The following is a 57,671-nucleotide window of genomic DNA, read 5'->3' on the forward strand; positions in this document are numbered from 1 at the left end:
ATCATCTGCCCTGTAAAGAAGGAGACGCGTTCCTTCAAATGAGCTTGCGTCAACAGCAGCTTTGCACCAGAATCCTCTAGCATGTAACGGATACGTGCTTCCGGGTGAGCGGGATCAAACGGCACATAAGCTCCGCCCGCTTTCAAAATCGCCATCACAGCAACAATCATGTTGAGCGACCGATCCGCCATGAGGCCCACGAGCGAGTCCGCCCCTACCCCCGTATCGCGAAGCGTCCGTGCCAGCCGGTTCGCCTTTGCGTTCAGTTCTCCATACGTCAGATATTCGCTGCCCAGCGATACCGCTGTTTGCTCCGGTATTCGCGCCGCCTGCGCTTCGAACAGCCCGTGAATCGTCTGCTCCCTTGGGAAGTCGGCAGCCGTTGCATTGAACGCTTCAACAATCTGCTTCCGTTCCGCTGCGCTCAACCAATCCAATTGTTGCAATTCCGCGTCGGGATTGGCAGCAATGACCTCCATCAGGCGCAAGAAATGCTGCGATAACCGTTCCATACTCCGGCGTTCAAACAACGCCGTGCTGTACTCCAGCCGCCACGCAATCGTATCTTGCCTATCCCAAGCTTCCATGCTGAAGTCGAATTTGGATACAAGGCTCTCCACCGCTTCTGCACGAATGGCTAGTCCCTCGACGCTATATTCGCTGGCATCCGCATTTTGCAGAATGAACATCGTATCGAACAGCGGATTGCGGCTCAGATCCCGCTGCATATTCAACTGTTCCACCAGAGCTTCAAACGGATAATCTTGATGCTCGAAGGCAAGGAGCGATTGCTCCTTCACCTCCGTCAAATATTGCCGGAACGTCTTCTTGCCCTTCGGCGCGCCCCGCATAACGAGCGTATTGACGAATACGCCGGTCATCTCATGCGTATCGGCATGGGATCTTCCCGCCACAGGCGTTCCGACCATAATATCCTCCTGTCCCGTATACTTCGCCAGCAACACTTGATAGATTGCCAGCAGCACCATGTACAGCGAGCTTTCCGACTCCGATGCCAAGCGGCGCAGATTCTCAGCCACAGCTTGCCCCGTCTGAAAGGTGAGCTCACTTCCGTCAAACTGCTGCACCGACGGCCGGGCAAAGTCTGCCGGAAAGTCCAGCGTCGGCAGCTCGCCTCCGAGCGAATCCAGCCAATACTCCCGCTGCTTCTGCAGTGCTTCGCTTTGCAATTGCCGCTGCTGCCACGCCGCATAATCCTTGTATTGCAGCGCCAGCTCGGGCAGCGTATCGCTTCTGTAGAGCTTCCATAAATCAGCTATATAAAGATTCATTGACACACCGTCGGAGATGCTATGATGCATGTCCAGCAGCAGGCTGTACTGCTGTCCGTCTATTCCCCCAGCTAATTGAACTAATTTGGCTCTGAACAAAGGAGCTTCTCCCAGATCAAATGGCTGCACAAAATCCGAGACGATCTGAGCGCTTATTTCAGCAGTATCTGTTTCTTCATATTCCAGTTCGAATGAAACAGAGGCATGAATTCGCTGAAACGGCTTACCATCCTTTATCGCAAAGGACGTTCGCAAGCTTTCATGACGTGATACGAGCGACTGCAGTGCAGTTGCCAATCGGCTTCTGTCAAGCGAGCCTGTGACAACAATATGCTGCGGCATATTGTAATGAATATTCGCACCCTCCAGCTGGTGCAGCACGTACATCCTTTTTTGCGCTGAGGATACTTCATATTCTGTCTGCTTCGCGATTGGCTCGATCGGCTGAAAAACAATCATGTCCGCCCCTTGGATATAGGCGGCAATTTCCCGAATCGTTGGCATTATGAAAAACTGCCTAAGCGGCAATTCGATGCCAAATGCTTTCTCTATCCGGGCGATCATCATTATCGCTTTCAGGGAATGCCCTCCCGCTTCCAAAAAACGATCATAAACGCCAACTCGATCAACTGCGAGCACCTCTTGCCATAATTCCGCCAATGCTGCTTCTATTGTATTGCCAGGCGGTTCGTACGGAGCACCTATGCTGGGCTCCCCGACTAATTGCAATAATGCCTTGCGATCGGCTTTTCCGTTTGGCGTAAGAGGAATCGCATTCACCTGAATAAACTGTGCCGGTATCATGTACTCCGGCAACGATGCCGACAGATAGGCCCTCCACTCGGAGACGGAGATTTCCCGGCTTGCCGCTATATACGCACTTAGATACCGCTGTCCACTGTCGTCCGTCTTGTCTAAAACGATGGCCTGCTGGACGTCATCATGCTTCATTAGCTGCGACTCGATCTCGCCCAGCTCGATCCGGTAGCCGCGGATTTTCACTTGATGATCGATCCGGCCCGCATACTCCACGTTGCCGTCCGGCAGCCATTTGGCTAAATCTCCCGTCCGGTACATTCGCTCCCCTCCGGTGAGGGGACTTGACGCGAACTTCTCCGCAGTCAGCTCCGCACGGTTCAAGTAGCCCCGCGCCAGCCCTTCTCCCGCGATGCACAGCTCACCCGTTACGCCAATCGGCTGCAATTGACCGTTGGTGTTCACGATTAGCAGCCGATTATTATCGATTGGCTTGCCGATCGTCATTCTCGTCATGCCCGGCTCGCAGCGCAAATGCGACACATCGACCGTTGCCTCCGTTGGCCCATACAGATTAACCAGTTGCACACGCTCGCCGAATAAGCGGAAGAACGCCTCGGCTTGCGGCAGCGGCAGCGCTTCGCCGCTTACGAATATTGTCTTCAAGCTCGCCGCTTGGCTTAGGCCCCGGTTTCCGCTTCGCTCCATCTCCAGCAGGAACATTTGGAACATCGAAGGTACAAAGTGAATGACCGTCACTTGACCCTGCGCGATCGTCTCGACAATCATCCGCGGATCCTTTTCCCCTTGCGGGGGAAGCAGACGCAGCTGCTGGCCGGCAATCGCCCACCAGAACAGCTCCCATACAGACACGTCGAACGTTACCGGCGTTTTCTGCAGCAGCACGTCACCATCCGTCAATGGATACGCCTTTTGCATCCAGTGCAGCCGGTTAACGACAGAGTGATGCTCGATCATAACGCCCTTCGGCTGACCCGTCGTCCCTGACGTATAGATAACGTAAGCCAAATGTTCGGGGCCGCTTGCGGCCTCCAAGTCCGAGCCGTCCGATCCATATGCGGCTTCATCCTCAAGGACGATAACCTGTCCTTTATAGAAGGAGACATGTTCTTTAAGATGAGTCTGTGTCAACAGCAGCTTTGCACCAGAATCCTCTAGCATGTAACGGATACGCGCTTCCGGGTGAGCGGGATCAAACGGCACATAAGCTCCGCCCGCTTTCAAAATCGCCATCACAGCGACAATCATGTCGAGCGACCGCTCGGCCATGAGGCCGACGAGCGAGTCCGCCCCTATCCCTGCATCTCGCAGCGTCCGAGCTAACCGGTTCGCCTTTGCGTTCAGTTCTCCATAGGTCAGACTTTCGCTGCCCAGCGATACCGCTGTTTGCTCCGGTATTCGCGCCGCCTGCGCTTCGAACAGCCCATGAATCGTCTGCTCCCTTGGGAAGTCGGCAGCCGTTGCATTGAACGCTTCAACAATCTGCTTCCGTTCCGCTGCGCTCAACCCGTTCAATTGTTGCAATTCCGTATCGGGATTGGCAGCAATGACCTCCAGCAAGTGCAAGAAATGCTGCGATAACCGCTCCATACTCCCCCGCTCAAACAAAGCCGTGCTGTACTCCAGCCGCCACGCAATCGTATCTTGCCTTTCCCAAGCCTCCATGCTGAAGTCGAATTTGGATACATGGCTCTCCACCGCTTCTGCACGAATGGCTAGTCCCTCGACGCTATATTCGCTGGCCTCCGCATTTTGCAGAATGAACATCGTATCGAACAGCGGGTTGCGACTCAGATCTCGCTTCACATGGAGCTGCTCCACCAGAGCTTCAAACGGATAATCTTGATGCTCGAAGGCAAGAAGCGATTGCTCCCTCACTTCCGCCAAGTACTGCCGGAATATCTTCCCGCCCTTCGGCGAGCCTCGCATAACGAGCGTATTGACGAATACGCCGGTCATCTCATGCGTATCGGCATGGGATCTTCCCGCCACAGGCGTACCGACCATAATATCCTCCTGTCCGGTATACTTCGCCAGCAACACTTGATAGCTTGCCAGCAGCACCATGTACAGCGTGCTTGCCGACTCCGACGCCAAGCGGCGCAGTTTCTCCGCCACGGCTTGATCCGTCTGAAAGATGATCTCGCTTCCGCCAAACTGCTGCACAGACGGCCGAGCGAAGTCTGCCGGGAAGTCCAGCGTCGGCAGCTCGCCGCCGAGCATATCCAGCCAATACTGCCGCTGCTTTTGCAGCGCTTCGCTTTGCACTTGCCGCTGCTGCCATGCCGCATAATCCTTGTATTGCAGCGTCAGCTCAGGCAGCGTATCACCTCTATAGAGCCTCCATAAATCGGCAATAAACCAATTCATCGACACACCGTCAGAGATGCTGTGGTGCATGTCCAGCAGCAGGCTATATTGTTCTCCGCCTATTTTTCCAGCTAAGTGAATTAATTTGGCTCTAAACAAAGGAGCTTGTCCCAGATCAAACGGGTGTACAAAATCCGATATGATTTGAGCGCTGATTTCGGTTTCATCCTTTTCTTCATAGGCCAACTCGAATGGAACAGAGGCATGAATCCGCTGAACCGGCTTGCCGTCCTTCATCGCGAAGGACGTTCGCAAGCTTTCATGTCGCGATACGAGCGACTGCAGTGCAGCCGCCAATCGGCTTCTGACGAGCGGGCCTGTGATGACGATATGCTGCGGCATATTGTAATGAGTACTTGCACCAACTGCCTGTTGCAGCACGTACATCCTTTTTTGTGCCGAGGATACTTCATATTCTGTTTGCTGAGCGATTGGCTCGATCCGCTGATAAACAATCGAGTCCGCTCCTCGAATTAAAGCGGCAACTTCCAAAATCGTCGGTTTTCTGAAAAACTCTGGCAATGAAAGCTCAACCTCAAATTGTTCGCTTATCCGAGAAACGAACAACGCAGCGGTCAAAGAGTTCCCGCCTAAATTAAAAAAGGAATCACTATCGGCAATATCATCTCTTTTCAAATATCGCCTCCACAATGAACGAAGCTTGTCTTCTACCTCCTGCAGATCGGACGGCGAATGCACGAAAACGCCGAACGGAATCTGCAGCAGCTTTTCAGCAGTCGGGTAATTCAGCGGGGTCAAATAAGCTTTATGAATAAGCTGATCCTCATTAACCAAAGTAAACGACCAGTCATCAGACTGAAAATTCTGACTATAAGGCTCGATACTCTGTGCTTGAGTGATGACTAATGAATCTTTGGCTGCAACGCATTCAGCCCCCAAATCCTCCACCACGTCGACGTATGGAATTTCGTCCGCAATGCTTCCCGTTTCCAGCCTGCCATGCAGCGTGCCCGATTCGCCTGACGCACATTGCCAGCCGCTATTTTGCAGAAACGTCAGAAAGGGAGCATTCCTTCCATTATCCTTATAGGTGCATTCCAGCAGCGTCCTATCCTCTTCTTCGCAAAAATGCTTCACACAAACGAGCACAGCTTCTTCAATTTTCCGGCCGAGCACCCTGCAACTCAGCAAAAAAGTATCAATCCGCAATGAATCTGATAACACACGGGCTATCACCAGACCACATAATCCGTAATTGCCGAATTTGTCAGAAACGCGTATCGTCCAAATCCGATAGTCCGGATCTTGGGCGAGCTGCATCAGCTCTCTCTCATCGCGAGGAATAGAAGACAAGACGAACTGGCTCGTACGCGAAGTAAGCTGTGCCGCTCGTGTAAGCTCAGCAGGCTGTATCCTTCTGATCGACATTTTGATCTGGAGCCGTTCTAAATATTGATGGTACGTATCGTTTACCGAAGCTTCCTTCCTGCGGTTTTCCGCCGTATACATGGCCGATCTTTCCTGATCCTCTTGCGTCACTTTGTGGATATCCAGCGCCCAGACATGGTTCATAAAAGGTACGAATGCTTGCTCATCGCCAGGAAGCTTGAGCGCCAGCGCTTCCGGACAATTCGTCATGACCTCCATGCACTCGGTTAAGCTGTCATCTATGAAAATGATGGAATCACTAGAGACGTTCAAATCGCTGGCGATCTTCCTAAGGTTAGCTGACTTGGATTCCCAGTTAATCCGATGGGCAACGATATGCTCCCGCTTCAAAACCATGGCGGCATTATGGTCAAATACATCCCATACATCGGATTCATTATTTTTGCTGCACAATGCTAGCAGAAATCCCTCCTCTATTTTGCCAAGGAGCAGTTTTTGGAATAATTGATGATTTTCCGTAATCTCAACGCCGTCATACCCGTCTTCGCCGCAAATACCCTTCCATAATGTGTTGTCGCAGTCTAGGGCAAACACTTTGAATCGACGCATCATGTAGGCTCGTATATTTCGAGCAAGCATCGTCCCTAGAGCGGCGTAATACTCATCCGAATATGGGATGTGACCGATTTTGTCGCCAATCTCGTTATAAGGCTTTTCTATCTGATAAATGGATTCAATTGCATAAAAATCCTTCACGTAAACATTAGGCGTATCTTTAAATGTAAGCAAAAGCTTCTGGTTTAAGTTGTTTAATTGTTTCATCACCATCGAGGAAAAACGGGAATTGGATGATGGCGGCAGTATACCAATAAACAGGGGGCTGGAAAAATCCGACTCTTTGATCGCTTGCGTCAGCTCATAGTAATAACCTAGCAGCTTTAATGATAAATCTTCGTCATCTTCCGATTGCTCCTCTCGGATCCAATCCTCGAATCGGATTAAAGCAATGTTCAATCCATCGATATTAGCGGCGAATAAACTGTCAGAATTGACGAGCTGTTGGAAAACTTGATGGTACGGCGCAAATTGAACGCGAAGCTCTATATCGAATTGGCGGCTCCACCATCGTAGATGATCCAGTAAAGGTTCAGCGGTAAACGTAGCAGCAACAACGATATCCTTCGTCCTCTTCAGCACGTTGTTCCCATTGCTGAAACTACCTTTTGTATTCGTCATAACTGCACCAGCCTTTCGAAAATTCGATTGTAATCGACTCTGTTAGGCATGTCCATTCTAGATGGGGTTCTTTAATACAACTATTAATTATATAATCGTTATATCCGCCTCCCTATGTCCAAATCTATCCAATTTATGTTCGTTTCTACTATTTTGATAAAATTAACCTAGTAGAATATTTACTCGTTGCTACGCCAAAAAACCTCAGAGAAATCCTCTCTGAGGTTGGTTATTTTCTTGAAAGGTCAGTCTACTGCCCGTCAAGGTTTCCCCGCGTTATTGTAAAAATAGGCGCTCCAGCGCCTTAAGAAGGCAATGTGGCCATCTTCCCCTTGTACCAAAGAATGTAGCAGAGCACTACGCTGACAGCCACATAAGCTGCGATCATTCCGACGATCCCAATCCAGCCTAACTGTCCGTACAGCAAGCCGCCGCCCGTGCCGCTAACGCTGGAACCCACATAGTAGAAAAACAAATACAAGGCGTTGGCCTGTGACTTATGGGCATCGCCCACCAATCCGACCCAGCTGCTGGCGATAGAATGGCCGCCGAAAAAGCCGAAGGCAAACAGCGCTAAGCCTACAATCTTCACCCATAAGTGAGAATGAAGAGTCAGCACCGCCCCTGTCAGAATTATAGCCAGGGCAAGGACGATGACGCCAGTCCGGCCGTAACGATCAGCCAATCTGCCCATCCAGGTGGAACTGAATGTGCCCATCAAATAAACGACAAAGATGCTGCCTGCGATCGATTGGCTTAGATTAAACGGTTCGCCGGTTAATTCAAAGCCAATGTAATTAAACAGGGTGACGAAGCTGCCCATCAGCAAAAAGCCAAGCCCATACAGACAGAGCAGCCGAGGGTTGCGGCATTGCGACCATAGCAGCGGGATGACCCGGTTCAGCTTGGCGTTCTGTTTGATGAAATGACGGGATGGAGGAATGGTTACGAAAAAAAACAACGCGGCGGCCAGACCTACCGCTCCCATTCCCCCAATAGCTGCCCGCCAGCCGAACCAGTCCGTCAGCAGGCCGCTTATCATTCTCCCTGCCATGCCTCCAATGGAATTTCCGCTAATGTACAACCCCATCGCATAGCCTAGACTTCTAGAATCGATTTCTTCCACCAAATAAGTCATCGCAATAGCCGGCAGTCCAGCGAGCGCTACTCCTTGCAAAATACGCAAAAGCAGCAGTATCGGAAAATGAGGACTGAACGCCGACAAAATGGAAATGACGGATGCTGCAATTAGCGAGACCGTCATAATCGATCTGCGGCCAAACGCATCGGATAACGAGCCGATGAACAGCATCGTCAATGCCATCGATACCGTAGTAACCGACAAAGTCAAGCTGGATTGCGTCGGTGTAATGTCAAATGCCGCCGTCATCTCAGGCATTAACGGCTGCAAGCTGTATAATAATGCAAACGTGACGAATCCGCCCGCAAACAATGCAAAACTGATGTTGCGGAAAGACTTTGTACCTTGTTGAATCCTCATTTCCTCCAACCTTCTTCATTGAGCAAGCTCCGGCTGCCTTGACAGGACCGGGACCGGTTGACCGGAACCCGCCCATTTATTTAACGAATAGCTTCCGCTCCATGTGCGTCAGAAATTCAAAGCCGTCAGCCGTCACGACAACGGTATCCTCAATCTGAAAACCGCCGGCGCCCAGCTCGTAATAAGGCACTTCCACGCAGAGCACCATCCCCGTCTCCAACGTGCGGTGATCGCCAGGCGCTAATGTAATATCGTCGTACAGCTCCAAGCCGATCGCATGTCCGACATGCTGACGCCGGTAATGAGGGATGCCTTCCTTCTGTACTCGGGCGACAGCTGCTTGAAATACATCAGATGCTTTGACTCCGGGGCGAATGAGGTCCAGCGCCTCTTTCCAGCCGCTTAATACGGCTTCAAAGTGACGAGTCATCCAAGGCGTTGGCTCTCCCAGCACCGCGGTCCGTCCTGTATCTCCCCAATAACCGTCCAGCTGCATGCATAAGTCGAAGCGAACTTGGTCACCTCGCTCAATGGTACGGAAATAATTCTCGATCAACGGCAGCGCACTGCGAGGCCCTGCGCCTACCGCCGTCATGGCAGGCGTGCCGCCGCCTTTCATGACGGTTAGCCGGTAATGCTCGGCCAGCTCTCTTTCGTGAACACCGGCAGCGATTAGATCAATCAATTGCTGTTCGATGCTCTCATTAAGTGCAGCCGAACGTCTCAATCGCTCTAATTCAAACGGTGTCTTGATTTGGCGGATTTGCCGAAACAGCTTATAGGCCGGCAGCGCTTGTCCGCCGGGAAGCCCTTCGGCGAACCGGCTCAGCAGATCTGGTGTGATTCTCATCTCATCAACGCCGATGGGCTGACCCTTAAGCCCCAAATCCGCCGCCGCAGCCTCTAAAGCTTCAACGGGTCCGGCGTACGTTTTGACGCTCTGGAGCAGGGAGTAGAACAAATCGATGTCCGGCGTGGACGGTTTGCCCTCCACAGAACCTTCTACGAAAAAGTCGCTGTATACATAGAGATCAGCGCTAGTAATGCCCATCTGCGCGATGACGCCGAGCCGGTTAGTCGGAATAATGAGGCATGGACGCAGGCTTGGGTCTCTCGGCAGCAGCGCATAAATCTGCATCGTCCAGTTGGTCGCACGAAGCGAAGAGCCCAGCACATAATGTACATTTTCAGGAGTAGTCGCCACTATTGCTTCTAAACCGTTCGCTGTCATCAGCTCTTCCGCACGTGACCGGTTTACCCCAGATTCTCCTAACGAGGTTATATCATTCATGATGTTTATGACCTCCTTTTATTCTGTCCGCTGCCAAGCAAGTTTTCTAAACCTGGCGCCGAACGGATAACCAGCTTAATGGCAAAAAACAAGGTAAGGGCAAATGCGATAAGAACGACAGAGACGACGGCAACGGTCGGGTCCTGCCATTTCTCCATATACAGAAAGAGCTGGATCGGCAATGTGTAGCTGCCCTGCCGCAATATAAGCAGCGCGGTCTCCACCTGATCGAATGTGAATACGAAGGCAATCGATCCTGCCAATAGAAGGGAAAGGCGAAGCTGGGGCAGCGTGACCGTGAAAAAAATACGAAATGGACCCGCCCCAAGATCTGCCGCAGCTTCCCGGTGCGCCGCATTCAGATTAGCCATTGCACTGCCTACGATAGACAAGACAAATGGCAATACAATAACGGCCTCGCCCAAAATCAATGCAAAAAGCCCTCCGGCAATGTGCATTTTAGAAAATAAAATCAAATAAGCGACGCCGAGTGTAATTTTGGGCATGACCATCGGCGACATGAAGAAAGCACGCAGCACACCGCTTCCCCGGAACGGGTACTGGATGATTGCCAATGCAGCCAGCGTACCGGCGACTAGTGCCAATGCAACGGCACCTGCCGAAGCGGCGATGCTGTTCAGAAAAGCTTGCAGAAATTGCTTCTGATCCGCCAGCTTGCCATACCATTCCAGTGTCAGCCCCTCCGGCGGAAACTTAGTCGAGGCGCCCATGCTGACGGAGGTCAAAATAATCATCAACAACGGCAATAGCAAGTACAATCCAACTGCTCCGGCACAAACGTATAACACCCATTTGAAATCCGCTGCTTTTTTCCCCATCGTTAGATCCTCCCCTGCCGGGTGCGCCGGAACATGAGCCAATCCGCACCCTTATTGACAATGAGCGATACCGCGATCGAGGAGACGAACAGAAAGATACTCGCTACGGCCGCCATCGGCCAGTTGGTATCCAGTGTCCGCTGATAAATAAATACGGGAAGCGTCATAACCCGTCCGCCCCCTATCAGTTGTGGCGTCGTAAAGGCGGTCAAACAAAGCGTAAATACAATTTGCACGCCGCTGGCGATCCCCCTTGCCGACAAGGGGAATGTAATCGTGAAGAAAGTACGCCACTTGCCCGCTCCAAGATCATGAGCGGCTGCCTTTAGTTGATTGTCACTTTGAGAGAGCACATTCAACAGCGGGAACACCATGAACGGCAAAAAGATATGAACAAGGGCAATCACGACGCCGGTCTCGTTGTACATCATGTCGAATCCGCTGTCGGTTAAACCCAGATGGATAAATAACCAGTTCATAAAGCCTTGGCGGGAAAGCAGCAGCTGCCAGCCGTAGGATCTTACGACGGCGCTGACCAAGAGCGGAAGAAACGTCAACAGCAGCAGCGTTTGCTTCAGCCCCGGCCTGCGCAGACCGGCCATGCAGTATGCCAAGGGATAAGCAAGCAGCAGGCTCCAGAACGTTACTTTCGCTGCGACGCGAAATGTTGTCCCGATAAGCGTCCAATAATAAGGGTCGGTCAAGAAGGCGCGGTAAGCCTGTCCGTTCCAATCGCGCACCAGACTTCCGTTGTCGTACAGATCAAAGCTGTATCGTCCGAAAATTAGCAAGCCGCCCAGATAGACAACGCCCATTAAAGCAATGGCGGGTAAAAGCAGCAGCAATTGAGCGGCCCAGGGACGGTTCCCGTAGGTGAACAACCCGACAATTCGGCTTGCTGCCCGCATCATAGCGCTGCCTCCCCGTTCCCGGGTGAATCATCGTTCAGGAGCAGGCCATCCTCGGGATTAAAGCCAATTTGCAGTGTATCGCCGACGCTATAACGGATATCACCCCGTTGATAAAGCGAGCTTGCCTGCAATTGGAATCGTCCGCCAATATCGAGTGTGTACCGAATGCTGGCGCCGCCGTAGACGCTCTCGATTACCCGTCCTTCTAAGCGGTTTGCTGAATGACTCGCGGCTTCACCGAGTCTGATGTACTCATATCGGATAGATAGCGGACGCAAGCTGCCGGAAGGGATGGGCGAACTCCCCTTCTCCTGCCGGATTTTAAAAGTACTGCCGAAGCATTCCACACTCACGAGATCTTGCTCGGTTCCCAGCACCTTAACCTGAAGCAAGTTAGTGTCACCAATAAATTTAGCGACAAATCTGTCGGCAGGCCGTTCATAAATCTCGTCCGGCGTAGCGTACTGAAGCAGCTTTCCGCCTCTCATGACGCCAATCCGGTCGGACATATTCATCGCCTCGCTCTGGTCATGCGTGACAAATATAAAGGTACCTCCGAATTCACGCTGAATCCGTTTCAGCTCGCGCTGCATATCGAGGCGAAGCTGCATATCCAGCGCCGACAGCGGCTCGTCCAGCAGCAGCACCTCGGGCTTGTTGATCAAAGCGCGTGCAATCGCAACGCGCTGTGCTTGACCCCCGGACAGCTGCGAGACGGAACGCCGGCTATAATCCCCAAGCTGGACCAGCTCCAGTATTTCGTGGACGCGCCGTCTGATCTCGTCTTTTGCAACCTTTCTCACTTTCAAGCCGTAGGCGATGTTGTTGTAGACATCCATATGAGGAAACAGCGCAAGCTGTTGAAAGATCATATTCGAATTCCGTCCGTAAGCGGGGATGCCGGAGACATCCTTGCCCGACAGCAGCACTGTCCCCTCGTCTGGCTGCTCGAGACCGCCGAGCAGCCGGAGCAGCGTCGTTTTGCCGCAGCCGCTTGGCCCCAGCAGCGACACGAACTCTCCCCGTTTTACTTGCAACGACACCTGATCAACGGCAATGTTGCCCGCGTAACGCTTTACAGCATTCCGCGTTTCTATTGCTATTGTTGTCTGCCCGTCGCTCATCGTGCTCCCCTCCTATCTATCGCTGCTCGGCCAGCCGGCTTACAGCTTTGTTTTCACAAGACGGTCCCATTGCTCTTTCCAGGCAGAGCTGCTCTTCGCAAGCGCATTCCAGTCCGGATTAATACCTTTACTTTGCTCCTCAACAGAGAAGGAAGGATCGTTTTTGTATTTATCCGGAACTGCAGCAGCGGTACTCGTAACTGGCGTTCCTGTCACTTCGGCATAACGGGACAACGCCTCTGCGCTAAGCAGTTCATTGATGATCTCATTGGCAACCTTCTGCTGCTCAGGCGTCGAGCCTTTTACAACTTGCAATGAATAAGGGAAGGAAATCGCTCCTTCTTTCGGATAAGCGACTGCAAGCGGTGAACCGCCGTCGATCCACGTTTGCGCAACTTGCGCGCTGAATGGTGCAATGAGGGCATCACCGGAATCCAGCAAACCTTTCAATTGATCATTGGATGTAACGAGCGTACCGATCTGGTCGCTGTGCTCAGCCCAGAACTTGAATGCTGGCTCCGGATTTTCGTAAGATGCTCCCAGCTCTTCGCCCTTAACGGCAATCAGAGGGGACAAGTAGGAGTAGAACATATAATCCCAAAGCGCCGATTTCCCTTTGAATTCCTTGTTGTCCCACAGGTCATTCCAGCTTGTTGGCGGCGTCTTCACCAGGTTTTTGTTGTAAACCAATGCGAAGCTCGATACGCCCCATACGATGCCTTTGTTATCAGAAGTGTGGAATTGCTCCGGAATATCTTTCATATTCGTAACAATGCCTGTGTCCAGCGGTTCCCACATATCGTCGTTCAAGCCTTTCGCAGTCGCGTCGGCATTAAAGTAGCCGAAGTTCACGATCGGGTTGTTAGGATCGGCTTGCTTGCCCGCTACCATTTTCGGATACATGACGGAGTTGGAGGACTCTTCGAAAGTGACCTCTACGTTTGGATGTTTTTTGACATACTCGGCTACTACTTCTTTCGGAACGGTATCCTGATTGGAGCCTGCCCATATAAACATTGTTAATTTAACCTTTTTGCCGCTTCCGGCATTGTCCGGATTATCAACAGCCGGGCTATTATTGGTGTTGCCTCCGCCGCAAGCTGAAAGCACCAGCATCAGGGCAAGCGTGAGTGTCAGCCATACAAATGAACGTTTACGTGTTCCATTGAACATATTCGATCTCTCCTCTTGGTTGTTCGTTAGTTTTTTATCGTTTGTTTCTGCAGTCTGACACGCCAATTAACAAAGCTCGATTCCCATGCGCAGCTTTTCCATTAGATTCGCCACTTCATGGGTGGCTACTGGACCGTCATTGTTGGATTGGCTTAAACGCTCGATCTCCGCCATCGTTTTTCGCTTCAGGAAGTCACGAAGTGAAATCGGATAGCTGCGCAAGGCGGCGTTGACTGCCAGCTGCAATTCATCCGTCCACAAAGTTTCAAACTGCTCTCTTGCATTGCCGAAGCTGAACGGCTCCTCACTTCTTGTGCGGCTGGCGCGCAATTTGGCGGTTGACGCTTCATCGAGCCGATTCGCTTTCACCTCTACGCCATAGCTTTCACGTGCTTTGGCGGCCGACAACAATCCGCTTTGCACATCCTTCATTACAAGAATGGGGTCTCTTTCGAACGGATCGCCGTAACCCCCGCCGCCCTGAGATAGAAACGTTACCGTTTCTCCCGGCTGCAGCAGCAGCTCGTCAATTCTTCCCAATGCACATTCATCGGTTAATCCGGCATTCAGAATAGCTTCTCCATGCTCGCCGACACCGCCGCCAAGGCGACCCCAAGGCTGGAACTGCATACGCTCCATATTTCTCGCGGTCATCACCGTGTCCGGACTGAGAATTCGAACACGCAAGTCGATACCGCTGCCGCCCCTATATTTTCCCGCACCGGCTGAGTCGGCCCGCAAGCCGTAACGCTCGATCAAGATCGGCATTTCCGCTTCAACGGTTTCAGCCGGTATGTTGCGCAAATGTCCGACAGCAAAGTCCATGCCGTCAATGCCATCCTTCATCGGCCGTGCTCCGGATCCCCCGCAAATCGGCTGGATAACGCCTACTTTTTTCTTCCCGTCCGAAGAGTCCGTCATCGCCATCATGACGATGCATGCCTGACCTGCTCCGGCAGCGGGCAGCTTGCTGCTCTGCGCCTGGCTTAGTGCGCCGGTAATGACGTCCATCACACGGATAAAAGTCGCCGCCCGCGCGCCCACTGCAGCCATCGGCTCCGGATTGAGCACCGAAGCGGATGGCGCATCGTTGCTCACCATACGGATCATGCCGGAATTCCAAGGAATCGTAGGATCGATCGTACGGAAATAACGGATCAGCGCCGGGACCAGCATATAATGGCCCTGCTTGTTATGCGTCGGTATATTGAATGAAGCTCTTACTTGCGGGTCTGTTCCGTTGAAATCCAGATGAATGTCCGAGCCGGCAATCGTCATCCGGCACCGGAGCCGAATCGGATAGCCTCCCGGACCCTTCTCCAGATAATCCCAGAAATCATAAGAGCCATCGGGTATATCAGCAACGATTGCCCGCCCTTTCAGCTCGGCATATTCCAGCAGACTCTCGATTCCCTGTTCCACTTGGGGAGCGCCGTATCTGGCGATCAACTCTTTAAGCCGGGCCTCGCCCCGATTCAGCGCCGCCATAAGCGCCTTCAGATCGCCGAGATTTTGCTCGGGAATACGGCTATTGTCCAGAAGCAGCCGAAGCACTTGCTCGTTGGGCTGTCCGGCTTCATACAGCTTGACCGGTGCGATTCGTATCCCTTCCATATGAATATCGTAAGCGGTTGGCGACACACTGCCGGGAACTTTGCCGCCGACATCGGAGGAATGGACAAAGCACATGCCAAAGGCGATGATCTGACCCTCATGGAAATAAGGCTTGATCAAATGAATATCCGGCAGATGAGTGACCATCCCTCCAGTCGTATAGGGATCATTGCAAATGACGATGTCGCCTTCCTGCCAATTATCGATCGCCTGAATCGCCGCAGCTGCCGGAATACCGAGCGACAAGTTGTAGCCCGTGTCCAGCGGCGAACCAAACGTCTCTCCCTTCGGCGAGAGCAAGTAGGTGCCGAAATCGCCGGTTTCTTTGACAAAAGCGGTAAACCCGGTACGAAGAACAACATTGGCCATCTCCTCGACCGCAGCCTGAATCCGGTTATTGAAAATTTCCAGGAAGACTTTATCTGTAATCATCATTCAGCCTCCCCGATCATATTGCCATTCGCATCTCTATAAATCGAGAATCCGGGCGGGATGAATACCGTGGTGTCATACTCTTCAATGATCGCCGGACCGGATTTCCGCTCTTCGAACGGAAGCTGCTCCCGCCCCAGCACACTAGCCTCATACTGTCGGCCGTCAAACGTAATCCGACGGACCTCGATCGGCTTATCGCTAAAGGCTAACGGCTGACTGGCTGCCACACTCTTGTTGGGTAGTACGCCGACGATCGTAGCTCGCAAATTGACGAACATGACCTCTGCCTCCGGCTGGCTAATGCCAAAGACCGTCTCATAGAGAGCATGAAACTTCGCGACAGCTTGTACTGGAAGATCAATTTCTTCAGCCGTTAGCGTCACTTCCATATCGAAGGCTTGTCCTTCGTAGCGCATATCGGCGCTGTAAATGACGTAAATGCGCTCCGGCTTCACTCCGCCGCGAATTTCCTCCTCGATCCAGCGGCGTCCTTGCTGCTCCAGCCCGGAAAATCGGCCAGCAAGCTCAGCTTCATTCAAATGGCTGCTGTTCTTATGATACGTGAACACAAAATCATTGCGCAGATTCGCAACTGTGCAGCCCATTGCACAAAGCGTTCCGGGGGATGGCGGAATGAGAACCCGGCGAATGCCAACTTCCCGCGCCATTAGAAAAGCATGCATGGGCCCCGCTCCTCCATAAGCGAGCAGAGTAAAGTCGCGAGGATCGACACCTTTACGCGCCATCAGCGGTGAGAACTGCGCGTACATGTTGGCTGTCGCCACATCCAATATCGCTTGCGCCGTCTCCGTCGCATTCAGCCCGAGCTGATCTCCCAACCGTCGAAGTGCCTGTTCCGCTAAATCAGGAAATAGCTGCATCTGACCGCCGAGAAAACGATCTGCCTGCAAAATACCGAGATGCAAATACGCATCCGTCGTCGTAGCCTGATCGCCGCCCCGATTGTAGCAAGCGGGACCTGGCTTAGCCCCCGCGCTGCGAGGTCCTACCTTCAGAACGCCCACCGAATCGACCCAAGCGATGGAGCCTCCGCCAGCACCAATTGCGGTTACATCTACCGCCGGAATAATAACAGGGAAATCACCCACTTGATTTTCCGTGGAATACGCCGGTTCTTTGTCTATTAAGGCAACATCTACGCTCGTCCCGCCCATATCGAACGTCACCACTTGAAAGATTCCTGCTTGCTCCGCAATATAGGTTGCGCCAATGACGCCGGATGCCGGACCGGACAGAAGCGTCCTTACAGGTTCTGCAGCCGCTCTTGCAGCTGTCATGATGCCTCCGTTGGACATCGTCGACAGCAGTGTTGCTTCAACACCATATTGTCCGATTCCAGCTTGCAGTCTATTAAAGTACGAACCCATTCTTTCACCTACATAAGCATTCATAACCGTAGCTAATGTTCGTTCGAACTCCCGCTGCTGCGGCCAAATCGCGCTGCTTGTACAGATGAATAACTGCGGGTAACGCTCGCGAATGAGCTGCTCGGCCTGCCGCTCGTGCTCGGCATTCGCATAGGCATGAAGAAAGCTAATCGCCAGCGCTGTGACGCCCTCTTGGACAAGCTCGTCAACTGCCTTCAACAACTGCTCCGGAACAAGCGGCCTAAGCACATTCCCGTCCGCCAGCAGCCGCTCATCAACTTCCTTCACAAGATGCCGCGGCACTAACGGCAGCGTTTTGTCTCCGTATAGATTGGTCGTATTCTCAAGCCGAAGCCGGCGAATTTCGAGTACATCGCGGAACCCTTTCGTCACCAGCAGCCCGGTAACCGCTCCGTTTCTTTCAATTAATGTGTTGACTCCAAGTGTCGTACCATGAACAAACAAATCGATTTTGCCCGTGTCGATGCCTCGAGCTTGCAGTTGTTCCAGCGCATGAAAGATAGCTTGCTCGGGCGCATCAGCAACCGAAGGCGTCTTCAGTGCAGCGACAACCTGACCTTCGCCATTGGTAACAATCGCATCCGTAAACGTACCGCCAATATCTATGCCCAACCGGTAGATGGCATCCATCCCCTTCACTCCTTCACCTTGCGCAACCTGCTAAATACGCTGCTCTTTATTTTTGATCGCAAAATAACGTTTAACGTCCTCGATCATCTGATTGATATGCGTAACCATTGCCGCTTCCGCCTGTTCCGGATTACCTGCCGCTATCGCATCCAGTATCCGCTGATGATCCACGACCAGCTCGCTGCCTACCGAACGACGGATATAGGCGGTCTCCATAAAGTCTCTGCTCGTCTGCCAGACTAATTGAACGGCATGGAAGAGTACTTGATTACGGGCCGTAAGCGCCAATATCGTATGAAATTCACGATCTTCCTCGTAAGGAATCATATTTTTGGACAACAGCTTCAATTGGGCGGCTATCGATTCTTCCAGCAAAAAGATATCTTCCTTCGTCGCCCGCTGAGCAGCCAGAGAAGCGATTTCCCGCTCCAGTGCACGTCTGGCGACAAGCACATCAAGCAAGGCGGATTCTCCGGAATTGTTCAACAGCTGAAGCAGCCGGACATTCACGTTCTTCTGCTGAAGCTCCCTTTCAAGGAATGAGATGCGTTTATTTCCTTCATCCGTAAGAATCCGGCCTTTCCGGCCTTCCAGGACAGTAAAGCCCTCCACATCCAGTTCCATCAGCTTTCGGCCGATCGTTGCTTGACTCAAATCATATTTTTTCCCTAGCGTATGAACCAATGTACTAGCCCCCAATGGAGCTTCGGCATTCAACAATTCCTTAAGCAGCTCATACTCGAGCTGCAAGCTCTGTAATTCCAATGTCATTCTGCTCATCCTTTCAGGCAATCAGTATCGTTCTTGATGTCGCCTTACGTTGTTACTCATTGATGATTAATCGGATTATAACGCTCTTTCGACAAATAATCAACTATTCACACCAAATTAGTGCGGATAATATAATGCTCGCTCGATTTTTGTTGAAAGCTTGCCGCTTTCATTCAGCACAGCTGACATTGCATGGGATGGAAACCGTTTGAAAAAAATTGTGAAACCGCCTAAATTTGTTGTCCACAATACTATAATCGTCATAATTCCCCTCCAATAAAATAGGTCCTGTACTTTTTTTAATGTCCGCCTCCTCTTTGTCGAGTTTTGTGTAAATTCGACAAATTTTGTAATTCTCCTTTTTTTCCCAATCGTTTTTCAGCTTTTCGCATATTCCTCTGCACTATAAACAAAAAACCTCCCCACCCTCCACCGAAGTGGATGATGAGAAGGTTTCCTTAGTTTCGCTCTTTATATAGAAAACTCAGGTTCCTGGCTCCCATGATAATTAGTCAAAAACTTCTTGGTTCGATCCGAACGAGGGTTTAAAAACACTTCTTCCGGCGTTCCGTCCTCTACTATAGCCCCTTGATCGAGAAATAGAACTCGAGTCGCCACTTTTCGGACAAAGCTCATTTCATGGGAAACCAGCAGCATCGTGTTTCCCTCTTCAGCAGCTTTTCTGATCGTATCCAGCACTTCGCCAACCAGTTCGGGATCGAGCGCCGAGGTGGGCTCATCGAACAGCAGGATTTTCGGCTGCATAGCCAAAGCACGAGCAATCGCAACGCGCTGCTGTTGTCCCCCCGATAACTGCTTGGGATAATGGTGGATTCTGTCGGATAACCCCACTCTATCGAGCTGCATCTTGGCGATATGCAATGCTTTTTCCTTTGGCATTTTCTTGACAACAATTAATCCTTCCATTACGTTTTCAATTGCTGTTTTCTGACGAAACAGGTTGAATTGCTGGAATACCATTGCCGTGTTTTTGCGAAGCTCCAACGTCAACGCTTTCGTACGCTTGGCCATATCAACCTCAAGATCACCAAACTTGATTATTCCTTCATCCGGGATCTCAAGAAGATTGATAGTTCTCAGCAATGTAGATTTTCCCGCTCCGGAAGAACCGATGACCGCAACAACCTCTCCCTTGTTAATCGTCAAGTCGATATGATCCAGAACGGTATGCTGCCGGAATGATTTGGTTAATCCGCGAATTTCAATCAAGAATCACATCTCCTTTTCTTTTTCTGAGGCTCTTGAAATCGATATCGAAGCGTTTCTCCAGCAGAGCAATCACACGTTCGATCAATATCGTCATGGCCCAATAGATCAAGGCCAGCGCACAGTAAGATTCAAAAAACCGAAGATTATTTCCGGCCAAAATCCGCGACTGCGCCGTCATTTCGACAACCGAACAGACAAACGCGAGAGAGGTTCCTTTCATTAATCCAATCAGAGAGTTTCCGAGCGTTGGCAGCGCAACGATGAAGGCTTCCGGAAGAACGATTCGTCTCATGACCTGTCCATAAGTCATTCCCAGTGAATGGGCCGCTTCGGTCTGACCTTTGTCTACGGACAACAACGCCGCACGGATGACTTCCGAATTATAAGCTGCTTCATTTAGCGACAAGGCCAATAAAACATAAAAGATCGCCGGAATAGAATTTATATTGTAGCTTGTTTCATGGAAATGGTTGTAGTATTTCAGAATAAGCGGAATACCGGCGTATGACAAATACAACTGTACCAGAATAGGAGTACCTCTGATAAAGGAAATAAACACAACACTAATTTGATAAAGTACAGGAATTTTCTTCATTTTGATGATGGCAAGCAGGAGTCCCAGCAGGAGTCCCGCGAGCATGGATATTACGGTAAGCTCAATCGTAACCGGCAAGTATTTTAACAGTTTAGGAATCAGTTCGAACACAAGTTCCACATCAAATAGATTAGGCATCATAATGTCCCTTATTGGATTTCAGGTGCAAAGTCACCATGGAGATATTTTTCGCTTATTTCGGAAATCGTACCATCCTTGATTAATTCCTTGATTCGTGTATTGACGTCTTCAAGAAGCTGTTCGCTGTTCTTCCCTTTGCTGAGGATGAGATAGCTGTAAGGTACGCCAATCCGGTCCGAATCCTCCTGTGACAACGGTATCGAGTCAAGCTTGAGATTGTATTCTTTAATGTACAGCTGGAGCATCGCACCATCCAATAAGGCGAAGTCTACGGAGCCGGTCTCTACCTTTTGCAGCACAGTTGCCAGCTCAGCCTCCGAATAGTTCAAAACAACCGGTTTTTTAGCTGCGTTCTTGTTATAATTCTCCAAGGCAACTGTATAGTTTACGCCGGGGCTTACTTCGGTAGTTTTGCCCTCCAAATCAGTGAAGTTTTTGATGTCGTCACGACCTGCTTTCAAAGCAATGACGAATTTATTTTTGGAGATTGGATCCGTATAAAAGTATTTCTCCTTTCTTTCCTTGTTGCTGGCGAAATTGTTGGCGCCAATCTGATAACGATCGTTGTCCAATCCGGCAAAGATCGAAGGAAATTCGGTTTTTTCAATATTAATTTTGTATTGAGGCAAACCTTCAAAAATAGCTTTTACAACTTCAATATCGTATCCGTCATTTTCATTGTTATCGTTAATATAAGTAAAAGGCTTGGGAGCACCGCCTGTAGCAATGTTTACCGTTGTTTGCTCTCCATTTGCCGGATTGCCGGCCGTTCCGTTACCGGCAGTATCATTTTTTCCGCAGGCTGCTATGACGATTATAAGCAGTGCAGCTATCACGCCGATGCTCATCATTTTCGTTATTCTCATGTCTTGTTAGCCCCCTATTTATTCTGCAGAAATTTTTGTTCAGGATCAGTGCTTTTGGTTTCTCTGTCATGCGGCTTTGACCATAGCTCTTCGTAATGGATCTGGTCCCAGAAGCGAGTGTTATAGTCTATAAAAACGCCAGATTTGTTGGCATTGGATTTGGCCATGTCACGCAAATAGGTATTATTTTTGAAAGCCGGGATTTCATACAAGTCGCGTGCGTACCCCCAAATATTTTTGAAGTCGACGATACGGTTGCGAATAGGTCCCAAATATTTAAAGTAGTAGGTGTCAAACCGGGCCAGTGTCACGAACAAGCGGACATCCGGATCGGTAATGTAATCGCCGAATAAATAGCGGCTCACACCCAATCTTTCCTCAATGGCATCAAACGCCTTATACAATTTATCGTAAGCGTCATTATAAGCCTCTATGGACTTTGCGAACATCGCCTTGTATACGCCATCGTTCACGTTGTGATACAAGAAATCATTATAGCTGTCGATCTCTTCTCTTAAGTGAACGGGATACAAGTCCGGCGCTCCTTGCTTGTGCAGCGACGCGAACTCTTCCTCCAAATAATTAGTCAGCCATACATAATCGTTGTTAACGACTTTCCCCGTTGTAATGTCGACGACTGCCGGCACCGTCGGTCTTCCTTCATATTCAGAATCGGCCGCCTCGTATAGCTCACTCAAGAACCGCACGCCCAGCACGGGATCGATCCCGCTCTCGTCATACACGAATTCCCACCCGCGTTTCTGCTCGGAATTGCCATGGCCTACTAAATTAATGCTGATCGCTTCTTCTAGTCCCAGCAACTCCCGCACGATTGAGGCACGGTTGGACCAATGGCAGCCTTTTGCCCATATGAGACGGTAGCGGCCTGCTTCCACCGGCAGTTTGCTTTCTCCTTCTCCAAAGGGAGTGGTGAAAAAGTTTTTCTGACGGATAAAGTATCCCTTATCATTAATCTCTTGTTCGACTCCTGTCGATGCTTTGAATTTACTCAATGAATCCCATCTCCTCTAGCTTGTCTTCATTTAGGTATAGCGCCATCCCCGTTTTCATCCGGCGAAAGCCAAGTCGTCTATAGAAATCTACGGTGTCTGGATGAGTATATAAGACTACGTTGCATTGTTTTAATCCTTTCAACAGATCCTCGATAATCAATCTTCCAATTCCTTGGCTGTGGTAGCCGGGATCCACCGCTATATTGTAAATTCCGGCCTGAGACACACCATCTGAGATCGCACGTCCGAATCCGATCAGCGTTTCTTCGTCATAAACGAAAGTGACACGGTAGCTGTTTGTGAAAGCCTGCTGATGGATTTCTCCAGGGGCTTCTGACAAACCGAATAGCTTCATAAGTTGAGCGACCCGCTCCCAGTCTCTATTGAGACAATCGTTATAAATGTTCAGTTTCATATCGTTTTCCATAAAGCAGCCTCCCAATTTAATTCCAAGTAAATTCATATGATATTCGAATTATAAGTTGAGGCACATTTTTTATATAGTAAAAAACAGAACTACTAAAAAGGGTTTAAAAGCATTGACATCAACTGAAAAAGTAGATAGTATCTTCATGATCAAATCCAATCGGAATTATGTGATTTATATAGAGATTGAATCATTGTTTCGAATGATATGTAGTTTCAAAGGAGGACTTAATGAGCCATTCTCACGGAAACCTATACCCTTATCATCCGCACCAGCCTATCTTTGAAAATGTGCTGGATACCTATAAGCAATACCGTACGGACAATTCCCCGCTCTTTCATGGGGGTTTGATCTTTTATGGATTTTATATGAATGATCTAAACATGGATCGGATATTCGTTGTCCCCGATGGCTGTCTGCATCTCGTTATTTGTTGTCATAAGGAGCATCCATCGGGCAATATTTGCGGAAGTATTTTCAAGGGGAGAGAGGGGGTCTTCGTTCGCTCTAATTGTGAGTATTTCGTTATATGCTTTATGCCCGGGTATGCCGAGTTTTTCTTCAAGTATCCGATCGGTGAATTCAGTGAGCAGGAGATACCGGTGCAGGATATATTTCCGCATGCAGAAGAGTTGTTGGAGAAAATGGCTGAGCAAACGAGCTTCATCGAGAGGATTCGCGCTTTCGAAAAATTTTACCTGAAGTATTTTAACAATGTCATAGAGATCCCCCTTCTCGTTAAGTATGTGACCGAAAAAATCATCGTGAACCGGGGAACTTTGGATGTAAAGGGACTATCACTGGATACCGGATATTCGAGCAGATATATGCTGAAGAAGTTTGAAAAATATGTCGGCCTGCCTCCCAAGCTATTCAGCCGTATTGTACGGTTTCAGAATGTCATTCATTCGCTGGAATATCAGCATTATGATAAGACGATGGACCGTATTTCTGAGCTGGGTTACTTTGACCAGAATCATTTTATTAAAGAGTTTAAGGAGTTTAGCTTTACGACGCCAAAAAAATATCTTCAGCACATCCATGTGCCAGCGGATGTACACGATATTTCTGACTCGGATATATGAAAAACGGGATGGAGCAGATATTCCTTCTGCTACATCCCGTTTTGATTATACGCAATCAGCTCAAGCTTGCTGTCGCATTGGTTATATTGGTTACACAACTTGAAAACCTTCCACTCCAAATTGAACAACGATCGATGCTCCAGGAGCAAGCTCAAGGGCCGGCAACCAGCGTACATGCTGCTGACCAAGCGGCTTACGGGCTTCCAGCGATGTTTCCGAGAGGACATGTACGGCGGCTGGAAAAGACGTTTCGTTCCATAGCCGTAAGCGAAGCTCGCCTTCATTCACCCCGTCAAGGCGTTCCGCGCCAATATGATCAATCGCTGCGAAAATACCGGTGTCGGGCTGAACATAGAGCCCCGGCACCTCAACAATAGTCAGCATAAGAGCCGTCTCGCTCCAGCATGAGCCGTTGAAAACACCGCCAACCTTGTCTTCGCCTTCCCAAGCGCTCAAATTGACTCTTTCATTGACGAACCCGGCAGGCAGATGACTTCCCGGTTCGTCCCAGCTCATAATCGGACGATCGTTACGGGACATATATTGCGGGATCGTACGGGCAATATCGCGAAGCAGCTCCAGCCACAGCATGTCACCGGTAGCACGAAACAGCTTCAACAAGGAATTGCCGGAGAGTGTACAAATACCGGGAGCGCTATGCTGGTTCTGGGCATTTGCCAGCACGGTTCCCGTCGTTTTCATCCCGAGACGGCCAAACTCCGCATGGGAAGGCCATTGAAAATCATAGGATACGCACCAGGTCATGCACAGGTTCGCCGCTTCCCGAGCGGATGTAAGCCACTCTTTTTCACCCGTCATTTCATAGAGCACAATCAACGATTCCAGCAAGGCAAATGCGGATTCGCTGTCCGGACATTGCAGAATTTCGCCTGGCCCGCCCGTCGTATAGCCTGCTTTCAAATCTCTCTCCACATACAAGCGGGCAGATTCGCGGGCTACAGCTGCGTAACGCTCATCGTTGAAATATTCAGCCGCCAGCATGAGACCAGCCGGTAGGATCGCACCAGAAGTAGACCCGCCGACGATAATATCGCCGGTGTGAACGTCGATAAACTGTCCGAACTGGCCATTCTGCTTCCATAGGCGGACAAAGGCGTCTGCCAGCCGTTTCACTCCAGCTTTCCAGGCATCCGGTATCGATTCGCCCTGCTGCTCGATCAGCGCAATTTGCTTCAGTACGAAATACAATACGTCCCCGCTTTTACGGATGAGATGCCATCTGGAAGCATCCTCCCGGTCAAAGCCGTCGCCAGGATACTGCCCCTGTGAATAAATGCCGTGGAGCAGTCCCGATTCCGCTTGCGTACGAAACATAAAGTCAATTGTTTGGCGGGCCCGCTCCCGGCTCTTGCCGCTGCCGGCTGCTAGCAGCGGATACGTCGTGATTCCGCCGCCTACCCAGCCGCACTGCCAATCTTGGAAATGGTTCTCCCTCAGTCCGACGGAGTAATAGTTCTCCTGTGCGTGCCAGTTCATTTCGTTATACTTGTTCTCCAGAACGTCCCATGCCGCAAAGAAGGGGATCACAGAAGGCAATTGGTGCTGATCTGCCAGTGATTTGCGAATAGGTGCAAACCGCCCTATCCATTCGCTAACGCTCGTACATGGAAACACATGGGCATGGAGCTGTACCGTTGTTTTCCCGCTCGGTTCCGATTGGCCTTTATGAGCGAGCAACTGGCTCGCACCGGTGGTCGGAATCCGCAACGACAGAACCGCCGTAGAGCGGTCTTCATTCTCCTCAATCACAATACCTACAGAGCTGCCAGCCGTATTAGCCTCCAGCAGCAGCCAGCAGCCGACACCGCTGTCCGGCATGTATAGCCCAATTGCAGGCGTGGACAAATCCCGGGTATCCCGCTCCAATCGCGATTCTCCTTGCCCGATATTCAATCTGGCGATATTTGTAACGGTTATCGGCAAGTCCGCGCGAAGATCTTCCTCATCTTTGAATATTGGCGGGTATGGTATGCGGCGTGCTTGAAACCGGTTGCCTCCGTACACCGATCCAGGCAGCATAATCTGATTTTCTACGGACCAGCTGTCTATGACAAAATCCAAAATAGCTGATCCATTGCCGTTCTCCCCAGCACCCTTTTCATTAGTGAACTGCATAGCGCATTCAAATACGCCCGCAGCAACCTCCTGCTGCGTCCAATTGAATTGCCCTGCAGTATATTGTTCGGTAACTTTAGGCTCCTGAAGGCCCGGTATTCCCCACATTCCTGACTTCCGCTCTCCCATATGCTCTCCTCCTAATAAGAATGACCGGCAACCCGTGTGCCGGTCAGAAAATAACCCTTACATGCACTTCATCTTCCGATGTTCCAAATGCCAAATATCAGCGCGCCCCGTACTAATCGAACAACAAAATGCAAAAGTGCAGGTTGATGAGCCTCAACTGGTCCAAATCAGCGCTCAAAATGTAAAAGTACATTTGAAATCCCATTATTCCGCCCTTTTGAGGCTTTTCAGGCCAATCAAAATGCACATTTGCATTTTGATGCGGTAAACCGGCGAAAAACCGGCAGACAACATGCAGATTTACATTTTGATTCGTTACAACAGCCTATAGTATAGCTTCCACAACTTTCTCAACACGCCAGCGGGCAACCTAGGCTGCCCGCTGATCAACATGTTTAGTTTCCTGTCACAATCTCTTTATTCTTCTTGTAAGCTCCAGTCCAGTAGTCCACCGATTTCTGCAAATCTATGCTCGCCAGCTCTTTCATCATGCTGGTCTGAATTTGATTAAATTCCGCATCGTCCTTAGCCAATATCAGCTTCGGAACCATACGCTTGATGTACTCATCGATTTTCCCGTCAATACGTTTGATATTATCCGGAGTGACAATCGGCAGCGCGGCAAATTGCGTATAATCTGTCCCGTTCTTCTTAATCTCGCCTTGCTCCACCAGCTTCTCGATCAGTTCACCCGGGTAGCTGACGTTGTAATGCTTACTGTAATCTTGTTCAATTGGATTCATCTTGCTCAGACGCTGCTCACTAATAATATTGCCGTAGTTGGTCGGCACGTTGAATTTTGGATCAATCGCACCAGCAGAGAATCCGCTCCAGTTGTAATACTTGGTGATGCCGCTTTTCGCGCCAAAGTCTGGATCGGCCTTCGACTGTTCAATTCGTTCCGCGGTGTCCATAGGCACATTGTCTTTCACTTCCCAGTCAACGCCCTCTATCCCGTTCATGATCAATCGAGCACCTTCATGAGATACGAGGTAGTTGATCAGCTCCATTGCACGTTCCGGGTTTTTGCTGTTTTTGGAAATGGCGAACGTAGAGTCCAGACGGCCGATGGAGCCGTACTCGCCCACATATTGCGTTTGTCCCTTCGCAGGAGGAAGCGGTGTCCAGCCTTTCAATTCGCCAGCTTTCTCGAATGCGTCGTTCGCTTCATTCACGCCCGCCCAATTCCACCAAGTGAACAACAGACGGTTGCTCTTAATCTTTTCCAGCATATTGTCATATTTCATCGTGAAGCTGTCCGGATCGAACAGTCCCAGTGCATTCGCTTTCTGATACATCCGGGCCGTCTCCCATACACTGCCGTCCGGCTCCAGAATTGCACTCTTTGCTTCCAGCGTCTCCGGATCTACGTCCATGAACTTATCAAGAAGCAATTTGCCGCGGTAACGGTCATAGAACTCGGTCTGAATGCTGTATCCCCATTCAAACAAAGGTGCCATCGCATATACTTTCTCGCCTTTTTCATTCGTCGGATGCTTATCCTGCATCTGCTTCAAGATCTGCAGCAAATCTTCCCAATTGTTATATTGCGGATAGTCCAGCTCCTTATAATAATCCCAACGAACCATGTAGCCCGGAGAAGCATACGTGTATTCCTTAGGCGCATCACCTGCCAGCAGCGGAATAAAGAATAAATCATTCGTATCATTGCTTAAATACTTTTTGCTGAACTCAATCCGTTGCGGTGATTCCTCCAAAATATTCTTGCCATGCTCGGCGATCAAACCATCGAGCGGAATAACCAGATTGCCGTCAATAAGCTGCTTCATATGCCGGCGTTCCGCATAAATGATGTCCGGCAAATCGCCGCTCGCCATCATCGTGTTGAGTTTGTCGTCATTCACCTTGGCTTCCGTGCTGATGTTAATGTTCAGCTTTTTCTTGATTTCCAGCGCTACACGGTCCGTCTGAACACCGGGTGTTACAGAGCCTCCGAAACCGTTGCCATAAATGGTCAGCGTAACCTCTTTGGGCTGCCCGTCGTTTGTACCGTCGTTTGTACCCTCTTTAGTCCCTGTACCTTGTCCATTCTGATTACCGCTAGAGCAGCCTGCCGCTGTTACGGCTATCGCTACGGTCAAGCTAAGTGCAAGCAAAGATTTCCGCCATTTGGTTTGCATGTGAACCCTCCCTATAATGATCGTTTTGCTACGCTATACAAAGCTTGCCGAAGCAAGCCCGGTATACATGAAATAAGCTTTCTTTTACCCTTTTACAGCCCCCATCATGATGCCTTTGACAAAGTAACGCTGCATGAACGGGTAGACCAGCATGATCGGCAGCGTTACAATCATCGTAATCGCCAGCCTGACTGATGCGGAGGACACCCGGAATCCGGTAATCCCTGCCGCGGAGGTGAGCAGCTGCCGATTTGCATCAGAAGCCATCGATTCCGCCTGCCGCAAATAATTGAGCAGGATGAGCTGCAGCGTCTGCAGCTTAGGATTGCTCACGAGAAAATAATTGTCCGTCCAGGAATTCCACTGATTGACGGCATGGAAGACGGCGACCGTCGCCAGTATGGGCATACACACCGGGAGAATAATGCTGATGAATATCCGCAGATAACCTGCTCCGTCCATCATGGCCGATTCCTCAAGTACAACCGGAAGTGATTCCATATACGTTTTGATCAAAATAATGAAATAAGCAGAAATAATCGTAGGCAAAATGTACAACAGATAGTTGTCTTTCAGTCCCAAGCCCCGCATCGTAATGTACCAAGGAATAAGCCCCGCATTGAGGTACATCGTAATGATCACAAACCGGTAGACGAAGGATCTGGCGAACATTTCACGTTTCGTAATCAAATAGGAGAAAAACGAGCACGCCATTACAGTAGCGAAGGTTCCGATGACAGCGCGTGATGCCGAGATCAGGAACGCATTAATAATATTGTCCGATCGGAACAGCTGCGTATAAGTGTCCAGCGTAAAGCCTTTCGGAAAAAAGTAAACGCCGTCGATAATCGCATCCGGGCTGCTGACCGAATTAATGAAAATATAATAAAACGGATAAATGCAGAGCAGCATAAATGCGGTATAAACGATATAGTTGATCGTGTGGAAAGAGTGCTCTCCGATACGAAATCTTTTCATAATCATCCGATAACCCTCCTCATATGATAGATTCTCCCCGTACGCGTTTGGCCAGATTGTTGACTGTGAATAGAAGTACAATGCTGATCACAGTTTTGCTGATGCCAAGAGCCGTCGAATAGGAGAAGTCGCTATTCAGCATGCCGACCCGGTACGTATAGTAATCCAACACCTCGATATGAGAAGCAACGAGCGGGTTGTAGAAGACAAAGTATTGATCGAAGCCGTTAGACAGCATATTACTGATATCGAGCAAAAGCAGAACGAAAAACGTCGGTAGAATGCCTGGCACCGTAATATGCCAGATGGTGCGGAAACGTCCGGCGCCGTCCACTTTTGCCGCATCATACTGCTCCTGATCGATGCCCGCAATCGCCGCCAGATAGATTATGGCCCCCCAGCCGAGTCCCTTCCACATGACGATTCCCGTCTGCACGTACCATACGATATCATTGTTGCCTAGCACGTTCGTTGGCGAATCAATCCAGCCAAAATTGAACAGCACCTTGTTAATAAAGCCGTCGCTGGAGAAGAACATAAAGAATACGGCATAGACGAGTACCCAGCTAATAAAGTTAGGCAGCGTCGTCGTAATCTGCACTACCTTCTTGAACGATTTGGATTTCATCTCATTGAGAAAAATCGCAAATGCGGCAAATAACGGTGTACACAACAGCCCCAGCACGCTCATGATCATCGTATTGCGAAGCACATTGAACAAGTCTTTGCGCTCTTCATACATGAGTTTGAAATAATCCACGCCTGCAAATGGCGTTTTCCAAAGCGGTACCCCTGGCCGGTAATCAAAAAACGCATATATCCATCCGAATAGAGGGATATAATTGAAAATAAATACGACGATTAAAAAAGGAACCGCCATCCAAAACAACTTCATACGATTAGACAGCTTAAAGCGTACTCCACTGCGTTCCGCCTGAATCATAGGCTTGCTCTCCACCTTCCGTTCTTCTAAGCTTCACTTCCCTTGTTGTATCTACATGATAACCAACAGGGGAAAGCGAAGGAATTAACGGAACAATGAAAAGATGACTTATTCTTGCACCAAGTGATATTTTTCAACAAGCCTGTCCCATAAAAATGATTTATTTCACGGTATGATGCGTTTTTCTACACTTTATATTCCAAGGGGAGGCGCATCCTAATGGTCATCCCCTTCCCTTCCTCACTGAACACATCCAGCCCGAAAGCTTCACCTGCATGCAGTTGAATCCGCTGATTGACGTACAACAAACCCATCCCATGGGCTCTGGACGGTCCCCTTTCCCCGCCAATTTTCTCTTTCGCCAATCGGTACCGCAGTTCAACGAGCTTTTCTTCGGACATCCCTTTGCCTTCATCCTTCACTTCCAGTACGAGCAAACCGCCCTCTACGCGGCCCGACAGCTTGATCGTTCCCGCATACTTCTGAGTCATCCCGTGGACAAAACAATTTTCAAGCAGCGGCTGTAAAATAAACCTTGGGACCTGGGCCTGCATCAGCCCCTCCTCAATGTCCACATGAATGAGCGTTCCTTCTCCATACCGGTGATTCATGATCGTCATATAGTGCTTAATATAGCCAAGCTCATCTCCCAACGTTGTAAAAACGGAAGTCTCCCGGTAAATGGGACGGAGCATGTTGCCAAGAGCGGTAACTGTCTCTTCAATATTGGGCGCATGCTGCACGGCCGCCATCCATTTCACCATATTCAATGTGTTATACAGAAAATGAGGGTTGATCTGGGACGCCAGTGCGCGCACCTCGGCCTCCCGCTTCATTTCTTCCGTCTGCTTATTGGTTTCAATGAGCTCGTGAATGCTTCGCGACATTTTGTTAAACTGCATGCCGAGCCGGCCGATCTCATTATGCGCCATGCCGGCTACTTCAAAGCCAACGTTGCCTACTTCCATTTGCTTCATCGCTTTCGTCAGCTTGGACAAAGGAACGGTAAGCCGCATGATCCAGTAGTAAGCAAGCACCCATGCGACAAGTAGGCTGGCAAGCAGCATAACGATGACGATTTTTTTCAGCGTATTGCTGTCCTTGGAAAACTCACGATAAGGAATCTCTTTCACGAGCGTCCAATCTGTCGTACCGACCCGATAGTATACGACCCGAAGCTTCTCATGATCATTCCTTGTCGTATAGCTGCCATACTTGTTCCCGTTCGCATGCTCCAGCGTAAAGACCGGAGTGTCCCTCTCGTCCTGCTCGTTACCCCGGATAATGTTCCCGTTGCCGTCCAGCAAATAGATCCAGCCCTTCGTTATACCTGCCAATTCAGCAAAAAAAGGAGACAGACTGCTCTCCTTGATGCTAAGTGTAAGGATCGATAAGGGACGTTCCTGATAGGAGCTGACAATCGCCCGGGATGCCAAAATAAGCGAATCATTCCATTCCGCCGTTTCGGGGTAACGGAACACCGCTTCCTGATCCTGCACCTTTACGTTGCTCTGCCAATCCATGCTGGGAAATGTATCGAGAACATGCTCGTACAATCCCGATGTGTAAGCCCAACTGGATAACCCTGAATCCGATGTGGTATAAAGCTTTTTACGGGTCACGCCCAGGATTTTTCCCGATTCCGAATACACATAAATCGAATGGATGTTGTCGTACCTGAACAGCACATCGTTGAACAATTGAGTCAGTGTCGCCGTGGCCTCCACTTCCTCGGCTTGCGATAATGGCCTGTCCATATAGCCTCTGACCGATTCATTCGCCAGCAGCACCTTGCTTGTTTTGTCCATTTCAGTGCGAATAGCAAGCAGGCTGCTCTCCGCCTGTTTGAAGTTTTGCAAGGTTAGCTGCTCCGCCCGTTCCTTGACGATCTTCGTTGTGCTGGCATAGAAGAAAAAAGCGCCCAGAGACAAGACGAGCAGGCTGACGCCTGCATAAGTAATAAATAACTGGAACCGCAGCGTTCCCCAGCGTGCCCTTTCATGAAGCGCATAGCCTAGAAGCTTGCGGATCGCAGCGAACAATTCAGGACGCTTGTTATTCGTCATCGCTAATCTCCTCTACTTGGCCCCAACGCTTGCGGAATTCGCGCGGCCCCATGCCCGTAGACTTCTTGAATGTCCGGCTGAAATGGCTATGATCCATGAATCCCACATGATCCGCTACCTCATAGGATCGCAGATCGCTCTCCAGCAATAGTCTCTTCGCTTTTTCAACCCGGATATGAATGAGGTACTCGCTGAAATTGACATCCAATTCCTTCTTCAGCAAGGAGGATAAATAATTAGGGCTCACTCCGACCACATCAGCGACATCCTGGAGCGTCAGCTCCCCCTGAAAGTTTCTATTAATATAGGCGACAGCTTCCGCCACCTTGCGGCTCATCGGAATTTGCCGGGTTTGCATCAACCCTTGAATAAAGGTTTCGGCTAATTGCACCATCTCATCCCAAGTCTCACAGGATTCCAGCCGCAGCGTGCACTGGGTAACAAGCTCTGCGCTCTCCTGCGATTGATGCGGTACATGCAGCGACAGCCGGTGAAACAAATAATTGAAGTCCCGAACCGTCGCTTCCCGGGATTCCGGAAGTTCACGTTCCTTCATCCGTTCGGACCAATGGCTGAATTCCTTAGACAACTGCTCGCCATGAAGGCTAAGCACTTCAGCCAGTCCGGCCAATGAGGTATGAATCTTCTCCTCGGCCTTCAATTGCAAATTGACATCACCACAAATAAAATGATCGGTATTTACATAAAGCTTATAGCTCATTGCATGCAGACACTCCCGGTACATCGCCCGCAGTGGCGACAGGTCATGTGCCGTGCTGCTAACTGCGAAGGTTACGGCAATATTGAAGTAGGACCGCATCACTCTACGGATATGATCCAGCAGCTGATGCAGCTGCTGGAATTGTTCATTCTCGCTGAGGGAATTGCCAAAGCTGAGCAGAAACAAATAGCGGTTATCCGCATCATGACATACTTCCCCACAGCCGTAATCTCTTAATATCTCTTGAAGCACATTCAGCATGGACATGCGGAGCAGCTGGCCCCGCTCATCCCCAAATCTTACCTTCAGCCGATGGTAGTGATGGATGTCCATGAGGCAGATTCGGATATTATGCGGATCGAGCATCAGCTTGTACTCGGAGACATACCGCAAAAATTCCTCTTGCGAATAGCGGTTTCGGAACAAATAATCCTTCACGAAGCTTTCCTTCAGAACGTCGATATCACGCAGAAGATGCTTGGAGGAATCCGCCCTCTCCTCATCAAGCTCCTGCTTTACTTTTGCTAAAATATTGACCATCTCATTAGACTCCATCGTCAGCTTCAAGATGAAGTCGCTTACACCGTTGCGCATCGCGGTTTGAATAAGTCCGAATTCTTCCAGGCAGGTTAAAATAATAATTTTCGTCGCGGCATCATGCTCGCGGATCCGATCGATCAATTCCATGCCGTCCATCTCCGGCATCCGGATATCGGTAATGACTATGTCAGGTTTGTCCTTCTGGTAGTGCTCCCAGGCTTCTACGCCATTGGCTACGTCTCCGGCTACTGTCATGCCTAAGTTTTCCCAGTTAATCGAATTTTTCAGCCCGAGCCTGACCCACATTTCATCTTCTGCAATTAATACTTTGTACAAACCAGTCAACCTCCTGATGCTGTCTTCCTATATAAAGTTAACTCGCAGATACATTTTTGAGTATTTCTACACCACTTCTATACGATTTCCGTTATTAACACAATTATAGGGAAGCAGCTTCAGAAAACACATGAACTTTGCAATGAATTTATGTATATTTCCACACAGAAGCCAACAACATCAAGCTTACCAGAAATGCTGCTGTTGTATGTAAAAAGAGACACATGCAATTAATACTTACGATTGAAGCGAAAATAAGCTGACTTCGATGAATGATCGAAATCAGCTAGCTTTACGGTATCCGGTTTAGCAGATATATGTAAACGTGGATTATTTGACTTCATCTAGATTTATATCTAAATCTAGAGCTTTCTTATCGCCATCAATCGTGAACAACGCCTGCGCGTAAAGAACTTTGTCTTTGGACTGAACATTAATTATTGTATCCTTTTCGTAACTGTACACTTCATTTGCATCTAATCTCTTAGTGATGCCCACAAAGCTAAAAACAATATCTGGCCGGGTCATACGATCTCCCACAACTGCTCCGACCAAAGGATCGGCATGGCTGATCGTAATGGAGCTCTCACCCATATTGATCAATTCCGTGTGGAGTTTAATTTGCGATGTATCTACTCTATCGACTATGACTCTAAGTGTAACCGAATCGGATGAAACTTCCTTGATTGTAGAATGGCCCTCTTTTTGTTGACATCCAACCAGCAATAAAAGGGGTACGCAAATGATTACGATGTACTTCATTTCGTTCCATCCTTTCTGTAAAGCAAGAAATGAGACTCTATATAGAGCCTCATCCTTTAAATCTGACTCATGCCAAGGTGACTAAATACCCTACCTGCTTTAGAATAAAAAAACCGATCAAAAAAATATCTCCCTACAAGTAACAAGGCAATTCTGGGCTGAAGATCAACGAAAACCGAAAGAGTATAAAAAATTCTAAATATCGACTAGTCTTGTTTTTGTTACTCTAACACATCTAATTTATCTGCAATGATCCTTACGAACTCACTCAATGTGAAATGCTGCATTGTCTTATGTATTCCCGGAGAAGCACAAACTGCCAGCATATGCTCCTCATCCAGTTGACTGTGCCACAGTCGGCTATTTTGCCATTTCTGTTGGTATTGCACTCGGCCTTGGGCAACATCGATAGAGAACTGGTCGAGCGACAACGATAACCCTCGGCCGTCTGCTTTTATAAAACTTTCTTTCATCGTCCATAACGCATAAAAGTATTGCTGCCGGCTTATCTCCGGCTCTCGAAGCAATGCCTCGTACTCGTCCTTGGCAAAAAAACGTCTAGCAATTTCTAATGATATTGGCTTTATCTCTTCAACATCGATACCAACCGGGGTATAATCGACTGCGCATACAACCCACTGTCCAGAATGAGATAGATTAAAGTAAATCTCCCTCTCATCTTGTTCCCTTTCCAACTTCGGTTTACCATATTGATTCTGAATAAACTTCAACTCACTATTTTCCCGCCCCGTATTTTCACACAATGCATACCTGGCCAATAACTCCCCAAACAATGATCGCTGTGCATCCTTCGCAGAATGAAAGCGCGCGATCCGCTCTCGTCTTTCTTCAGAAACGTAAGGCAGCCATTCTTCCCGTTCCATAGATGCCATTTCTCGATCCATCTTAAGATAATAAAGATGAAGCATGTCACACTTCCTTAACTTGAGCCATCTAATTTGTATAAACGCGCTAGACTGATTTCATTCGATTATTTTTTATCATTCATAAGAATCAGCCATTTTTTCACTGACTCTGGAGCTCTGATAATTCCGAAAACCCGAATTTTACCTAAGGCTTCTTCTGCTAATTCTCTTGTAACGTCTTTTGCTATGAAGAGAGCACCGACGAGCTTAATATCGATTTTCACATTCTCTTCTATTGCTTGCAATAATCGATTGCGATCAAATTCCAGCGCGCCGAAAGCAAAGAACTGTGTATGTTTGAACTCTTTTACCTCAGCTGCATGACTGTCTAATTGTCTTCTAATGGCGATACGAATAAAATCACTGCGGTTTGTATAGTAACCTTGGTCTACTAATAGATCAATTTGTCCAAGATCCATCGGCCCAAGATTTATCGTTATTTTTTCTAATTCAGGAATATCCAGCACTCTCCTTCTTTGTACTCTATTTCTTCAACTATGCCTACATAATTTTCCTCTGTCAAGCAAAATGAACAGAAAAGTTAATTGCATAAAATGGATTTTTATGGTAACATACCATCTTCGGGGATGGTATTAAGATGTTTAAGGGATGTCTTGTGGATGTTTTATTTGAGGGGCTTTTGTTTAGCTAAAATAAACTCTTTGGTAAAGGAAGGGGATTTAATGAAACAGAAGAACACATTGTGGCGTCTTACAGCTTACTGTTTTAAGCACAAAATCAGTTACACTTTTTTATTTATAACAATGTTTGTCGGTATAGGATTGGATCTTGGCACAGCCTGGTATCTAAACAAAATTACAGATGCAGCAGTCACTCAAACTCAAACACATTGGCCCCTTCTTATTATCATAGGCCTTATCATCCTTTTTCTTACGGTTGCAAACATTTATTTGGACACCTATTTAAAATCAAAGGTCTCCTCACAAATCAGGAAAAATATTCGTATCGATACACTCAAGAAAGTACTTTGTCTCCCTGCAAGTCATTTTAATGAAAATCATTCCGGAGAGCTTCTAACACGGATGACAAATGATAATCAGGCGATTGGTACAGCATGCAGTAATACCATACTTTCTTTAATTCGCAATCCAATCCTGGCAGTATCCTCATTTATTTATTTAATGACAATCAATTGGAAACTGGCTTTAATTTGTGCGCTTGTTGGTCCAATGACCCTTCTTGTCGGAGGTTTATTCGGAAAAGTTCTTCGACACAATTCACAACAATTACAAAGCCGGATTGGAACATTAACCTCCGTACTGCAAGAGATTTTGAATTCAAGTACTATTTTCAAAACTTTTGGACTTGAAAAAAAATTACTTACTAAATTTATCTTGAATAGTGAAGATATCAGTAAATTTGAAATTCGCGGAGGGAAAATTCAGGCTTCGCTATCTGCAACGGCTAATGCGGTCGGCCTTTTATCCTTTATCGTAACCTTCATTGTGGGGGCTTACTTTGCAGCGTCAGGCTCTATGACTGTAGGTGGCTTAATCGCTTTTATACAGCTTATGAATCATTTGACCTGGCCATTTAGCGGTCTAGCTTCTTCTTGGGGAGAACTCCAGCAAGCACTTGGTGCCGCAGATCGGATTTTTAAGACGATGGACGAAAAAGCTGAGTTCCATGAAATTCCTGCACATAAAATGAATCATGCATTTAACAAAATAGAAGTTGCCGGGCTAACATTCGGTTACAATACAGAACGATTGATACTGAATGATGTCTCGATAAATGTAGAGGCGGGACAAAAAATTGCATTAGTTGGTCCAAGTGGTGGTGGAAAAACGACTATCTTTAAAATGCTATTAGGTTTATTTGAACCTGACAAAGGCCATATACAGATAAATGAAAAAAATGTGAGGGAGATGGAATTGCAAGATTTAAGAGGCTATTTCTCATTTGTGCCACAGGAAAGCTTTATGTATTCTGGGACCATCCGAGAGAATATTGCCTTCGGAAAGCTAGATGCTTCAGAGGAAGAAATCACAGCAGCCGCAAGGGATGCTAATGCCTTAGGATTCATTTCAGAACTCCCTGATGGCTTGGATACTCACATTGGTGAGGGAGGGGGCCGTTTGTCAGGCGGTCAGAAACAAAGACTATCAATTGCTAGAGCTCTGCTCAGAAATGCACCAGTTTTGTTGCTGGATGAAGCAACAGCAGCGTTAGATAACGAATCCGAGCGGTTAGTTCAAGAGGCATTGGATCGTTTAATGGCCGGAAGAACAACTTTCATCATTGCACACAGGCTTTCTACTGTTCAACACGCGGACCAAATCATTGTAATAGAGAATGGAACGGTAGCAGATAAAGGAAAACATGAGGAGTTATTACAATCTAAAGGCCTATATTATAGACTTTATAATAGTCATCTTTTAGCCGCTTCTACAATTGAAGCAAGTGCATAAAAGCTCCAAATAACGAAAAAGCAAACCGCCCTTTCGCTTCTTAATAGGAAGTCGAAAGGGCGGCATTTATGTTTCACTTCGCTAATCCCGCGGTCTGCTCACAAACATCCAGCACACAGAATAAATTCCTTCATTCGCATACCTTTAACGCTGCAAAATCACAAAATCATCACAAGAATAGATTTCAATTACACTTGCTGTACCCGCAATTGCTGCATTGCTTGCAGCCCTCAATATTTATCAATGCTGCAGAGCCGCATGAAGGACAGAGATCCAGCGAGCTGATCTCACCATGTTTGTGCTGCTGCCCAACCCCGTTCTCTGCGCCGCTTGCACTCGACTCCGACACACCCGCACTCACCACCGGAGCCGAAGCCGCCTGCTCATCGACGCTCTCCATATGCGTCTCCAACGCTTTCGCTACCGCATCCGCAATCGACTCCACACGATTAACGCCGAAGCCAATCGCGCCGGAGCCGCCAATCCCTTTCAAATGCTTGATCAGCAGCTTCACTTTGTTGCCATGATCGCCGTAACGCAGAAACAGCGAGCACACTCTGCCCAGCGCTTCTGCCATCGCGAACACATCGGAGCCCGCTTTGCCAACGTTCAGGAAAATTTCAGCTGGCGTTCCGTTGAGGTCGTTAATCGTAATATAAGCCATTCCGAACGGCGTATTGATCTTATACGTCGCGCCGCGCAGCATCTGCGGCCGGCGTTTGTAGGCTTGATCGACTACTCCCGTTTTAGCCGGCTCCTCTTTCACCTCCACCATACTAACAGCACTTCCCGTAGTTAACCTTTCTCCAACGGCCTCATCCGTAGTTCCCGCTTCGACCGTTCCCTCCTCAGCCGCCTCGTCCTTTTTCCCATCTTCGACCACGACTGCTTCATCCGCCTTTTTCTCTTCACCCGGAGTCGACAACACCTGTACATCCCGGCTGCCATCGCGATAGATCGTCACACCTTTACAGCCGAGCTCGAAGGCCATCTCGTACAGCTCCTTCGTCTCCTCCACAGTGAAATCATTCGGGCAATTGGCCGTCTTGGAGATAGAGCTGTCGACCCAGCGCTGAATAGCGGCTTGAACCCGGATGTGATCTTTAGCCGACAGGCTCATAGCCGTTACAAAATAATCCGGAAGCTCTTCACCGGGATGAGCATCCTTCCATTGCTGTGCGATCGGAACGAGCTGTTTGTCATAGCCGAGACGGCTTTGGCGGTAATACTCAAACGCAAAGTAAGGCTCAATGCCAGTTGAGGTGCCAACCATCGTTCCCGTACTGCCAGTCGGTGCCTGCGTAATGACCGTTACGTTGCGGATGCCTTGGCGCTTCACGGCTTCACCAACCTCCGGGAACGCCTCGATTATATTACGCATAAAACCGCTTTGCACATATAGATCATGCTCGAAAGCCGCGAAAGAACCCTTCTCCGCAGCAATTTCACTGGATGCCAAATAAGACTCTCTCGCGATAAAACCGTACAGCTCATCGAGAAATACGAGCGATTCCGGACTGCCGTAACGGATGCCGAGCTTGATCATCAGCTCGGCAAGCCCCATCGTCCCGAGCCCAATCCGGCGCTCCCGCTTCTGATTATCCTCATTCTCCTTGAAATGATAAGGCGTTGTATCGATCACATTGTCGAGAAAACGAACCGACCAGCGGGTTACTTTCGCAAGCTCCTGCCAATCAACCGCGTGACTCGCCTCATCGTAAAATCGCGATAAGTTAATTGCCGACAAATTACATACGCCCCAGCCCGGCAAACCCTGCTCGCCGCATGGGTTGGTGCTGATGATGGGATTGAAATACCAGCTGTTTGACATCTGGTTGTAGTATTCCATGAATACGACGCCCGGTTCTGCTGACTTCCAAGCAGATTCAATGATCAAATGCCAGATGTCGCGGGCGCGAACGGTTTTGTACGGAATCACTTTTTTCCCCAGCTTCCGCCATGCCTCCAGATCACCTTCCCATAGCTCGTTGTACTCGGGATCCTTCGTATCCGGAAAAACAAGCTCCCAGTCCGAATCCTCCTTCACCGCTTTCATAAAACCGTTGCTGACGCACACAGACAGATTCGCATTCGTCACTTGCCCCATCGTCTGCTTCACCGTGATGAAATCTATAACATCGGGATGCCAATCATTAATCATCAACATAAGAGCGCCCCGCCGACTTCCGCCCTGCTCGATCAAACCCGTTGTATAGCTGAATAGCCCTCCCCACGAGACAGAGCCGCTTGACGTACCATTCACTCCTGCCACGATAGCCCGGCGCGGACGCAGTGATGAGAGATTGATGCCAACTCCGCCGCCTCTGGCCATAATCTCCGTCATTTCGGTCAAGGTCTGCATAATGCCGCCCCGGCTGTCCTTTGGCGATGGAATGACATAACAGTTGAACAGTGTCAGCTCCTCACTCGCCCCTGCTCCCGCAGCTATCCGCCCGCCCGGTACAAGCTTCCAATCGTCCAAAATATAGCGAAAGCGCTCGGTCCATACGCTTCGAGTCTCTTCATCCTTTTCCGCTCCAGCCATAGCCGCAGCCAGCCGATCCCACATCTCGTCCGGTGTATGCTCGATCGTCAGCGTCAGCTTGTCGACGGTAGTCTCTACCGTATCCCCGCTCCGCATCTTAACCTGTACATCATCGCCGTCCCGCGAGATGATCTCCCCGACTTCTTTTGCCGGAAATTTCGGATCGTCTTTAGTTAGCGCTAATACAATATCGCCTGCTTTGGCCTTGCTCGTATCTGCATTTTTCCTAGCGTACCGGTCCAAAAATATTTTTTCGCTTAAACCTTCCAACCGATTGTCTCCCGCTTCACCCACTTCAGCAGCCTCCCCTAATTACGAATTGGCTTTCCATGCATGGCCTTACTACGAAATCACAATATATTGTGTATTACTTACATTATAACATACTACATATTGATTTTCATTATCCAGAAGTCAAATAGGCTTATAGCGCTTAGAGCGCTTATCTGGCGTAAGGTCAACCCTTTTCATCGATCTTATTCTACTCCTCTTTCTTATGAATATCCGACAATAGGGTCATACTATAGGCAACTATCTCTTTTTTCCCGAAAGGAGCCTGCAATCTTGTCCTCTACCACTAACCACAACAGCGATCTAGCTGGGGCAGCAGCCGCTTCGAACGCTATCGCAACCCGCAAGCTGCATCCATTGGTTGACCTGAAGCTGGACCGTTCCTGGTTCGAAGAGCTTCAAAGCCGGATGGCCAAAAACGGCCCTTGGGACGACTGGACGTTATACCAGCTGTCAATGGAAGCCGAGCAAGCGAAAAAAATCGACAGCTTCGAGCATTTGCAGTGTCTTCGAACGCTGCCTGCATTGGAGCCTATGCCGCATCAAATCAGTACGGCCCGCAAAGTGCTGCATGAAATGGGCGGCCGCGCCATTCTCGCCGACGAAGTGGGACTGGGCAAAACGATTGAAGCCGGCCTCGTCCTGAAGGAATATTTGGTTCGCGGTCTCGTTCGCCGCGCGCTGATTCTCGTGCCTGCCTCCCTTGTCTTGCAATGGGTAAGAGAGCTGAATCAGAAATTCGGCATAGCGGCCGTCGCGCAAAAGAAAGAGCATACCTGGCATTACGACGTCGTCGTAGCCTCTATCGATACCGCAAAGCGTGACCCGCACCGCGAGCTAGTGCTGGGCACTGACTATGACCTCATCATTATCGATGAAGCGCATAAGCTGAAAAACAAAAAAACGACCAACTATCAATTTGTCGTCCAGCTGCGCAAAAAATATTGCCTGCTGCTAACCGCCACGCCCATTCAAAATGATCTCGATGAGCTGTTCAATCTCATCACGCTGCTTAAGCCGGGGCAGCTCGGCGGGCAAAGCGAATTTGCCGCCAACTTCGTTGTCGATAAACGTTTGCCGAAAAATGAAGACCAGCTGCAAGACGCATTGTCCAGCATCATGATCCGCAATCGCCGCGGCGACGGCGGCATTTCGTTCACGAAACGAATTGTCCGCAATATTCCGCTGGTGCTTTCAACCGAAGAGCAAGCTTTGTACGACGCCGTAACCGGCTTCGTCCGGGAACGATATGACGAAAGCGGCGGCGATCTGACCAGCATGCTCTCCCTCGTCACCCTTCAACGGGAAGTATGCAGCAGCCGGGATGCCGTATTTGTAACGCTCGTCAATTTGTTCAAGAAGACGGCCGAGGACTCTCCGATGCGACCGAAGATTTGGGAGCTGGTCGAGTTTATCCGGAAAATCGAATCCAATACGAAAGCGCAGAAGACGCTGGAGCTCGTTCAGCAAATGAATGAGAAAGTCATTATTTTCACGGAATACAGGGCCACACAAGAGTATTTGCTGCAGTTTTTCCGCAACAATAATATGGTTGCTGTTCCTTACCGGGGCGGAATGAACCGCGGTAAAAAGGACTGGATGATGGATCTGTTCCGCGGGCGCGCACAGGTGCTTATCGCGACAGAAGCCGGAGGTGAGGGCATTAATCTGCAGTTTTGCCACCACATGATCAACTTCGATCTGCCCTGGAATCCGATGCGGGTCGAGCAGCGGATCGGACGGGTTCACCGTCTCGGACAGACCGAAGATGTCCATATCTACAATCTATGCACGGTCGGCACCATCGAAGAGCATATCGTCAATCTGCTTCATGAGAAAATCAATTTGTTCGAGCTTGTCATCGGCGAGCTGGATCATATACTGGAACGGTTTGAAAAAGGAGAAGGCTCGCTGGAGCAGCAGCTCGCCCGGGTATTGCTCCAATCTGGCGGCAGCAATGCAGATCTGAGTAAACAGATCAATGAGCTCGGCAGCTCTATCGTGAAGCTGCGCAACGAGACGGCCGATCCTTCTGCAATTTTGACGCAAATGACGGCTTTAGGCCAGAAGGTGGAGGTGGAGATTCGTCCATGAATGAGAAGCAAGTGCATAAGTTCGTCCACCGGTACTTAGAAGCAACGGACTGCGCCATATTGGAGAAGTCTCCGGCGCATTTTACCGTTAAGCTGTCTCCAGCAGCAGATCGCGAGTTAACCAATCGCCCGTATTACTGGGGCTTCGTGGATCGTACCGGAACTCCGCCCGAGACGATGACCTTTCTCTTCGTCACCGATAAGCAGAAATATGAATCGCTTGCTGCAGCTCCTGCACTAACACCGGAGGAAGCGGCGGCCAACGCGGCATTGGGCCGTTCCATCGGATTTGTGCCAGGCAACTTGACGAATGGCACTCGCACGCCGCGCGAGGATCTTTATTTTGGTTCCCGTAAGCTGGAGCAATTGTTCACGGCCGCCAAAACCTACGGCAGCTACGTCAATTTATTTCAGGAACCGGAAAAAAGGGCGAACACCCCTTTTCAATCGACACCCTATACGGCTTGGCTTGGCGTTAATATGCGCGTCGAGTTCGCTTGCGACATGAAACGAGAGGAAATTCACAGCTACGGCGTGTCTCTGGCGACAGGAAGCATCGTCGAGCAGTTCCATGATCAGTTGCAAGCATTGCGGTTAACGCCTAGATTGCCTGCAAATGTTCATGTGGCGAAAAACGGCTTATCGCTATCTAAGGCACTGTCGGTGGTGGAGCAAGCGCTCGAACGCAAACTGAAAAATTATGATTATAGCTGGGCAGCGGCAGCCTCAGAAAGGCTGCAGGAAGAACTGGATCGGATTGACGGTTATTACGAGCCCTTGATCAAACACGCCACAGAGGAAACAAAGCCTGCCATCGAAGAGCAATACAACCAAAGAAGACAGGAAACCAGGTGGCAATTCGAGCCGAGGGTGACGGCATCCGCCATAAATTGCGGCATCTTTCATCTCGAAGGCATCGATTAGCGGAATCAGACGGAATCCGCATTCATCCGTCAAAAATAGAACGTGACGAATCGCCGCAAGAGCGACAATAACCAACAGCCTTCCCGAGCTTGTCCGCATACAATGAATAGGAACAGCGGATTCCATTAAATAAAGCAGGCTGCATGGGCAGCCTGCTTTAATGAAAAGAGTGAGTATATGCGTAAATGGTTGCAAAAAATAATAACGTCGGCTTTAGCAATCGGATTGCTTTTATCCCCCATGACAGTAAGTGCTGTTAATGGGACAGCAAAGCCTATCGAGCAAAGCAGTACTTCCGAAATATCATCCCTGCTGGGCAACTGGATAGCCGAGATGGCCAAGCAGCCGGATTTCCGTTCATGGAAACAAGCCAAATTCGAATTGATGCCTTTAGGACCCGGAACCCATAACTGGCTAGCCCTTATTAAAGGTACGAATGGCAAAACCGCTGGCTATGTCGTCGTACAAGCAGTCGAGAAAGGCGGCTATACGATCGGCGAGTACGGCCTAGGTCAATACTTATATAACGAACAAACGCTGCAGCAATCTTTGCGGCAGCTCTCCCTCATCCATCCATCTGCAAATCAGCAGCTATACGTGCATCCCCTGCTCGCGGTTTGGAAAACGAGCGACGATAAACGAATTATCTATAGCGATGCTATGAGCGGTGAAGGGCTTCCCCTTGACGCACGAAAGTGGGAAACGGCAAGCACGAAGGAAGCGCAGCTTGCCGCTGCACTGCCTGCTATTGATTTAACGAAGAAAACTGTTAAGTTGCATGCAGTCGTTTCTAATCCCTCGTTCGATCCGTACGGCAAGCTGCCATGGCTCACAGATGCCGCACCGCTTCAAGCCAGCTCTAAAGATGTATCGAAGCTTCTATACGCTATCAAAGCTAAAAAACAAGTGCAATACATCGCCGAACGCTATGGCGGCGACATGCTGTATGCCTGGTCCGTTACCGGCTACCATGACTGGAATAACGGCATCGTCTATGCCGCATTAGAAACAGACGAGCTGGGCGAAAGCCGCCGTTACATTCCGGCTCAGCTGCTTGCTGAACTCGGACGCTTTTACCGTTGACGCTCTGCGCGTCCTCTCCACCATAACAATAAGCTCATCGCGCCCACGCCAAACCAACGCGTCATCCAGTGCTCCCTTTGCGCTTTGGCTGACGCTTTTGTCTGCTTACGCTCAGCACGGGGCGTTTCCATATAGTGCACAACCTGTTCCGTTACGTATTTAATCAAATCATCGCCGCTTGCCATACCCATCACCTCATTTATTTGTTAATACAAGTTTGCCCGCTGCCCTCCGTTAATAAACGTGTATGAGTTTTCCTCCAATAAGCCACGATAAGGATGTTGCACATGTAACGGAGGAGGAACGATTTGTGTTGAAAATGCTGCAGCTTGCCGCTGCCTTACTTATGCTGCTTCCCATCAGTCTTGCTGGCGCATCCCCGGATCCCGATGCTGCCGATGAACCGCAATCCGAGAATGACAGCGGCTGGACTATGCCCTCCGCTAACATACTGATCGACGCGGGGCATGGCGGCATTGACGGAGGAGCTTCTGCGGACTCGGTACTTGAGAAGGATATTAACCTGGCCATCGCTCAAAAGTTGTATTTGCTGCTGAATAGCCAAGGCATTTCCGCCGTATTGAATCGAACCGGGGATTACGCCCTTAGCGATGATAACCGTTGGCATATTACCAGATCACGGCATCGCCGCGACTTGTCCCAGCGCAGACAGCTGACAGAGGAAATTGACACGCAGCTGCTTGTCAGCTTGCATGTCAATGCGACCAAAAACCGTTCGAAGAGCGGACCGATAGTGCTCCACCAGGAAAGCGGGGAGAGCGCTTTGCTTGCTTTTTGCATTCAGGATGCGCTCAATCGCCAACAAGAAACGACCTTCTATCCGCGCGAAGGCAAGCCTTTCTATTTGCTGCGCCGGGTAGATCAGCCAGCCGTTATTGTCGAGATGGGCTTTATAAGCAATGATGCAGACCGGGCGATGTTAACCGATCCTCGTCAGCAGCTCGAAATTGCGAATGCCATAGCTTCAGGGATTCGGCAATATAAATGGATCACTCGGTGACGGAGACAGCATATCGGCTGCTTTTACAAACTGAACATGTTCATTAGATTGCATAGCGGGTATAGACTGCCGCAGCACAGCGGCGGTCTTTTTGCCTGGAACGCCAACGTGCCCGATGACTACACAATTATCATGCTGCTCTAAAAATTTGCGGACAATCCCGATCTGCTTGGAAATATGAGCTTCCGTATACACGTCATCAAGGAAGACATCATTGGACACTAAAGGTACGCCTAGCTCTTGCGTCACCTTCGGCACGACGGTCTTAAATGTAGTCCGGCTGTCTAGAAAAAACAATCCCCGTTCCTTGCATACCTGCAGGACGACACGCATCACCCGTTCGTCTGCAGTCACTTTGGAACCCATATGATTGTTCATGCCGATCGCATGCGGCACTTCGTTAATAGCTTCTTCTACCCGTTTGCGTATTTCCGCATCGCTCATATCTGTCGTAATTGCGCCTGGTCCAAGCCAGGATTTCAGCCCTTTATTGGGCTCCATCGGCATATGGACGATTACATCATGTCCGAGCCGGTGTGCTTCCTCCGCATCCTGCTTCGTCGTTGGCATGAACGGCATGACCGCCACTGTGAACTTAATCGGCAGATTCAGCATCTCTTCCGTGCCGTTCATATTATTGCCAAAGTCATCGATGACGATGGCTACTTGCCGGGGCTGTCCCCCCTCTGACTGTGCGGCTTTTTGATCCGGTTCAGCTTCTGCCCCTTCTGCTCCCGCCAGCCCTAAGCGGCCTCCTGCCGATAAGCTTATAGCGACAACGCCGGCTGCAAGCAGCAGGCATGTTCTTTTTATTTTCACATTCAAAATTAGAAACCCCCTTATCGTGTTTACGCTCCTTTCATTGTTTGTCCAATCGTGGGAAAATATGCTGAATATTTGAACTTTACGGAATGGCTTGACTTGGCTTAATGACACATGCTACCATAAGGAACGTAATCCCAATGACATGCGGTCATGGCGGAATTGGCAGACGCGCTAGATTCAGGTTCTAGTGTCAGCAATGACGTGGAGGTTCGAGTCCTCTTGACCGCACCATACCTTACAACCAACAGGTTCGTGAAGTCGCTCTTGCAGCGATTCACGGACCTTTTTTTGTTGTTTTAGTGCATCGTAATACATTTGTAATACTTTGCTTAGATAATTGTAAGCAGTTTATCTTACTCTGCATTTGCAACATAACTTATATGGAGTGTGATAAAGATGATTAGAGTTACAAAGAGCAAGATGTTCGTTTTGCTGGCAACACTGGTACTATCGCTGGCCTTTGCCGGAGTGGCGAGTGCGGCAGCCGCAATGCCCAAGACGATCAAGAAAGACGGTATGGAGCTTGTTCATCTCAGGCAAGCAGCAGAAATGTATGGCTACAGCGTGAAATGGGACGGCAAGGAAAATTCGGTAACATTGATGTACACAGGCAAAATGACAGAGGACAAGATGATGGATGACAAGATGACAGGCGACAACACGATGGACAACAAGATGTTGGACGACAAGATGGCGGATAATAAGATGATGGACGACAGTATGAAGCCAGCCGGACAAACGATTAAATTGTGGATCGGGTCAAAAAAGATTACGGTGGACGGTAAGAAGATTAATCTGGATGCGGCGGCTGTACTTGATCACAACAATACTTATGTCTCACCTGCATTGGTCACGAAATATATGAAACCGGCTTCTAATATGTAATGCGTATACAGCCGGGTTGAGCAGCCTTTTTATGGTATGATCGATTTTATAGATCTTCAATGAACGTTAGGGGTGGGGCGGAATGAACGAGCGCGTACTGGTCGCTGATGACGATGCGAATATTACCGATGTATGCCGCAGATATCTGGAACGGGAAGGCTATTTCGTCTTGACTGCGAGAGACGGCTTGGAAGCACTGGAGCTATGGTCGAGTCAACGTCCCGACTTAATCGTGCTCGATCTCATGATGCCCCGCAAAGACGGCTGGCAAGTGTGCAAGGAAATCCGGCAAACCGAGGATATTCCGATCATCATGCTCACCGCACGCGGAGAAGAACAGGATCGGCTGATGGGGCTGACATTGGGCGCAGATGATTATCTGACGAAGCCCTTCAGTCCAAGAGAGCTCGTCCTTCGCGTAAGGAATATTCTGCGTAGAGTCCGGCACATACAGCCTGCCCCCAGCGCTGCTTCTGATCACACGATCAAATACGATGACATTACCATTCATGTTGGCAAACGCAAAGTGGAAGTAAGCGGTCAGGTGATTGACTTGACGGTTACAGAGTTTGAGATGCTGCATTTGCTGGCGAGTCATCCGGATCAAGTCTTCTCCCGGAATCAGATTCTGAGCAAGCTGTGGGATTTCAGCTATGAAGGAGATACAACCACAGTGACCGTGCACATTCGCAGATTGAGAGAAAAAATCGAGCCGAATCCTTCGGAACCTAAATATATCAAGACGGTCTGGGGTATTGGCTATAAGTTTGCGGGTGAAGCAAGCCGATGAAATTAAGGACGAATTTATTGCTGGCCAACCTTACAGGCATGGGCGTATTGTTAATCTGTTTATTTGTCAGCTACTCCAAAATGCTGCTAACGATCGAACAGCTCTACTGGCTATCTAGCATTACGGCTGGAACAGGCCTGCTCTCTTTCATCCTGCAGCATTTGCTGACACGCCCTTTGGAGAAATCAATTTCGCGGATCACACAGCAGACCAAAAAAATTGCCGAAGGCGATTTCCATACAGAAGTCCCCTCCATTGGCCCGCTGGAATATAAAATTCTAGCCCAACAATTCAACGAGATGAGCCATAAATTAAAGGAAAGCTTTGATCATCTGTACAGCTCCGAATCCGCGCGGCGAGAATTGATTGCAAATGTCTCTCATGATCTTCGGACACCACTGGCATCCATTCAATCATTCGTAGAAGCGCTGGAGGACGACGTCATTGAGGATAAGGAAACGTTTCAGCGTTATCTGCATACGATTCGGCTGGAAACGAGGCGGCTAGGCGGTCTCATTCATGATTTGTTCGAGCTTTCCAGCATGGAAGCTAAAGCAGAAATATTCGACCCGCAGCCTTATCATACGGATGAGCTTCTAATCAGCACCTTAGAAAGCTTCTCTCTGCATCTGAAGGAGAAGCAGCTTAAGATTGAGATAGAGATGCCCGATAGATTGCCTGCTGCCCTTATGATGCCCGCTCAAATCAAGCGGGTCCTGTCCAATCTGCTGCAAAATGCCATTCAATATTCGCCTACAGGAGGGAAGATCACGTTATCCGCCTCCGAACAGGATGATTCCTTTTTGAAAATCTCCGTCACTGATAAAGGCGAAGGTATCGACGGAGCGGACATTTCCCGCATATTTGAACGGTTTTACCGGGCGGACAAATCTCGAAGTAAAAGCAGCGGCGGCTCCGGCCTGGGGCTGGCTATCGCCAAATCCATCGTCGAGCTTCATGGCGGCGAAATCGGCGTGCACAGCTCTAAGGGAACAGGAAGCTGCTTCTGGTTTACGCTGCCGATCTATGCAAGCGGCAAAACCTCTGCCGGTCAGCCCCACTCTTCATCCCGTAATACCAAGCTATAATATCAGGTGGTGATTGAATTGGCAGGCGATCCATTATTTCTCTTCGGCGTTTTTGCCGCAGGGCTCTTATCGTTTTTTGCACCATGTATTTTGCCGCTGCTACCCGTGTATGTTGCCTACTTATCGGGAACCGGCGCGAGCAGCGCGAACTCAGAGACGACTAATTCCGGCTCTTTTCGGCTTCGGCCTAGACTCATCATAAGGACACTGTTGTTTGTCCTTGGGTTATCTACCGTATTCATCTTCCTCGGTTTTGGCTTCGGGACGATCGGCACCGTCATTACAAGCTCCCGATTCATTGCGGTATGCGGAGCCATCGTTATCCTGTTCGGGATATACCAGACGGGATGGATTAAGCTTTCTTTTCTGGAACGAGAAAAGAAAATATCCAGTGATCGCATCACTAAAAAGGGATATATCGGCGCTTTTCTGCTAGGGCTGACCTTCAGCTTCGGATGGACGCCGTGCATCGGTCCCGTGCTGGCGGCTATTCTCAGTATCGCAGCTGGCGAAGGCTCTCCAGCTTACGGCGGCTTCCTGATGCTCATCTATACGCTGGGACTGGCGATTCCCTTTTTGCTGATGTCTGTTTTTTCAGATTTTATTCTCACACGGATCAGACGGTTGTATAAATTTATGGGGGTCATTAAGGTCGTGTCCGGCTGTATTCTCATCCTGATGGGAATTTTGCTTATGACGGACCAGCTCAACACAATTGTCGTATGGTTTCAGTAAACGACTGGGGGTATGAAATATGAAGATCGCAAAACAGCTAGTCAAATTTATACTGATAGCAGGCGTTCTCCTTACGGTTTTGGCCGCTTGCGGCGCTAACACCAAGGAAACCATGCAAGATTCTACTACAGGTACTGTGGATAACAGTAAAATCATGAACAAGGGTACAGCCGCTCCTTCGTTCTCCTTAAGCGATCTGAACGGGAATGAAATTCAGCTTGCCGATCTCAAGGGCCAGAAGGTTTACGTGAAATATTGGGCTTCCTGGTGCTCCATTTGTCTGGCGGGACTAGAAGACTTAAATACGCTGGCCGGTCAAAACAATAATTTTCACGTGATTACGATCGTCACACCGAATTATAAAGGCGAGAAATCCAAGCAGGATTTTACGGAATGGTTTCCGAAGCAGCCCTATCCTAATATCACGGTGTTGTTTGACGAGGACGGCGTTTGGGCGAAGAAATTCGGTTTAAGAGGTTATCCGAGTTCCTATTATATCGGTTCAGACGGCATTCTGGTCAAATCATCCCCCGGCCATGCCTCCAATGACACGATCATGGAGACATTCAAGGAAATAATGTGAGGAGGATGTCTATGAGAAACGTTACATTAGCCGTATTTCTAGCTGCGATCGTTCTAGTGCTGTCCGCCTGTGGAGCCATCAGTACCGACCATACCCGGCAGGATGCAAAGACAGCAACGACGGCCAAAGTCAACAAACCCGCTCCAATTCCCGATTCCGAGCTGCGGGACTTGTACTTAGCCGGCGGCTGCTTCTGGGGTGTGGAGGCATATATGTCCCGCATCAATGGTGTTTATGACGTAACCTCAGGATATGCGAACGGAGAGGGTGAAAACCCGACGTATAAAGATGTGATCCGAGGAGATCGCGGCTTCGCCGAAACCGTTCATGTGAAATACGATCCGAAGCAAGTTACGCTGCAGAAGCTGCTTGCCGATTACTTCCGCGTAATCGACCCGACTAGCATGAATAAGCAAGGGAATGACCAAGGCGTTCAGTACCGGACAGGGATTTACTATACGAATGCCGAAGATGCAGAGGTCATTCAACAAGCTGTAACTGAGGAGCAAGAAAAGTACAGTAAGCCGATTGTCACCGAGGTATTGCCTTTGCAGAACTACTATCTGGCAGAAGAGTATCATCAAGATTATTTAGAAAAAAATCCGAATGGATATTGCCACATCGATCTAAGCATTCTGGATGATCAGGAGATCGTGATCGATCCCTTGCAGTATCCGAGACCAACCGACGAACAATTAAAGATGAAGTTAACGGAAGCTCAGTATGCGGTAGCTGTCAACAATGACACGGAACACGCATTCACTAATGAGTATTGGGATAATGAGGAACCCGGCATTTATGTAGATGTAGCGACCGGAGAGCCTCTCTTCTCCAGCCGGGATAAGTATGATTCCGGTTGCGGGTGGCCGAGCTTCACGAAGCCAATCATCGCGGAAGTTGTTACCTATCATGAGGATACGAGCTTCGGGATGGTTCGAACAGAGGTGCGAAGCCGGGCAGGCGACATTCATCTCGGTCATGTGTTCGACGACGGACCCGCAGATCGCGGAGGCAAACGTTATTGCATCAATAGCGCATCTATTCAATTCATCCCGGCCGACCAAATGGATAAGGAGCATTACGGCTACTTGATATCTGCGGTGGAATAAATGAAGCTGAACGCTAGCTTTACAACAAACAGGTCCGTGAAGTCGCTCATGCAGCGATTCACGGACCTGTTTTTAGTTTCACTCTTTAAACGCGAGACCCCTTCTTTCTTAATAAATAGATAAAGAACGGAGCGCCGATCGCTCCAGTCAAAATGCCGACTGGCAGTTCAATCGGAGCAAAAATAATTCTGGACAAGGTATCGAAGATCGTCATAACGGAAATTCCGATTAAAGCCGATGCAGGCAGCAGCAGCCGATAATCGTGGCCAAACAGCATCCGGGTCACATGCGGAACAATCATGCCTACAAACCCAAGCAGTCCCACAACGCTCACGGCGCTGGCTGACAATAATGCCGCCACGGCTATTACGAGAACCCTCGCAGCTTCCACGTTGAGTCCCAGGCCTTTCGCATTCTGCTCATCCAATGCTAAAATGTTCATCCGCCTCGCGAGCAGGAGCGCGCTTATGCCGCCAATGACTGTATAGGGCAGAAGCTGCTGAAAGTGCGGCCAGGTTTTTGCCGAGAGTCCTCCTACCAGAAACAATAAAGCGCCGTCAACCCGGTCACTGTAAAAGACGAGCATCGCGGATATGCCCGATCCGAAAAATGCCGAAACGGCGACTCCCGCTAATATAAGCCGGACGGGCTGAATGCCGTTTTTCCAAGCTAATGCATAGACCAATCCCGCTGCGATTAACGCCCCGATAAATGCAGCGGGTGTCATCAAATAGCTGTACGCTGGAAAAAGAACAATCATAGCGATGCCGGTTAGGCCCGCTCCTGATGAAACTCCAATAATATGAGGATCAGCCATCGGGTTTCTCATAACGCCCTGCAGCAATGCGCCAGCCAGAGCCAGATGGATGCCGACAAGCGCAGCTACTAATGTTCTTGGGAAACGTACATTCCAAATAATATCGTGAGTGCCGCCCGTTTCCGCCCCTCGAAACACGCCGATAATATCAAGCACATGAATGGAGACCGCTCCTTGAACCAAGCTGAATAAAACACCAGCCAGAGCAAGCAAGAAGATGGCAATGAAAGCGACAGTCCGGGAAGGTACGGGAAGCCTTCCACTTCTTTGCGCGTTAGTTTTCAAATGCATCCGGGTATACCAAATGTGCTAGATAAGAAAACGGCCGGTCCATGTCCAGCCCCGGATTATTGACAAAGTCAGCTGGCAAAAACGACAGCTTGCCTTCCTTAACAGCACGGAGAGAGGACCACGCCGGATTTTTCTCCATATCCTCCTTAAGCCGCTCCTTCCCCTCTTCCTCTGTACCGTGTACGACAAGAAAAATATAGTCCGGATCTGCAGCAATTAAAGATTCAATACTGTAAGGCACTGAGCCTGGATGGTCGCCTGCCGGCATATCATCCGCTATATTTCTAAGCTTTAAACGGTCCGCTATATCCAGAGTCAGCGTTCCGCTTTTTTGTATCGACACCCCCATTGGCATGATCGTTATTGCGGCAAATGATACTGGTTGATTCGGCACTTTTTCAACAATAGCCTGTATTCGGCTCTGCATTTCCTTAACTGCTTGTTCCGTCTCCTTTTCTTTGCCCAGCAGCTGTCCAAACAGTATCCCAGTCTCTATAACCTTGTCATAGCTGTCTATTTTCGTTAAAGCTAGCGGAATGCCGCTGGCAGCCAATGATTTTCTAAGCCCCGCATGGAAAAAAGCTTGCCCAATGACCAAATCGGGCTTTAACGCGATCACTTTCTCCAAGCTGACGGCTTGAATTTCCCCTACCATATCAACCGTCTTTGCTCCCTCCGGCAGTTCTGTTCCGGGTGCGGTTGCCAATCCAACTGCTGTGCCGCCAAGCTGATCAAACAACGCCATAGCTTCCGTATTCAATAAAACGATACGTTCCGGCTTACGCTTCAATGTTACTTGTTCACCGGAAGCATCTTTGAAAGTGAGATATGGCGGCGGCTGCCCTTGCTCATCCTTGTTTGGAGATGCCGTGCTAGCCCCCGATTGACCTGAGTTCGCGGTGGTGCTGGAGGAACAGGCTGATAAGATCACAAGAATGCACATACCCGCCAACCAGAGAAACCATCTTTTATTTGGATTCAATCTTACAGCCTCCTTATCACTTTCTACTTCATCTCCGATAACCAGCGGGAGAGGTTATGGATTTCTTCCTCCGAGAGACGCTTCTCAAACTTCGGCATCCCTTTGCGGCCGTTTGCCACAATATCAAAGATTTCTTCCTCCGTTAATCGGCTGCCAACGTTCTGAAGACTGGGGCCAGCCCTGCCTTGCAGGTCAACACCGTGACAGGATATACATTTTTTCTTGTAGATCAATTGTTCATCACTAGGGCCGGCGCTCTGCTCGCCATTACTGCTTGTTTTCGTTGCATCCGTATTGTTTGCGCCTGGTGCCCCGCAAGCCGATAAAAGCAGCACACCTGCCAAGAGACATATTACGAAACCATTTTTAAATCTGATCATCATTAAATCTCCTTTCCCTTCCAATTCAACAGCTATCATAACAAAAGAACCGCAAATTCAAATGACCCGTTCTAGCTATGCGGAGGCTTGAATTTATGAGCGTTTGATGACAAGTGGTTTGCGCTTGGTGCCCCGGGCTCGCTGCGCGGTTTGGTCCATGCTGCCGTTCTTGATTCCATTTCTATCATCGCTAATACGATAACAAATGGATCGAACCTGCAAAATGTCATCATGAACTCAAACCGCTCCGCTCACCCCTGCTCATGCTTGCCCCTCATAGCAAAACCTCACGCTCATAGTGCGCTTCCCTTCATTCCTGGGAACACCAGCTGCACGAATCAAAATGTAAAAGTACAGTTTGTCAGCCGTTTTTTCGGCGATTTATCGCATCAAAATGCAAATATGCATTTTGATTGGCTGAAAAAGCACCTCTGAGGGGGAATCGGGGAATTCAAATGCACTTTTGCATTTTGATAGCTGTTTGGAGCTCTTTTGGGACCAATCAGCCTGCACTTTTACATTTTGATTTTCTAAATTAATTCTTATAAAACCCACTTGACAACTATGATTAATGAGATTATATTATGTAAAAATAACTAAAAATCTGATAATGAATTATCGAATCTTGATAATCTATCAAACGGTCATTGAAAAATTTAACAGAGCGCATGCGAGGAAAGGACGTCGATAGCACCTCGAATTAACAGTAGTAAACCGCAATACATAAGACGCAATTACACTAAAACTATGAATGAAGGAAGGGTCTCCTATGAAAAAATTCAGCTCATTACTCACTCTAACTCTGGCATTTGTTATTCTCTTGGCAGGCTGCAGCCAGAAATCCAATACACCTGCAAACTCCAACACCCCTCAAAATGCCTCAACTGAACAAAACAGTGACAGCAAAGATGAGAATACGTTAGACAAAATTAAAAAAGCCGGAAAAATTGTGATCGGCACCGGCGGCAATTATCGTCCTTTTAACTACATGAATGAAAAAAATGAATTGGTTGGCTTCGATATTGAATGGGGCAACATTATAGCCGAGGGTCTCGGCGTGAAGGCGGAATTCATTACCGGACAATTCTCGGGCTTGACGCCAGGACTGCTGGCAGGCAAATTCGATATTTTGCTGGCTGGGGTCAATGTGACGGATGAACGGAAGAAATCGGTTGATTTCGCAGAGCCATACGGCCGCGATGGCGTTGTAGCCGTCGTTAACAAAGAAGGCAGCAACAACCCTGCCGATATTAACGACCTGCAAGGCAAAGTAGTTGGCGTCATCGGCGGCGCAACCGCTCAAGCCGTTGTAAAGGGCATCGGCGGCTACAAAGAAATCAAGGAATATCCGGGCGGGACGGAAGTATTCAAGGATCTGGTCAACAAACGTGTTGATCTTGTCTCGATCGGTCAGGATGCGGCTGGGGACTATCTGAAGAATTCGCCTGACGGCTCCAAGCTGGAAATTGCCGGAGAACCTTATACGATTGTGGATGTAGCGATTCCGCTACGTAAAAATAACGCTGCGCTGAAGGAAGCGATCGATAAAATCATTCTGGAAAAGAAGCAAGACGGCACGTACCAGAAGCTTGCTGAGAAGTACTTTGGATTTCAATTTGACAAATAACTAGCACTTTCGGCCTTCGTATCGGTAAGGTAAGCAGCCGGGTGCGGAGGCCGTTATCGTGTCAGACGAAAGATAGAAAGGAGCAGCATGATTGAATCTGGAAACTATTGCTCAAGTATTCCCCTTCCTATTAAAGGGCGCTCTCGTTACCTTTGAGATTTCGATATTAGCTATTGTCGTCGGTACGCTGCTTGGTTTCTTTCTGGCGGTACTTCGCTTGTCGCATAATAAGCTGATACGCTTTCTGGCTACCGCTTATATATGGGTGTTCCGCGGTGTCCCCATCTTGATGGTTCTCGTATTTATCTATTATACGCCTCCATTTGGCATTACCTTGTCGGCTTTCGCGGCTGGACTTCTTGGACTCTCCTTTAACGCCGCGGCCTATAAGGCGGAAATTATCCGAACCGGATTGTTGGCTATTCCGAAAGGGCAGATTGAGGCTGCGGAAGCGATCGGCATGACTCCATGGCAAATTCTAATCCGGATTCGAATACCGCAAATTATCCGCTTCATTCTCCCAACCTATATTAGCAACTCCGTGGCATTGCTCAAGGAATCAGCTCAGGTATCGGTCATTACCGTCCCCGATCTAATGTTGAATGCACAAAGCCAGTTCAGCAGCACCTATATGCCTTATGAAACGCTAGGCGTTGCAGCCGTGTTGTACTTGGCCATGACGAGCTTGCTGATGACGCTGCAAATCTATACCGAACGGAAACTGAATTTGAATGCCGGCCGCAAATAAGCTTAGGCCAGTATACGTAATAAGGAGGTCACAGCTATGCCTGTTCTGGAGCTGGTGAATATAAGCAAAACTTTTGGCACAAAGACCGTTGTCCAGAGTACAAACTTCTCCATTCAAAAAGGCGAGGTCGTTTCCATTATTGGGCCCAGCGGAGCTGGAAAAAGCTCTCTCCTGCGGATGATTAATTTGCTGGAGGTTCCTTCTTCCGGTCAAATTGTTATCGACAGCCAGCCTGTGGAATATAAGCTCAATCGTGCCAGTCACCTCACCTTTCTCTCCAAGTTTAAGCTTAGTAAGGTAAGAAGCAAGGTGGGCATGGTGTTCCAGCATTTCAACCTGTGGGAGCATAAATCTGTACTGGACAATATTATCGAAGGTCCCGTTAACGTCAATAAAAAATCAAAACGGGAGGCCATCCGGCATGCGGAGGAACTGCTTGCCCGTGTCGGTCTGTTGGAAAAGAAAGACGATTATCCCGGCATGCTGTCGGGCGGACAACAGCAGCGGGTAGCGATTACCCGAGCGCTGGCGATGGAGCCAAGTGTGCTATTGTTCGACGAGCCTACCTCCTCCTTGGACCCTGAACTTGTAGGCGAAGTGCTGCAAATGATGACCCAGCTTGCCGAAGAAGGGATGACGATGATCGTCGTCACGCATGAAATGC

Annotated in this window: 45 protein-coding genes and 1 tRNA gene (1 of these 46 running past the window's edge); 16 read left to right on the top strand and 30 right to left on the bottom strand. The window is 49.1% G+C overall.

The window, feature by feature from the left end; translation table 11 throughout:
- The 15 genes from IEX98_RS24700 to IEX98_RS24770 form a co-directional block, all read right to left on the bottom strand.
- Positions 1-7,025: non-ribosomal peptide synthetase (locus tag IEX98_RS24700; RefSeq protein ID WP_188892371.1), on the bottom strand; the 7,025-nt coding region annotated here is incomplete at its 3' end.
- 304 nt (positions 7,026-7,329) lie between these two features.
- Positions 7,330-8,526, bottom strand: a complete 1,197-nt coding sequence (locus tag IEX98_RS24705; protein WP_188892372.1) for an MFS transporter — start codon at positions 8,524-8,526, stop codon at positions 7,330-7,332.
- 76 nt (positions 8,527-8,602) lie between these two features.
- On the bottom strand, positions 8,603-9,817 hold the full coding sequence (locus IEX98_RS24710; RefSeq protein ID WP_188892373.1) for a M24 family metallopeptidase: 1,215 nt from the start codon (positions 9,815-9,817) through the stop codon (positions 8,603-8,605).
- A gap of 5 nt (positions 9,818-9,822) precedes the next feature.
- Complete coding sequence (locus tag IEX98_RS24715; protein ID WP_188892374.1) at positions 9,823-10,656, bottom strand: ABC transporter permease; 834 nt, start codon at positions 10,654-10,656, stop codon at positions 9,823-9,825.
- 2 nt (positions 10,657-10,658) lie between these two features.
- Complete coding sequence (locus tag IEX98_RS24720) at positions 10,659-11,567, bottom strand: ABC transporter permease (protein WP_188892375.1); 909 nt, start codon at positions 11,565-11,567, stop codon at positions 10,659-10,661.
- Complete coding sequence (locus IEX98_RS24725) at positions 11,564-12,691, bottom strand: ABC transporter ATP-binding protein (protein WP_188892376.1); 1,128 nt, start codon at positions 12,689-12,691, stop codon at positions 11,564-11,566. Before IEX98_RS24725 ends, IEX98_RS24720 begins: the two co-directional genes overlap by 4 nt.
- 39 nt (positions 12,692-12,730) lie before the next feature.
- Positions 12,731-13,864 carry an ABC transporter substrate-binding protein gene (locus IEX98_RS24730; RefSeq protein ID WP_188892377.1) on the bottom strand — a complete coding sequence of 378 codons (1,134 nt, stop codon included), beginning with the start codon at positions 13,862-13,864 and terminating at the stop codon, positions 12,731-12,733.
- A 66-nt stretch (positions 13,865-13,930) separates the two neighbouring features.
- Positions 13,931-15,913 (bottom strand): hydantoinase B/oxoprolinase family protein, encoded by a 1,983-nt coding sequence (locus IEX98_RS24735; protein ID WP_229692373.1) that lies wholly within the window; start codon positions 15,911-15,913, stop codon positions 13,931-13,933.
- Positions 15,910-17,952 carry a hydantoinase/oxoprolinase family protein gene (locus tag IEX98_RS24740; RefSeq protein WP_188892378.1) on the bottom strand — a complete coding sequence of 681 codons (2,043 nt, stop codon included), beginning with the start codon at positions 17,950-17,952 and terminating at the stop codon, positions 15,910-15,912. The genes IEX98_RS24735 and IEX98_RS24740 overlap by 4 nt, the downstream gene beginning before the upstream one ends.
- A gap of 30 nt (positions 17,953-17,982) precedes the next feature.
- Complete coding sequence (locus IEX98_RS24745) at positions 17,983-18,723, bottom strand: FCD domain-containing protein (RefSeq protein WP_188892379.1); 741 nt, start codon at positions 18,721-18,723, stop codon at positions 17,983-17,985.
- A 471-nt stretch (positions 18,724-19,194) separates the two neighbouring features.
- Positions 19,195-19,953, bottom strand: a complete 759-nt coding sequence (locus IEX98_RS24750) for an amino acid ABC transporter ATP-binding protein (RefSeq protein WP_188892380.1) — start codon at positions 19,951-19,953, stop codon at positions 19,195-19,197.
- Positions 19,946-20,689 (bottom strand): amino acid ABC transporter permease, encoded by a 744-nt coding sequence (locus tag IEX98_RS24755; RefSeq protein WP_229692374.1) that lies wholly within the window; start codon positions 20,687-20,689, stop codon positions 19,946-19,948. Before IEX98_RS24755 ends, IEX98_RS24750 begins: the two co-directional genes overlap by 8 nt.
- A gap of 8 nt (positions 20,690-20,697) precedes the next feature.
- Entirely contained in the window at positions 20,698-21,555 is an 858-nt protein-coding gene (locus IEX98_RS24760; RefSeq protein ID WP_188892381.1) for a transporter substrate-binding domain-containing protein, read from the bottom strand.
- 14 nt (positions 21,556-21,569) lie between these two features.
- Positions 21,570-22,568 (bottom strand): glutathione S-transferase C-terminal domain-containing protein, encoded by a 999-nt coding sequence (locus tag IEX98_RS24765; RefSeq protein ID WP_188892382.1) that lies wholly within the window; start codon positions 22,566-22,568, stop codon positions 21,570-21,572.
- Complete coding sequence (locus tag IEX98_RS24770) at positions 22,561-22,995, bottom strand: GNAT family N-acetyltransferase (protein WP_229692375.1); 435 nt, start codon at positions 22,993-22,995, stop codon at positions 22,561-22,563. Before IEX98_RS24770 ends, IEX98_RS24765 begins: the two co-directional genes overlap by 8 nt.
- Positions 22,996-23,225: 230 nt before the next feature.
- On the opposite strand from IEX98_RS24770, the gene IEX98_RS24775 reads away from it, so the two are divergent.
- Positions 23,226-24,080, top strand: a complete 855-nt coding sequence (locus IEX98_RS24775; protein WP_188892383.1) for an AraC family transcriptional regulator — start codon at positions 23,226-23,228, stop codon at positions 24,078-24,080.
- A 90-nt stretch (positions 24,081-24,170) separates the two neighbouring features.
- On the opposite strand, the gene IEX98_RS24780 is transcribed toward IEX98_RS24775, so the two are convergent.
- The 9 genes from IEX98_RS24780 to IEX98_RS24820 all read right to left on the bottom strand — a co-directional run bounded on the left by IEX98_RS24780 (position 24,171) and on the right by IEX98_RS24820 (position 36,225).
- Positions 24,171-26,345, bottom strand: coding sequence for a hypothetical protein (locus tag IEX98_RS24780; protein WP_188892384.1), 2,175 nt, complete (start codon positions 26,343-26,345; stop codon positions 24,171-24,173).
- Positions 26,346-26,740: 395 nt separating this feature from the next.
- Positions 26,741-28,486: an extracellular solute-binding protein gene (locus IEX98_RS24785; protein WP_188892385.1), complete on the bottom strand. Its 1,746-nt coding sequence runs from the start codon at positions 28,484-28,486 to the stop codon at positions 26,741-26,743.
- Positions 28,487-28,570: 84 nt separating this feature from the next.
- Positions 28,571-29,470 carry a carbohydrate ABC transporter permease gene (locus IEX98_RS24790; protein WP_188892386.1) on the bottom strand — a complete coding sequence of 300 codons (900 nt, stop codon included), beginning with the start codon at positions 29,468-29,470 and terminating at the stop codon, positions 28,571-28,573.
- 13 nt (positions 29,471-29,483) lie between these two features.
- Positions 29,484-30,407: an ABC transporter permease gene (locus IEX98_RS24795; protein ID WP_229692376.1), complete on the bottom strand. Its 924-nt coding sequence runs from the start codon at positions 30,405-30,407 to the stop codon at positions 29,484-29,486.
- A gap of 185 nt (positions 30,408-30,592) precedes the next feature.
- A complete protein-coding gene (locus tag IEX98_RS24800; protein ID WP_188892387.1) occupies positions 30,593-32,473 on the bottom strand; it encodes a sensor histidine kinase in 1,881 nt (626 codons plus the stop codon).
- Positions 32,463-34,070 carry a response regulator gene (locus IEX98_RS24805; protein ID WP_188892388.1) on the bottom strand — a complete coding sequence of 536 codons (1,608 nt, stop codon included), beginning with the start codon at positions 34,068-34,070 and terminating at the stop codon, positions 32,463-32,465. The genes IEX98_RS24800 and IEX98_RS24805 overlap by 11 nt, the downstream gene beginning before the upstream one ends.
- A 330-nt stretch (positions 34,071-34,400) precedes the next feature.
- On the bottom strand, positions 34,401-34,832 hold the full coding sequence (locus tag IEX98_RS24810; RefSeq protein ID WP_188892389.1) for a hypothetical protein: 432 nt from the start codon (positions 34,830-34,832) through the stop codon (positions 34,401-34,403).
- A gap of 221 nt (positions 34,833-35,053) precedes the next feature.
- Positions 35,054-35,761: a 4'-phosphopantetheinyl transferase family protein gene (locus IEX98_RS24815; protein ID WP_188892390.1), complete on the bottom strand. Its 708-nt coding sequence runs from the start codon at positions 35,759-35,761 to the stop codon at positions 35,054-35,056.
- 62 nt (positions 35,762-35,823) lie between these two features.
- The gene (locus tag IEX98_RS24820; protein ID WP_188892391.1) at positions 35,824-36,225 is read right to left on the bottom strand and encodes a ribbon-helix-helix protein, CopG family; all 402 of its coding nucleotides are present in this window, start codon (positions 36,223-36,225) and stop codon (positions 35,824-35,826) included.
- A gap of 216 nt (positions 36,226-36,441) precedes the next feature.
- Here IEX98_RS24820 and IEX98_RS24825 point away from each other — a divergent pair, with 216 nt between their 5' ends.
- Positions 36,442-38,190 (top strand): ABC transporter ATP-binding protein, encoded by a 1,749-nt coding sequence (locus IEX98_RS24825; protein WP_188892392.1) that lies wholly within the window; start codon positions 36,442-36,444, stop codon positions 38,188-38,190.
- 184 nt (positions 38,191-38,374) lie between these two features.
- Here IEX98_RS24825 and IEX98_RS24830 read toward each other — a convergent pair whose 3' ends face one another.
- Complete coding sequence (locus IEX98_RS24830; protein WP_188892393.1) at positions 38,375-41,029, bottom strand: adenosylcobalamin-dependent ribonucleoside-diphosphate reductase; 2,655 nt, start codon at positions 41,027-41,029, stop codon at positions 38,375-38,377.
- Positions 41,030-41,359: 330 nt separating this feature from the next.
- On the opposite strand from IEX98_RS24830, the gene IEX98_RS24835 reads away from it, so the two are divergent.
- The 3 genes from IEX98_RS24835 (at position 41,360) to IEX98_RS24845 (ending at position 45,126) form a co-directional block, all read left to right on the top strand.
- A complete protein-coding gene (locus IEX98_RS24835; protein WP_229692386.1) occupies positions 41,360-43,120 on the top strand; it encodes a DEAD/DEAH box helicase in 1,761 nt (586 codons plus the stop codon).
- A complete protein-coding gene (locus tag IEX98_RS24840) occupies positions 43,117-44,043 on the top strand; it encodes a YqhG family protein (protein ID WP_188892395.1) in 927 nt (308 codons plus the stop codon). Before IEX98_RS24835 ends, IEX98_RS24840 begins: the two co-directional genes overlap by 4 nt.
- A gap of 177 nt (positions 44,044-44,220) precedes the next feature.
- Positions 44,221-45,126 (top strand): hypothetical protein, encoded by a 906-nt coding sequence (locus IEX98_RS24845; protein ID WP_188892396.1) that lies wholly within the window; start codon positions 44,221-44,223, stop codon positions 45,124-45,126.
- Here IEX98_RS24845 and IEX98_RS24850 read toward each other — a convergent pair.
- On the bottom strand, positions 45,117-45,311 hold the full coding sequence (locus IEX98_RS24850; RefSeq protein WP_188892397.1) for a YqzE family protein: 195 nt from the start codon (positions 45,309-45,311) through the stop codon (positions 45,117-45,119). The genes IEX98_RS24845 and IEX98_RS24850 overlap by 10 nt on opposite strands.
- Positions 45,312-45,445: 134 nt before the next feature.
- On the opposite strand from IEX98_RS24850, the gene IEX98_RS24855 reads away from it, so the two are divergent.
- Positions 45,446-46,147, top strand: coding sequence for an N-acetylmuramoyl-L-alanine amidase family protein (locus tag IEX98_RS24855; RefSeq protein ID WP_188892445.1), 702 nt, complete (start codon positions 45,446-45,448; stop codon positions 46,145-46,147).
- On the opposite strand, the gene IEX98_RS24860 is transcribed toward IEX98_RS24855, so the two are convergent.
- On the bottom strand, positions 46,112-46,972 hold the full coding sequence (locus IEX98_RS24860; RefSeq protein ID WP_229692378.1) for a divergent polysaccharide deacetylase family protein: 861 nt from the start codon (positions 46,970-46,972) through the stop codon (positions 46,112-46,114). The two genes, IEX98_RS24855 and IEX98_RS24860, sit on opposite strands and share 36 nt — an antisense overlap.
- A gap of 144 nt (positions 46,973-47,116) precedes the next feature.
- Here IEX98_RS24860 and IEX98_RS24865 point away from each other — a divergent pair.
- From IEX98_RS24865 to msrB, 7 genes are all read left to right on the top strand, one after another.
- Positions 47,117-47,203 (top strand) — tRNA-Leu (locus IEX98_RS24865).
- A gap of 165 nt (positions 47,204-47,368) precedes the next feature.
- Positions 47,369-47,857, top strand: coding sequence for a stalk domain-containing protein (locus IEX98_RS24870; RefSeq protein WP_188892398.1), 489 nt, complete (start codon positions 47,369-47,371; stop codon positions 47,855-47,857).
- A gap of 82 nt (positions 47,858-47,939) precedes the next feature.
- Complete coding sequence (locus IEX98_RS24875) at positions 47,940-48,647, top strand: response regulator transcription factor (protein ID WP_188892399.1); 708 nt, start codon at positions 47,940-47,942, stop codon at positions 48,645-48,647.
- Positions 48,644-49,735: a sensor histidine kinase gene (locus IEX98_RS24880; RefSeq protein WP_188892400.1), complete on the top strand. Its 1,092-nt coding sequence runs from the start codon at positions 48,644-48,646 to the stop codon at positions 49,733-49,735. The genes IEX98_RS24875 and IEX98_RS24880 overlap by 4 nt, the downstream gene beginning before the upstream one ends.
- A gap of 18 nt (positions 49,736-49,753) precedes the next feature.
- The gene (locus IEX98_RS24885; RefSeq protein WP_188892401.1) at positions 49,754-50,470 is read left to right on the top strand and encodes a cytochrome c biogenesis CcdA family protein; all 717 of its coding nucleotides are present in this window, start codon (positions 49,754-49,756) and stop codon (positions 50,468-50,470) included.
- Positions 50,471-50,489: 19 nt separating this feature from the next.
- The gene (locus IEX98_RS24890; protein WP_188892402.1) at positions 50,490-51,053 is read left to right on the top strand and encodes a redoxin family protein; all 564 of its coding nucleotides are present in this window, start codon (positions 50,490-50,492) and stop codon (positions 51,051-51,053) included.
- Between the two features lie 11 nt (positions 51,054-51,064).
- Positions 51,065-52,162: a peptide-methionine (R)-S-oxide reductase MsrB gene (gene msrB, locus IEX98_RS24895; protein ID WP_188892403.1), complete on the top strand. Its 1,098-nt coding sequence runs from the start codon at positions 51,065-51,067 to the stop codon at positions 52,160-52,162.
- A gap of 85 nt (positions 52,163-52,247) precedes the next feature.
- Here msrB and IEX98_RS24900 read toward each other — a convergent pair whose 3' ends face one another.
- The 3 genes from IEX98_RS24900 to IEX98_RS24910 are packed head-to-tail and all read right to left on the bottom strand — an operon-like array spanning position 52,248 to position 54,635.
- Positions 52,248-53,264, bottom strand: coding sequence for a FecCD family ABC transporter permease (locus tag IEX98_RS24900; protein ID WP_229692379.1), 1,017 nt, complete (start codon positions 53,262-53,264; stop codon positions 52,248-52,250).
- A complete protein-coding gene (locus IEX98_RS24905) occupies positions 53,254-54,252 on the bottom strand; it encodes an ABC transporter substrate-binding protein (protein WP_188892405.1) in 999 nt (332 codons plus the stop codon). Before IEX98_RS24905 ends, IEX98_RS24900 begins: the two co-directional genes overlap by 11 nt.
- A gap of 23 nt (positions 54,253-54,275) precedes the next feature.
- Positions 54,276-54,635: a c-type cytochrome gene (locus IEX98_RS24910; RefSeq protein WP_229692380.1), complete on the bottom strand. Its 360-nt coding sequence runs from the start codon at positions 54,633-54,635 to the stop codon at positions 54,276-54,278.
- A 766-nt stretch (positions 54,636-55,401) separates the two neighbouring features.
- On the opposite strand from IEX98_RS24910, the gene IEX98_RS24915 reads away from it, so the two are divergent.
- The 3 genes from IEX98_RS24915 to IEX98_RS24925 form a co-directional block, all read left to right on the top strand.
- Positions 55,402-56,259: a substrate-binding periplasmic protein gene (locus tag IEX98_RS24915; RefSeq protein ID WP_188892406.1), complete on the top strand. Its 858-nt coding sequence runs from the start codon at positions 55,402-55,404 to the stop codon at positions 56,257-56,259.
- Positions 56,260-56,350: 91 nt separating this feature from the next.
- Complete coding sequence (locus tag IEX98_RS24920) at positions 56,351-57,007, top strand: amino acid ABC transporter permease (protein WP_188892407.1); 657 nt, start codon at positions 56,351-56,353, stop codon at positions 57,005-57,007.
- A 36-nt stretch (positions 57,008-57,043) separates the two neighbouring features.
- Positions 57,044-57,671 carry the 5' portion of an amino acid ABC transporter ATP-binding protein gene (locus tag IEX98_RS24925; RefSeq protein WP_188892408.1) on the top strand. 137 nt of this gene lie beyond the right edge of the window, so 628 of the gene's 765 nt are visible here — the first part of the coding sequence; its start codon is at positions 57,044-57,046; its stop codon lies beyond the right edge, outside the window.

This window comes from Paenibacillus radicis (ex Gao et al. 2016), from assembly GCF_014641555.1.
GTDB classification, from domain to species: domain Bacteria; phylum Bacillota; class Bacilli; order Paenibacillales; family Paenibacillaceae; genus Pristimantibacillus; species Pristimantibacillus radicis.

Excerpts from the sequence above, each read along its gene's own strand:
- IEX98_RS24705 (WP_188892372.1), bottom strand. The coding sequence starts at position 8,526 with ATGAGGATTCAACAAGGTACAAAGTCTTTCCGCAACATCAGTTTTGCA.
- IEX98_RS24710 (WP_188892373.1), bottom strand. The coding sequence starts at position 9,817 with ATGAATGATATAACCTCGTTAGGAGAATCTGGGGTAAACCGGTCACGT.
- IEX98_RS24715 (WP_188892374.1), bottom strand. The coding sequence starts at position 10,656 with ATGGGGAAAAAAGCAGCGGATTTCAAATGGGTGTTATACGTTTGTGCC.
- IEX98_RS24720 (WP_188892375.1), bottom strand. The coding sequence starts at position 11,567 with ATGATGCGGGCAGCAAGCCGAATTGTCGGGTTGTTCACCTACGGGAAC.
- IEX98_RS24725 (WP_188892376.1), bottom strand. The coding sequence starts at position 12,691 with ATGAGCGACGGGCAGACAACAATAGCAATAGAAACGCGGAATGCTGTA.
- IEX98_RS24730 (WP_188892377.1), bottom strand. The coding sequence starts at position 13,864 with ATGTTCAATGGAACACGTAAACGTTCATTTGTATGGCTGACACTCACG.
- IEX98_RS24735 (WP_229692373.1), bottom strand. The coding sequence starts at position 15,913 with ATGATGATTACAGATAAAGTCTTCCTGGAAATTTTCAATAACCGGATT.
- IEX98_RS24740 (WP_188892378.1), bottom strand. The coding sequence starts at position 17,952 with ATGGATGCCATCTACCGGTTGGGCATAGATATTGGCGGTACGTTTACG.
- IEX98_RS24745 (WP_188892379.1), bottom strand. The coding sequence starts at position 18,723 with ATGACATTGGAATTACAGAGCTTGCAGCTCGAGTATGAGCTGCTTAAG.
- IEX98_RS24755 (WP_229692374.1), bottom strand. The coding sequence starts at position 20,689 with ATGATGCCTAATCTATTTGATGTGGAACTTGTGTTCGAACTGATTCCT.
- IEX98_RS24760 (WP_188892381.1), bottom strand. The coding sequence starts at position 21,555 with ATGAGAATAACGAAAATGATGAGCATCGGCGTGATAGCTGCACTGCTT.
- IEX98_RS24770 (WP_229692375.1), bottom strand. The coding sequence starts at position 22,995 with ATGGAAAACGATATGAAACTGAACATTTATAACGATTGTCTCAATAGA.
- IEX98_RS24775 (WP_188892383.1), top strand. The coding sequence starts at position 23,226 with ATGAGCCATTCTCACGGAAACCTATACCCTTATCATCCGCACCAGCCT.
- IEX98_RS24780 (WP_188892384.1), bottom strand. The coding sequence starts at position 26,345 with ATGGGAGAGCGGAAGTCAGGAATGTGGGGAATACCGGGCCTTCAGGAG.
- IEX98_RS24785 (WP_188892385.1), bottom strand. The coding sequence starts at position 28,486 with ATGCAAACCAAATGGCGGAAATCTTTGCTTGCACTTAGCTTGACCGTA.
- IEX98_RS24790 (WP_188892386.1), bottom strand. The coding sequence starts at position 29,470 with ATGATTATGAAAAGATTTCGTATCGGAGAGCACTCTTTCCACACGATC.
- IEX98_RS24795 (WP_229692376.1), bottom strand. The coding sequence starts at position 30,407 with ATGATTCAGGCGGAACGCAGTGGAGTACGCTTTAAGCTGTCTAATCGT.
- IEX98_RS24800 (WP_188892387.1), bottom strand. The coding sequence starts at position 32,473 with ATGACGAATAACAAGCGTCCTGAATTGTTCGCTGCGATCCGCAAGCTT.
- IEX98_RS24810 (WP_188892389.1), bottom strand. The coding sequence starts at position 34,832 with ATGAAGTACATCGTAATCATTTGCGTACCCCTTTTATTGCTGGTTGGA.
- IEX98_RS24815 (WP_188892390.1), bottom strand. The coding sequence starts at position 35,761 with ATGCTTCATCTTTATTATCTTAAGATGGATCGAGAAATGGCATCTATG.
- IEX98_RS24825 (WP_188892392.1), top strand. The coding sequence starts at position 36,442 with ATGAAACAGAAGAACACATTGTGGCGTCTTACAGCTTACTGTTTTAAG.
- IEX98_RS24840 (WP_188892395.1), top strand. The coding sequence starts at position 43,117 with ATGAATGAGAAGCAAGTGCATAAGTTCGTCCACCGGTACTTAGAAGCA.
- IEX98_RS24845 (WP_188892396.1), top strand. The coding sequence starts at position 44,221 with ATGCGTAAATGGTTGCAAAAAATAATAACGTCGGCTTTAGCAATCGGA.
- IEX98_RS24850 (WP_188892397.1), bottom strand. The coding sequence starts at position 45,311 with ATGGCAAGCGGCGATGATTTGATTAAATACGTAACGGAACAGGTTGTG.
- IEX98_RS24855 (WP_188892445.1), top strand. The coding sequence starts at position 45,446 with ATGCTGCAGCTTGCCGCTGCCTTACTTATGCTGCTTCCCATCAGTCTT.
- IEX98_RS24870 (WP_188892398.1), top strand. The coding sequence starts at position 47,369 with ATGATTAGAGTTACAAAGAGCAAGATGTTCGTTTTGCTGGCAACACTG.
- IEX98_RS24875 (WP_188892399.1), top strand. The coding sequence starts at position 47,940 with ATGAACGAGCGCGTACTGGTCGCTGATGACGATGCGAATATTACCGAT.
- IEX98_RS24880 (WP_188892400.1), top strand. The coding sequence starts at position 48,644 with ATGAAATTAAGGACGAATTTATTGCTGGCCAACCTTACAGGCATGGGC.
- IEX98_RS24890 (WP_188892402.1), top strand. The coding sequence starts at position 50,490 with ATGAAGATCGCAAAACAGCTAGTCAAATTTATACTGATAGCAGGCGTT.
- msrB (WP_188892403.1), top strand. The coding sequence starts at position 51,065 with ATGAGAAACGTTACATTAGCCGTATTTCTAGCTGCGATCGTTCTAGTG.
- IEX98_RS24910 (WP_229692380.1), bottom strand. The coding sequence starts at position 54,635 with ATGATGATCAGATTTAAAAATGGTTTCGTAATATGTCTCTTGGCAGGT.
- IEX98_RS24915 (WP_188892406.1), top strand. The coding sequence starts at position 55,402 with ATGAAAAAATTCAGCTCATTACTCACTCTAACTCTGGCATTTGTTATT.